General features: G+C 70.7%; 39 protein-coding genes and 1 pseudogene. 23 read left to right on the forward strand and 17 right to left on the reverse strand.

Translation table 11 applies throughout. The features are described 5' to 3' along the window. Nucleotides 1-128: 128 nt before the first annotated feature. The 7 genes from AB0M88_RS35855 (at nucleotide 129) to AB0M88_RS35885 (ending at nucleotide 5833) form a co-directional block, all read left to right on the forward strand. The gene (locus tag AB0M88_RS35855) at nucleotides 129-1034 is read left to right on the forward strand and encodes a sugar ABC transporter permease (protein WP_364110263.1); all 906 of its coding nucleotides are present in this window, start codon (nucleotides 129-131) and stop codon (nucleotides 1032-1034) included. After that, on the forward strand, nucleotides 1034-1924 hold the full coding sequence (locus AB0M88_RS35860; protein ID WP_364110265.1) for a carbohydrate ABC transporter permease: 891 nt from the start codon (nucleotides 1034-1036) through the stop codon (nucleotides 1922-1924). Before AB0M88_RS35855 ends, AB0M88_RS35860 begins: the two co-directional genes overlap by 1 nt. Beyond that, nucleotides 1921-2598 (forward strand): hypothetical protein, encoded by a 678-nt coding sequence (locus AB0M88_RS35865; RefSeq protein ID WP_364110266.1) that lies wholly within the window; start codon nucleotides 1921-1923, stop codon nucleotides 2596-2598. The genes AB0M88_RS35860 and AB0M88_RS35865 overlap by 4 nt, the downstream gene beginning before the upstream one ends. Beyond that, nucleotides 2595-3755: a glycoside hydrolase family 88 protein gene (locus AB0M88_RS35870; protein WP_364110268.1), complete on the forward strand. Its 1161-nt coding sequence runs from the start codon at nucleotides 2595-2597 to the stop codon at nucleotides 3753-3755. Before AB0M88_RS35865 ends, AB0M88_RS35870 begins: the two co-directional genes overlap by 4 nt. Nucleotides 3756-3769: 14 nt before the next feature. Next, nucleotides 3770-4594: a 5-deoxy-glucuronate isomerase gene (gene iolB, locus AB0M88_RS35875; protein WP_364110269.1), complete on the forward strand. Its 825-nt coding sequence runs from the start codon at nucleotides 3770-3772 to the stop codon at nucleotides 4592-4594. A gap of 1 nt (nucleotide 4595) precedes the next feature. Next, a complete protein-coding gene (kduD, locus tag AB0M88_RS35880; protein WP_364110270.1) occupies nucleotides 4596-5348 on the forward strand; it encodes a 2-dehydro-3-deoxy-D-gluconate 5-dehydrogenase KduD in 753 nt (250 codons plus the stop codon). Between the two features lie 62 nt (nucleotides 5349-5410). After that, entirely contained in the window at nucleotides 5411-5833 is a 423-nt protein-coding gene (locus AB0M88_RS35885; RefSeq protein WP_364110271.1) for a hypothetical protein, read from the forward strand. 11 nt (nucleotides 5834-5844) lie between these two features. Here the strand turns inward: AB0M88_RS35885 and AB0M88_RS35890 are convergent, their stop codons facing one another. Genes AB0M88_RS35890 through AB0M88_RS35900 form a run of 3 tightly spaced genes read right to left on the reverse strand, consistent with a single transcriptional unit; the run spans nucleotide 5845 to nucleotide 9664 of the window. After that, nucleotides 5845-7269, reverse strand: coding sequence for an MFS transporter (locus AB0M88_RS35890; protein WP_364110273.1), 1425 nt, complete (start codon nucleotides 7267-7269; stop codon nucleotides 5845-5847). A gap of 8 nt (nucleotides 7270-7277) precedes the next feature. Beyond that, entirely contained in the window at nucleotides 7278-7466 is a 189-nt protein-coding gene (locus AB0M88_RS35895; protein ID WP_364110274.1) for a hypothetical protein, read from the reverse strand. 2 nt (nucleotides 7467-7468) lie between these two features. Beyond that, nucleotides 7469-9664 carry an Hsp70 family protein gene (locus tag AB0M88_RS35900; RefSeq protein WP_364110275.1) on the reverse strand — a complete coding sequence of 732 codons (2196 nt, stop codon included), beginning with the start codon at nucleotides 9662-9664 and terminating at the stop codon, nucleotides 7469-7471. 124 nt (nucleotides 9665-9788) lie between these two features. Here AB0M88_RS35900 and AB0M88_RS35905 point away from each other — a divergent pair, with 124 nt between their 5' ends. The 4 genes from AB0M88_RS35905 to AB0M88_RS35920 are packed head-to-tail and all read left to right on the forward strand — an operon-like array spanning nucleotide 9789 to nucleotide 14224. Beyond that, the gene (locus AB0M88_RS35905) at nucleotides 9789-10277 is read left to right on the forward strand and encodes a histidine kinase (RefSeq protein WP_364110276.1); all 489 of its coding nucleotides are present in this window, start codon (nucleotides 9789-9791) and stop codon (nucleotides 10275-10277) included. Further along, a complete protein-coding gene (locus AB0M88_RS35910; RefSeq protein ID WP_364110277.1) occupies nucleotides 10268-10933 on the forward strand; it encodes a response regulator transcription factor in 666 nt (221 codons plus the stop codon). Before AB0M88_RS35905 ends, AB0M88_RS35910 begins: the two co-directional genes overlap by 10 nt. Next, on the forward strand, nucleotides 10923-12083 hold the full coding sequence (locus tag AB0M88_RS35915) for a hypothetical protein (RefSeq protein WP_364110278.1): 1161 nt from the start codon (nucleotides 10923-10925) through the stop codon (nucleotides 12081-12083). Before AB0M88_RS35910 ends, AB0M88_RS35915 begins: the two co-directional genes overlap by 11 nt. Beyond that, nucleotides 12080-14224 carry a histidine kinase gene (locus AB0M88_RS35920; RefSeq protein ID WP_364110279.1) on the forward strand — a complete coding sequence of 715 codons (2145 nt, stop codon included), beginning with the start codon at nucleotides 12080-12082 and terminating at the stop codon, nucleotides 14222-14224. Before AB0M88_RS35915 ends, AB0M88_RS35920 begins: the two co-directional genes overlap by 4 nt. On the opposite strand, the gene AB0M88_RS35925 is transcribed toward AB0M88_RS35920, so the two are convergent. The 7 genes from AB0M88_RS35925 to AB0M88_RS35955 all read right to left on the reverse strand — a co-directional run bounded on the left by AB0M88_RS35925 (nucleotide 14198) and on the right by AB0M88_RS35955 (nucleotide 20337). Further along, nucleotides 14198-15253 (reverse strand): hypothetical protein, encoded by a 1056-nt coding sequence (locus tag AB0M88_RS35925; protein ID WP_364110280.1) that lies wholly within the window; start codon nucleotides 15251-15253, stop codon nucleotides 14198-14200. The genes AB0M88_RS35920 and AB0M88_RS35925 overlap by 27 nt on opposite strands. A 32-nt stretch (nucleotides 15254-15285) precedes the next feature. Continuing rightward, entirely contained in the window at nucleotides 15286-15504 is a 219-nt protein-coding gene (locus AB0M88_RS35930; protein WP_364110281.1) for a hypothetical protein, read from the reverse strand. Between the two features lie 117 nt (nucleotides 15505-15621). Next, nucleotides 15622-16464 (reverse strand): polysaccharide deacetylase, encoded by an 843-nt coding sequence (locus AB0M88_RS35935; RefSeq protein WP_364110282.1) that lies wholly within the window; start codon nucleotides 16462-16464, stop codon nucleotides 15622-15624. Further along, nucleotides 16461-17423 carry an agmatinase gene (speB, locus tag AB0M88_RS35940; RefSeq protein WP_364110283.1) on the reverse strand — a complete coding sequence of 321 codons (963 nt, stop codon included), beginning with the start codon at nucleotides 17421-17423 and terminating at the stop codon, nucleotides 16461-16463. The genes AB0M88_RS35935 and speB overlap by 4 nt, the downstream gene beginning before the upstream one ends. A gap of 17 nt (nucleotides 17424-17440) precedes the next feature. Next, nucleotides 17441-18208, reverse strand: coding sequence for an SDR family NAD(P)-dependent oxidoreductase (locus tag AB0M88_RS35945; protein WP_364110284.1), 768 nt, complete (start codon nucleotides 18206-18208; stop codon nucleotides 17441-17443). After that, nucleotides 18209-18889, reverse strand: a complete 681-nt coding sequence (locus tag AB0M88_RS35950; RefSeq protein WP_364110285.1) for an SDR family oxidoreductase — start codon at nucleotides 18887-18889, stop codon at nucleotides 18209-18211. Continuing rightward, complete coding sequence (locus tag AB0M88_RS35955) at nucleotides 18886-20337, reverse strand: amino acid permease (RefSeq protein WP_364110286.1); 1452 nt, start codon at nucleotides 20335-20337, stop codon at nucleotides 18886-18888. Before AB0M88_RS35955 ends, AB0M88_RS35950 begins: the two co-directional genes overlap by 4 nt. A 132-nt stretch (nucleotides 20338-20469) precedes the next feature. Here AB0M88_RS35955 and AB0M88_RS35960 point away from each other — a divergent pair, with 132 nt between their 5' ends. Together AB0M88_RS35960 and AB0M88_RS35965 are read left to right on the forward strand one after the other, a co-directional pair. Then, entirely contained in the window at nucleotides 20470-21588 is a 1119-nt protein-coding gene (locus AB0M88_RS35960; RefSeq protein ID WP_364110287.1) for a PucR family transcriptional regulator, read from the forward strand. 41 nt (nucleotides 21589-21629) lie between these two features. Beyond that, nucleotides 21630-22244: pseudogene (locus AB0M88_RS35965) on the forward strand (hypothetical protein). Here AB0M88_RS35965 and AB0M88_RS35970 read toward each other — a convergent pair. The 3 genes from AB0M88_RS35970 to AB0M88_RS35980 all read right to left on the reverse strand — a co-directional run bounded on the left by AB0M88_RS35970 (nucleotide 22241) and on the right by AB0M88_RS35980 (nucleotide 25176). Continuing rightward, on the reverse strand, nucleotides 22241-23416 hold the full coding sequence (locus AB0M88_RS35970; protein ID WP_364110288.1) for an LCP family protein: 1176 nt from the start codon (nucleotides 23414-23416) through the stop codon (nucleotides 22241-22243). The pseudogene AB0M88_RS35965 and the gene AB0M88_RS35970 overlap by 4 nt on opposite strands. Nucleotides 23417-23483: 67 nt before the next feature. Further along, on the reverse strand, nucleotides 23484-24419 hold the full coding sequence (locus AB0M88_RS35975; RefSeq protein WP_364110289.1) for an SMP-30/gluconolactonase/LRE family protein: 936 nt from the start codon (nucleotides 24417-24419) through the stop codon (nucleotides 23484-23486). A 4-nt stretch (nucleotides 24420-24423) separates the two neighbouring features. After that, nucleotides 24424-25176, reverse strand: a complete 753-nt coding sequence (locus tag AB0M88_RS35980) for an SDR family oxidoreductase (RefSeq protein ID WP_364110290.1) — start codon at nucleotides 25174-25176, stop codon at nucleotides 24424-24426. 44 nt (nucleotides 25177-25220) lie between these two features. On the opposite strand from AB0M88_RS35980, the gene AB0M88_RS35985 reads away from it, so the two are divergent. Continuing rightward, nucleotides 25221-26432, forward strand: a complete 1212-nt coding sequence (locus AB0M88_RS35985) for a cytochrome P450 (RefSeq protein ID WP_364110291.1) — start codon at nucleotides 25221-25223, stop codon at nucleotides 26430-26432. 8 nt (nucleotides 26433-26440) lie between these two features. Here the strand turns inward: AB0M88_RS35985 and AB0M88_RS35990 are convergent, their stop codons facing one another. After that, a complete protein-coding gene (locus tag AB0M88_RS35990) occupies nucleotides 26441-27643 on the reverse strand; it encodes an alpha/beta fold hydrolase (RefSeq protein ID WP_364110292.1) in 1203 nt (400 codons plus the stop codon). A 251-nt stretch (nucleotides 27644-27894) separates the two neighbouring features. Between AB0M88_RS35990 and AB0M88_RS35995 the strand changes: the two genes are divergently transcribed. The 9 genes from AB0M88_RS35995 to AB0M88_RS36035 all read left to right on the forward strand — a co-directional run bounded on the left by AB0M88_RS35995 (nucleotide 27895) and on the right by AB0M88_RS36035 (nucleotide 37477). Further along, nucleotides 27895-29184, forward strand: coding sequence for an extracellular solute-binding protein (locus tag AB0M88_RS35995; protein ID WP_364110293.1), 1290 nt, complete (start codon nucleotides 27895-27897; stop codon nucleotides 29182-29184). Between the two features lie 14 nt (nucleotides 29185-29198). Next, a complete protein-coding gene (locus AB0M88_RS36000) occupies nucleotides 29199-30215 on the forward strand; it encodes a sugar ABC transporter permease (RefSeq protein ID WP_364110294.1) in 1017 nt (338 codons plus the stop codon). Nucleotides 30216-30217: 2 nt separating this feature from the next. Next, complete coding sequence (locus AB0M88_RS36005) at nucleotides 30218-31075, forward strand: carbohydrate ABC transporter permease (RefSeq protein ID WP_364110295.1); 858 nt, start codon at nucleotides 30218-30220, stop codon at nucleotides 31073-31075. 124 nt (nucleotides 31076-31199) lie between these two features. Next, on the forward strand, nucleotides 31200-32219 hold the full coding sequence (locus AB0M88_RS36010; protein WP_364110296.1) for a LacI family DNA-binding transcriptional regulator: 1020 nt from the start codon (nucleotides 31200-31202) through the stop codon (nucleotides 32217-32219). A 212-nt stretch (nucleotides 32220-32431) separates the two neighbouring features. Further along, the gene (locus tag AB0M88_RS36015; protein WP_364110297.1) at nucleotides 32432-33403 is read left to right on the forward strand and encodes an alpha/beta hydrolase; all 972 of its coding nucleotides are present in this window, start codon (nucleotides 32432-32434) and stop codon (nucleotides 33401-33403) included. Between the two features lie 26 nt (nucleotides 33404-33429). After that, entirely contained in the window at nucleotides 33430-34803 is a 1374-nt protein-coding gene (locus AB0M88_RS36020) for an ABC transporter substrate-binding protein (RefSeq protein ID WP_364110298.1), read from the forward strand. Between the two features lie 5 nt (nucleotides 34804-34808). After that, nucleotides 34809-35729: a sugar ABC transporter permease gene (locus AB0M88_RS36025; RefSeq protein ID WP_364110299.1), complete on the forward strand. Its 921-nt coding sequence runs from the start codon at nucleotides 34809-34811 to the stop codon at nucleotides 35727-35729. Continuing rightward, nucleotides 35726-36550: a carbohydrate ABC transporter permease gene (locus AB0M88_RS36030; protein ID WP_364110300.1), complete on the forward strand. Its 825-nt coding sequence runs from the start codon at nucleotides 35726-35728 to the stop codon at nucleotides 36548-36550. The genes AB0M88_RS36025 and AB0M88_RS36030 overlap by 4 nt, the downstream gene beginning before the upstream one ends. Nucleotides 36551-36634: 84 nt before the next feature. Continuing rightward, nucleotides 36635-37477: a GDSL-type esterase/lipase family protein gene (locus tag AB0M88_RS36035; RefSeq protein ID WP_364110301.1), complete on the forward strand. Its 843-nt coding sequence runs from the start codon at nucleotides 36635-36637 to the stop codon at nucleotides 37475-37477. Here AB0M88_RS36035 and AB0M88_RS36040 read toward each other — a convergent pair. The 3 genes from AB0M88_RS36040 to AB0M88_RS36050 all read right to left on the reverse strand — a co-directional run bounded on the left by AB0M88_RS36040 (nucleotide 37458) and on the right by AB0M88_RS36050 (nucleotide 41929). After that, nucleotides 37458-38894: a glycoside hydrolase family 43 protein gene (locus AB0M88_RS36040; RefSeq protein ID WP_364110302.1), complete on the reverse strand. Its 1437-nt coding sequence runs from the start codon at nucleotides 38892-38894 to the stop codon at nucleotides 37458-37460. The two genes, AB0M88_RS36035 and AB0M88_RS36040, sit on opposite strands and share 20 nt — an antisense overlap. A 78-nt stretch (nucleotides 38895-38972) precedes the next feature. Continuing rightward, on the reverse strand, nucleotides 38973-40286 hold the full coding sequence (locus tag AB0M88_RS36045; RefSeq protein WP_364110303.1) for an endo-1,4-beta-xylanase: 1314 nt from the start codon (nucleotides 40284-40286) through the stop codon (nucleotides 38973-38975). 209 nt (nucleotides 40287-40495) lie between these two features. Next, nucleotides 40496-41929, reverse strand: a complete 1434-nt coding sequence (locus tag AB0M88_RS36050; RefSeq protein WP_364110304.1) for a sigma-70 family RNA polymerase sigma factor — start codon at nucleotides 41927-41929, stop codon at nucleotides 40496-40498. Nucleotides 41930-42268 lie beyond the last annotated feature (339 nt).

Genomic DNA, 42268 nt, shown 5'->3' on the forward strand with positions numbered 1-42268 from the left:
TGCGGTGCGCAATTCCCAACTCCCCCCGGCCAAACACCGCGGACCCCGGCATGTCGGGCCCCGCCGGCCGGCGGACCCCCCCCGCCGGGCCGGCACCGCGGTCGCCCGATCGCAGGAAGGGAGAACTGATGACGACGACGCACGTGGCCCGCCGCCGGCGCGGCCGGCTCGCGCTGCGCAACACCGCGGTGGGCTGGACGTTCCTGCTGCCGAACTTCGTCGGCTTCGCCGTGCTGACCCTGGTGCCGGTGCTGCTGCTGTTCTACTACGCCTTCACCAGCTGGGACGTCTTCGGCGGCGCGGAGTGGACCGGCCTGGCCAACTTCCGCCAGCTGGCGCACGATGCCAGCTTCTGGAAGGCGGTGACCAACACCGTCTACTACACGGTGCTGCACATCCCGCTGACCCTGGCCGCGTCGCTCGGCCTGGCCCTGCTGCTCAACCGGCGGCTGCGGGGCGTCGCGTTCTTCCGCACGGTGGCCTTCTTCCCCTACATCACCTCGATCGTGGCCCTGGCCCAGGTCTGGAACATGTTGTTCAGCCCGACCTACGGACCGATCAACGAGGTGCTGCGGGCGATCGGCATCGCCCACCCGCCGGGCTGGACCACCTCGGCCGGCTGGTCGATGCCCGCGGTGATCATCGTCGGGACGTGGCGCGAGATGGGCTACTACATGTTGCTGTTCCTGGCCGGACTGCAGACCATCCCGGCCCAGCTCTACGAGGCGGCCACCGTGGACGGTGCGAACGCCTGGCAGAAACTGCGCTCGGTGACGTTGCCCGGCCTGCGGCCGACGACGTTCCTGGTCACCGTTCTGCTGACGATCGGCAGCTTCAAGGTCTTCGACCTGATCCTGGTGATGACCAACGGCGGCCCAGGGCAATCCACCCTGGTGCTCTCGCAGTACATCTTCCAGAAGGGATTCGGGGAGAACCAGTTCGGCTACGCCTCGGCCGTCTCCGTCGTGCTGTTCGCGCTCTGCTTCCTCATCACGGTCGTGCAGTTCCTGGTGAACAAGAGGAGGAACAGCTGATGAGCGCCGTCCTGCAGGCTCCGGCCCCGGGCCGCGGGCTGCCCCTCGAACCGCGGCATCCGCGCCGGAAGGGCGGTCCGGCACGGCGGATCGCCGGCTACACCGTGCTGATCGTCGCGGCGGCGCTGGTGTTGCTGCCGTTCTACTGGATGGTGATGTCGTCGCTGAAGATCAACAGCGACGTGTTCACCATCCCCGTCCGCTGGCTGCCCGACCGGGTCGTCTGGTCCAACTACCTCGACATCTGGCAGAAGTCGCACCTGACGACCTGGCTGCGCAACACGTTCGTGCTCTCGCTCGCGATCACCGTGCTCCAGGTGCTCACCGGCAGCTTCGCCGCGTACGGCTTCGCGAAGGTCCGGTTCCCGGGCCGCAACGCACTGTTCCTGGCCTATCTCGGCACCATCGCCGTGCCCTGGCAGTCCTACATGATTCCGCAGTTCGTGCTGCTGTCGAAGCTGCACCTGTCGAACACCCTGTGGTCGATCATCGCGTTGCAGGCGTTCAGCGCGTTCGGCGTCTTCCTGATGAAGCAGTACTACGAGTCGATTCCCGACGAACTGATCGACGCGGCGCGGATCGACGGGATGAGCGAGTACGGCATCTACCGCCGCATCATGCTGCCGCTGTCGGTGCCCGCGCTGGCCAGCCTGGTCCTGCTCACGCTGGTGAACACCTGGAACGACTACCTCGGGCCGCTGCTCTACCTGCGCAGCCCCAGCCTGTGGACGATCCAGATCGGACTCAAGTCGTTCATCTCGCAGTACAACGCCGAATACGCGCTGATCATGACGGGCTCGGTGCTGTCCGTGCTGCCGATCGCGGTCATCTTCCTGGCCGGGCAGCGCTACTTCGTCGAGGGCATCGCGACGACGGGCCTGAAGGGATGAGCCGGGCGCGGATCCGCCACGAGGTGTTCGGCCTCATCTTCGGCGTCGTCTACACGGGTCTGGCGACCAACGCCCTGCTGGTCGTCTTCTGCCTGCCGGTCGTGCTCGTGCTGCTGACCACCGACCCGGCCCGCTCCTGGCCGCTGCTCGCGCTCCTGGCGCCCGGCTGCGCGCCCGCGGTGTGTGCGGCGTTCGCGGTGCTCGGCGCGTACGGGAAGGAGCGCGACGCCGCGGTGACCCGGACCTTCCTGAAGGTTTGGCGGGCTTGTGCGCCGCGCGCTCTGGCGGCCGGCGGGATCGCGTCGGCCGCGCTCGTGGTCCTCGGCGTGGACGCACGCGCCGCGTGGGGCCGGCCGATCGGGGCGCTGGTGCTGCCGCCGCTCGTCACCCTCATGGTCCTGGTGCCGGCCGTGACGATGCTGGTCCTGGTGGTGCTCGCCGAACGGCCGCGGGCGCGGCTGCGCGACGCCGCCCGGGTGTGCCTGTTCCTGGCCGTTCGCCGCTGGTATCTGACCGCGCTGTCGCTGGTGGTGCTGGCCGTGTTCGAGGGGTTCCTGGCCCGGAGTCCGGCGCTCGCGCTCGGCCTGGCCGGGGCACCTCTGCTCTACGTGGTGTGGGCGAACGGCCGCTTCACGCTCAGCACTGTCTTGCCCCTTCGGAAAGGACTTACATGACGGCGATCGACGTCCGTCCCGCTCCCGACGCCGACGCGACCGAACGCGCGGTGGCCGCCGCTCTGCGCGTGGTCGACGCGAACATCGCCGAGTTCGGCGACCGCTACCCGGGCGACACGACCGTCCACAACAGATATCACCTCCGGCCGGGCCCGGACGGCCTCCCGGACGGCACGAACACCGGTTGGACGACGAGTTTCTGGCCCGGCATGCTGTGGCTCGCCCTCGAACTGACGGGTGACGAGCGCTACCTCAGGGCGGCAACCGCACACGTTCCCGGCTTCGCCGACCGCATCTCGACCCAGTCCGATGTGGAAACCCACGACCTCGGCTTCCTCTACACGTTGTCGTGTGTGGTGGCGTGGCGGCGAACCGGTGACCCGAAGGCCCGGCGGGCCGCGCTGGCCGCCGCCGAGCACCTGCTGAACCGGGTCCTCGAACCGGCCGGCATCATCCAGGCCTGGGGCGACATGGACGATCCGGATCAGCGCGGGCGCACGATCATCGACAGCCTGATGAACACGCCGCTGCTCTACTGGGCCGGCGAGACCACCGGTGACCCGCGCTACGCCGCCGTCGCCCGTGGCCACGTCGAACAGTTACGCGACCACATCCTGCGGGCCGACGACACGACGTACCACACCTTCTACTGGGACCCGGCGACCGGCGAGCCGCTGCGGGGCGAGACCGAGCAGGGCAGCGCCGACGATTCCTGTTGGGCACGCGGGCAGGCGTGGGGCATCTACGGCTTCGCCCTCAACCACCGCTACACCGGCGATCCCTCGTTTCTGGTCGCCGCCCGGCGCTGCGCCGACTACTTCCTCGCCCACCTGCCGGCCGACCGGGTCGCCCACTGGGACCTGGTCTTCGGCGACGGCAGCGGCCAGGACCGGGACAGCTCGGCGGCCGCCATCGCCGTCTGCGGCCTGCTGGAGCTGGGCGGCGACCGCTACCGGGCGGCGGCCGGGGCCATCCTCGAATCGCTGATCGCCCGGTATTCGACCGCCCCGCATCCCGAGTCGAACGCCCTGCTGCTGCACGGTGTCTACGACAAGCCGAAGGGCATCGGCGTCGACGAGGGGACGCTCTGGGGCGACTACTTCTATCTCGAAGCGCTGACCCGGATCAGCCGGCCCGGCTGGACCAACCACTGGTGAGGAGACCCGCCCCGATGGACTACCGCTACCACTGCTACATCCCGGCCGCCCCGGGCCGCAACGAGTTGCCGTTCAACCCCTGCACGCTGCTCGACTTCACGCTGCTGAAACTCCAGGCCGGGCAGACCTGGTCGGGCGAGTCCGGCGACCGCGAGATCCTGGCCGTGGTGCTCGGCGGCCGGGCCGACTTCACCATCGGCGCCGAGAAGTTCCCGGCCGTCGGCGGGCGGTCCGACGTGTTCGCCGGCAAGCCGCACTCGGTCTACATCCCGGCCGGCTCGACGGTCACGGTCGAGGCGGTCGGCCCGGTCGAGATCGCCCTGCCCAGCGCGCCCAGCGACCTGGACGTCCCGCCGTACGTCGTCGAGCCGGCCCGGGTCGCCGCCGGCCGGTGGGGCGCCGCGAACTTCGGCCGCACCTACCACCAGATCCTCACCGAGGTCTCCCAGCCCGACCTGCCGGCCCGGCGGCTCATCGTCGGCGAGACCTACACGCCGTCCGGCAACTGGAGCACCTATCCGCCGCACCGGCACAAGGTCGACAACCTGCCGGCCGAGGCGGCGCACGAGGAGATGTACTACTTCCGGATCAACCCGGGCGACGGCTTCGGGATCTGCCGGATGTACACCGACGAGGGCTACGAGGAGAACTTCACCGCCCGCGACCACGGCGTGCACATGATGCCGGAGGGCTACCACACGGTGGTCAGCGCGCCCGGCTACACGACGTACTATCTGTGGTTCCTGGCCGGCACCCAGCGCACCCAGGGCGCCCTCGAGGACACCGACCTGGCCTGGGTCGGCCGCACCGTACCGATGATCCGCGACCTGGGGCACTGACGTGATTCTCGACCGCTTCCGTCTCGACGGCCGCACCGCGCTGGTGACCGGGGGCAACCGCGGGCTCGGCCGGGCGAGCGCGATCGCGCTCGCCGAGGCGGGCGCGGACGTGGTGCTGCTCGGGCGCTCCGATCCGGCCTCCACATTGGAGCGGATCGCGGCGCTCGGACGCCGGGCCTCGTTCGTCGCCTGCGATCTCGCCACGGCCGGGGCGGCCGGGATCGCCGAGTCGGTGGCTTCGGCCGGTCCGGTCGACATCCTGGTCAACAACGCCGGCACGATCCACCGGTCACCGGCCGTCTCGGTCGCGCCGGGGGAGTGGGACGTGGTGCTCACGGTCGACCTCGACGCGGTCTTCCACCTCAGCCAGGCGGCCGGGCGCGGCATGCTCGCGCGAGGCCGAGGGGCGATCATCACGATCGCCTCGATGCTGTCCTTCCAGGGCGGCATCAACGTGCCCGCGTACGCCGCGGCCAAGCACGGCGTGGTCGGCCTGACCAAGGCGCTGGCCAACGAGTGGGCCGGGCACGGGGTCAACGTCAACGCGATCGCCCCCGGCTACATGGCGACCGACAACACGAGCGCGCTGCGCGCCGACCCGGCCCGCGCCGAGGCCATCCTCGGGCGCATCCCGGCCGGGCGCTGGGGCACCCCGGACGACCTGGCCGGCGCGGTGGTCTTCCTGGCCTCCGACGCCGCCCGCTACCTGCACGGCGCGGTGCTCCCGGTCGACGGCGGCTGGCTGGCCCGCTGACCCAGCCGGGCGGCCCGGGGACCGGGACGCCGGCCCGGGCAGTGACGTGTGACTATGTCGTCATGGCGGAGGAACCGACCTGGCAGGAGACGTACGCCCCGCAGATCCGCGCCACAGCCGAGCTGGTGCAGCGGCTGATGCGGGAGATCCCGGCCCGGCAGTGGGAGCAGGCCGCGGTCACGGTGGACGACCTGGTGGCGAACTACCGGGTCATGGCGCCGGCCGGCTCCTGGCTGGAGGGCATCATGGCGGTCTGCATGATCACGGCCGGCCGGGTCGCCGAGGTGGCCGGGCGCCCGGCGGAGGGCGCGGACCACATGCGTGAGGCGATCCTGATTCTCCAGACCGTCGGCCTCAGCTATCCCCATTTCCGCAACGACCTGCCCGAGGCCGTCGAGCATCTGCGCCGGCTGCAGTGGGTCAACCGCGGCCTGCGCCCCCGGCGCCGTGAAATCGGCGAGGTCAACTACATGCACATGCTGTGAGGCGAGCCGCATCAGATCGCGGATCGGCGGCGGATGACGGCGACGGCGAGCAGGACCGCGATGAGGGCGAGACCGGCCGCCACGGCCATGCCGGCGTCGTAGCCGATGGTGACGGAGAGAGCCCGGTCGGCGTCGTGCCGGCTGGCGGTGACCGATGCCGCCACGCCGGCGAGGACGGCGAGCCCGACCGCGCCGCCGATCTGCTGCGAGGTGGTGATCAGGCCCGAGGCGGCGCCGGCCTGGTTCGGCGCCAGTCCGGCGGTGGCGGCGGCGTAGGTCGGCGCGAAGGTCATGCCGTAGCCGGCGGCCATGACCAGCAGGCCGGGCAGCACCGACCGGACATAGCTGCCGTGCACCGGCAGGAAGCACAGCCACAGCATTCCCAGCGCGACCAGGCTCGGCCCCAGGGTCAGGAAGCGTCGCCGGCCGAACCGGTGCACGAGTTCGCCCACCCGGGTGGAGACGCCGCCGAGGATGACCGGGAAGGGCGCGAACGCGAGGCCGGTCCGGATGGCGTCCCAGCCCTGGATGTCCTGCATCCACAGGGTGAGCACGAAGAACATACCGAGGTTGCCGCCGTAGACGCAGGCCATGATCAGGTTGGCCCCGGTGACGTTGCGGAACCGGAACATCGTCAGGTCGATCAGGGGCTGCGTGGCCCGGGACTCCCGGATCACGAACGCGGTCAGCAGAAGCACCGCGCCGGTGAGGGCACCGATGGTGGCCGCGCTGCCCCAGCCCCACACCGGCGCCTCGCTGAAGCCGAAGACCGCACCCATCAGCCCAGCTGTGACCAGAGCGGCCCCCGCGATGTCCAACGAGCGGAACTGGTGCTGCGGAGCGTGGGCCGGCACCAGGCGCGTGACCAGGATGCTGATGACGACGCCGACGGGAAGGTTGATGAGGAAGTTCCAGCGCCAGTCGGCGTACTGGGTCAGGACGCCGCCCAGCAGCAGGCCGACGGCGGCGCCGCCGGTGGCGATCATCGACCAGAAGCCGAGGGCCTTTCCCCGCTGCCTCGGGTCGGGGAAGGTGACGATGACGATCGACAGGGCGCTGGGGGCCATGAAGGCGGCCGACAGCCCCTGCAGGCCGCGGAAGGCGATCATCTCCGGCAGCGCGGTGCTGACGGCGATGAGCAGCGAGAACGCGGTGAACGCGAGCATGCCGACGACCAGCACGCGCCGGCGGCCGTAGAGGTCGGCGGCCCGCCCGCCCAGTAGCAGGCATCCTCCGAAGGTCAGCACGTAGGCGGTCACCAGCCACTGGATCGAGCTGTCGGACGCACCGAGGTAGGCCTTCATGACCGGCAGGGCGACGCTGATGATGGCGGTGTCGAGCACGACCATGAACTGAGCGATGCCCACCAGGGTGAAGATCAGCCAGGGCCGGGCCGGTGCGGAGGTTCTCGTCCGGTCGGGCGCAGTCGTAGACATGGCGAACCTCAGGCGAGCCGTGCGACCAGGGCGCCGGCCTGGTCGTCGAGGGCGTCGGCCACGGTCTGGTCCTCAGCCTGCCGGGCGCGCCAGTGGGCGATGCGGTTGTCGAGGTCACGCCGGGCGGGCAGGGCCTGGATCTCCGCGTTGACGTGCTCGCGGTGCGAGTCTGCCGAACCTCCAGCGCTGGAGGTCAAGCTCAGCCGGCCAGGTTGAGCACCGTGAGGCTGTCGTCCTTGCTGTTGCTCACGTAGCCCCGGGTTCCGTCCGGCAGCACGGCGATCGACGTCGGGGCCTTGCCGGTCGGGAGCGTCGCGGTCACCTTCAGGCTGTCGGCCCGGATCACCGACAGGCTGTCGCTGGCGCTGTTGACGACGTACGCGTAACGGCCGTCCGGCGACCAGTGCAGGCTCAGCGGCTCCTTACCGACCGGGATGGTCGCCCGCACCGAGTCGGTCCGGGTGTCGATCGCGCAGACCGACGCGGCGGCCCAGTTCACGTTGATCAGTAGCGGGCGGCGCGGGTTCTGCTCGACGCTGTGCGGGGCCGCACCGACCTTGATGTTCTTGATCGGCTTCAGCGTGGCGGTGTCGACCACCGTGATGAAGTTGGACTCGTGGTCGGCGACGTACGCGCGCTTGCCGTCGAGTGAGAACGAGACGTAGTGCGGCTCGGGCGGCACGGTGATCTCGGTGAGCTGCACCATCCGCTTCGTGTCGATCACCGTGATCGTGTGCGAGTCGTGGTTGGGCACGTAGAGCCGGCTGCCGTCCGGGGTGACCGCGGGCAGGAACGGGCGGGTGCGCACCCGAATCGTCTTCTTGACCGTGTTGTCGGTGGTGTCGAGGACGCTGACCGCGTGCACGCTTCCGCCCCGCTGATCCCACAGGCTCACGTAGACGTAGCGCCCGTCGGGTGAGAAGGACAGGAACTGGGCCGGGCCGGGCATCTTGATGTCGCTCGTGGTCACCCGGTTGTCGCTGGTGTCGAGCACGGAGACGGTCTGGTTGCCGTCGGCGATGTAGAGCTGGTGGCCGTTCGGGGAGGCGGCGACGTAGTTGGGTGCGGTCGGGAGTTTCACGCGCGTACCGATGGAAGGAACCGCGACCGCCGCGGCAACCGTAGATGCCGGCGACGGGGAGGCCGCGACAGTGGGGGAGACGGCCGACGAGCGAGCGGCGCGAGCGGCCAGGAACCAGGTGCCACCCCCGACCATCATCACGACCACGAGCAGGATCGCCAGCCCGGTGAGCAGCCGCCGAGGCCGCCGAGTGCGTAAGGCGGCGGCGGGAGGCGGCGGCGGGACGACCGGCGGGGCCGCGACCGGGGGAGCCTCGCGCGGCGCGGCGGCGGCCGCCGCGCCCAGCGCCACCGCGTATTTCGGGTGCGCGTCGGCGACCGTCGGCCGCCCGATCTCCTCGGCGATCATCCGCTCGATCAGCGGGATCCGGGACGATCCGCCGACCAGCAGCACCGCCGACAGCTGATCCACCTCGAGGTGGGCGGTGTGCACCGCGCGCACCAGCGTGCCGATCGTGGACTCGATCGGCGCCCGGATCATCCCCTCGAACTCGGCCCGGGTGAGCGGGGCGAAGAACTGCCGGTGCGGCAACAGCACCGGGATGGTCGTCTCGGTGTCGGCCGAGAGCGCCTCCTTGGCCCGCACACACTCCTGCCGCAGGGCGGCCAGCGCGGCCGCCGCCTGCGGATCGGACAGGTCGAGCTCGGCCAGCGCGCCCCCGTACCGGTGGTTGATCCACTGCAGGATCGCCTCGTCGAAGTCGATGCCGCCGAGCCGCTCGATGCCGTCCGGGTCGCCGATCACCTCCACGACGCCGTCCCGTTTGCGCAGCACCGTGGCGTCGAAGGTGCCGCCGCCGAGGTCGTAGACGGCCAGCGTCTCGCCGTCGGACAGCAGCCGGGAGGCGCCGTAGTAGGCGGCCGCCGCCTCCGGCTCGGTCAGCACCACCTGGCTGCGGACCCCGGCGAGCGGCGCCACCTCGTCGAACAGCTCCCGCCGGTACGGGCCCCAGTTGGCCGGGCAGGTCAGCCCGACCCGGTCCGGCGGGCCGCCCTCGACCTTGCTCACCGCCTCCAGCACGTGCCGCAACTGGGCCGCCATCAGCGCGGTCACCTGGTGCGGCACGCCGCCGAGGACGATCGGGGTCGGGTCGCCGAGCCGCCGCTTGAAGCCGCGCTCGACCCGGTCGGGGTGGCTGAGCCCGCGCCGCTCGGCGGCCTCGCCGAAGACCAGGCCGGCCGACTCGTGCAGGTAGACGACGGCCGGGCTGACCACGGTCTGGTTGCCCAGCGTGCACATCTCGGTGCGGCCGTTGCGCGAGATTGCCGCCGCTACGAAGGTCGTACCCAGATCGACGCCGAGGTCGTAGCCCAAAGCACCTCCCAGAAGGTGTCCCCAGCTTCCCGGTCCGGCCCCGCCGTTGACCAGGCGGGCTACCCGTAAGAGGTAGGGCCTGCACCCCTGTCGGGGTGGGGCCGGGAACCAAGACAATGAGCCGATGAGCGCCCGGACCGAGCACTGGAACCGGCGGCGCGCGCTGGAGCGACAGCTGCACGACGGCCCGGCCCTGCGGATCGCCGCGCTCACCCTGCGGCTCGGGCTGCTCGCCGAGAAGGCGGGCGGCGACCTCCAGCCCGACATCGAGGATCTGCAGACCCAGCTCCACCTGGCCCTGGGCGAGCTGCGCGCGATCGCCGAGCAGATCTACCCGCCGCTGCTGCACACGGCCGGCCTCGGCCCGGCGGTGGTCGAGCTGGCCGGTCAACTCCGGATTTCCGTACGCGTGGACGCCCCGCCCGCCCGCTTCGACCCGGCGGCCGAGGGCGTCGCCTACTACGCCGTACGCGAGGTTCTCGAACGACTGCCACCGACCACCCGGACGGTGGACATCACGGTTCGCCGGGCGGCGGGCGGCCTTACGCTCGACGTCACCGGTCCTGGGGCGGGCGACGAGGGGGCGATCAGGGTGAGGATTCCGTGCGGGTAGCTCTGGCCGAGGACGGGGCGTTGTTCCGCGACGGCCTGGTCATGTTGCTCGAGGCGGCCGGGCACGACGTGGTCGGCTGCACCGCCGACGGCGACTCCCTGGTCCAGCTGCTGGCCGCCGAGCCGGCCGACGTGGCGATCCTCGACATCCGGATGCCACCCGAGCCGGACGGTGGCCTGGTCACCGCCGAGCGGTTGCGGGCCGCCCACCCGAAGCTCGGTCTGCTGTTCCTCTCCCACTACGCCGAGGCCCACTACCTGATGCGGGTCCTGCGGATCGGCACCGAGGCGATCGGCTACCGGCTCAAGGAGAAGGTCGGCAGCGTCGACGTCCTCGGCGACACGCTGGACCGGATCCGGGACGGCGAGATCGTGATCGAGCCGGTGCTGGCCCGGCGCCTGGTCGAGCAGCCGTCCGGGAACCGGCGCGACGTGGTGGCCGCGCTGTCGCCGCGCGAGCTGGACGTGCTGCGACTGATGGCCGAGGGCCGCTCGAACGGCGGCATCGCCGGTCAGCTGGTCCTGACCCCGAAGGCGATCGAGAAGCACATCGCCCACATCTTCACCAAGCTCGGGTTGCCGGCCGACGCGGCCGAGCACCACCGCCGGGTGCTGGCCGTGCTGACCTATCTGAGGTTGCACCAGGATGCCGCGTAGAGCGGCCGTCGTCCTGGTCGTCTATCTTCTGCTGAGCCTGGCCACCTTCGCGCGCTGGGTGCCGTTCGCCGTGGCCGCGGTGGCCGTGGCCGTGCTCCCCGCGCTCGCCCGGCCGGCTCCCGCCCGGCGGCCGCGGGACGCGGCGCTGCCCGGCCTCGCGCGCGACCTGGCCGAGGGCACGAAGGCCCGCCGGGCCACGATCTGGCTCGCGGTAGGCGAGAAACTGGTCGCCACCGCCTCGCACCCACCCTCCGATGTGGACAGGCCGGACACCGCCGAGAACCTGGCCGTGCTGCTGGCCCGGCCCGGGCTCGGCCATGTGGTGCCGGTGCTCGACCGGGCCGCGTTGCGGGCCGTGCTGTCGATCGAGAAGCCGGAGCTGCCGGTCACCCCGGCCGACCGGGTGCTGATGCAGGACGTGGCGACCGGGGCCGCGCTGCTGCTGCGGACGGTCGCGCTCAACGCCGAACTGGCCGACCGCGTGCGCGACGCCGACCGGCTCGCGGCCGAACTGGACACCTCCCGCAAATGCCTCGCGGAGGCCCGGCGGACCGAGCGGCGCCGGCTGCTCGGCGAGCTCACCCGGGCCACCTCGGGCCGGCTGGTCACCCTGCGCGGGCACGTCACGGCCGCCCGGGACGGGCTGGGCGATTCCCGTACGGCGGGGACCGCGCTGGCCACCGCCCGGACCGAGGTGGACGAACTGCTCGACCGGTTCCGGGTGATCGCCCGCGGGGTCTATCCGGCTGTCCTGCGCGGCCAGGGCCCGGGACCCGCGCTGGCCGAGATGATCGCCGACCTGCCGCGGCCGGTTCTGCTCACCGGCGACCTCGGGTTGCGGGTCGCGTGGGAGATCGAGTCCGCGGCGTACCAGGTCACGTCCGCGGTCCTGAACCTGCTCGGAGCCAAGCCCGGCCCCGGGATCGAGGTGCGGCTGACCCACGAGGACGGCCGGGTGCGGGTGCTCGTGCACGACCCGGCGCCGTCGGTGACGGCGCCGCACGTCCGGGACGTCCTGGTCGACGACATCGAGCGGCTGGTGGCGCTGGGCGGCGACGTGGACTGCCCGGACACCGAGGACGGCCTGCGGCTCACGGCGTGGCTGCCGGACCGCCTCGACGCGCTGCTCGACGGCGGGCCGGCCGCGTGACGGCAGGCCTCGTGGCCGAGGCGGTGTTCCAGACCGTCGTGCTGACCGGCTTGGCCCTGCTCCTGCTCGGGTATCCGCGGGCACCGGGCCGGGACGGTTCGCTCGTGGTCGCGGTCGGCTCGGCCGCGCTGGGTGCCGCCGCCGGGTGGGTGCTGCCGCCCGCGCGGAGCGGCGCCCTGCTGTTCGGGGCGGCGCTGCCCGCGCTCGCGATCGTCCTGTTGCGGCCGCGCGGCCGCGACGACCTGACCGGCGACGAACGCGCGCGCATCCGGCTGCTGTCCGCCCTGGTGGCCGGTCTGACCACGATCGCGGTCGCGGTGCAGATTCTGATCCGCGATCAGCCGGTGCTGCTGTGGGCCGGGCGGATCCTGCCGGTCGCGATCGCGGCCGAGATGCTGGTGGCGCGCCGGCGCGAGACGTTCCCGGCCGTCCGGCGCCGGCTGCGGGCCGGCCTGCTGACCGCGCTCGTCGCCACGCTGATCGGCGGCCTGTTCACCGAGCTGAACACCGTGGTGGTCGCGGCGATCGCCGCGGCGCCGGCCGCGTTGCTGCTGCACCCCGCGTACGCCCGCACGGGGCGCCTGCTCGACCGGTGGCTGGACGGGCCGCGGCCGACGCCGTACCGGGTGCTCGCCGAGATCGGGTCACGTATCGACCGGGGCGCGCCCGACCTGGACCGGGTCGCCGAGGCCGTGGGGCAGGCGCTGAACGCGCGGACGTGCCGGTTGACCGTCCGCCGCCCGGACCGCCCCGACCGGCGCTACACCTGGCCGGGCCCGGTCGCCGACGACGAGGCGCTGGTCACCCTGCCGGTCGAGGAGCTGGGCTGGATCGCCGTGGACCGGGCGACCGGCCGGGACGCCTACCGGCAGCGGCTCCTGGCCGACATCGCCGACAGCCTCGTCCCGGTGTTCGAGGCACACCGGCTCGGCATCGAGCTGGAACGGCAGCTCCGCGCCGTACGCTCGCACGCGGCCGAGATCGCCGGATCGCGCCGCCGGCTGGTCGCCGAGATGGACGCCGAACGCCGCCGCATCGAACGCGACCTGCACGACGGAGCCCAGCACCACCTGGTCTCCCTCCGGCTCGCGCTCGGGCTGGCCGAACACCGGGTCGCCACGGGCACAGCCGAGGAGGCGCTGGCGGCGCTCGACCGGGTGAGCGGGCTGATCGATGACGCGGAGGCGGTCATGGCCCGGACGGCGGTCGGGGTGAACTCGCCGCTGCTGGCCGAGAAGGGCCTGGTGGCGGCGCTGCGGTCGGAGCTCTCGGTCGAGGTCACGACGCGCGGCGACGTCGAGGCCCGGCTCCCGGAGGCGGTGGCCGAGGCGGTCTGGTTCTGCTGCCTGGAGGCGGTCGGCAACGCCCGGAAATACGCCGCCGGGGCGAGGCTGGAGGTCAGCGTGGTCCGGGCCGCCGACCGCCTGGAGTTCGGCGTGCACGACGACGGCCCGGGCTGGGACATGGCGGTCAACGACGGCTCGCCGGGCCGGGACGTGGCGGCGGATGGGGGCTCGCCGAGCCGGGGCATGCGCAATCTGGCGGCGCGGGTGCGGTCGCTCGGCGGGGTGCTGACGGTCCGGTCGGCGCCCGGCGAGGGCACCCGGGTCGACGGATGGATTCCGCTGCCCGACGAGTCGCTGGTCGCCGTGGTGCGGGCGGCGATCGCGGAGCATGGCGGCTCGCCCGAGGCGCGAAAGGTCGGCGACGAGCTGGACCGGGCGGCCGGCGGGACGCGCCGCGAACAGATCGTGGCCGCCGACGCGGCCCTGCGGGCGTTGCACGGGCTGAGCCACGGCTCGGCCGAGATGCGGCACCGGCTCGACCGGATCCGCTCCGGCCGGCACGAACTGGCCGAGGTGGCGGCGATCGACCGGCTGCGCGCGGACGGCGTCGGCCTGTCGGCTGAGGAGGCCGAGGAGGCGGCCCGCCTGCTGGGCGAATCCGGGGCGGATGGGCGCAGCCGGCTCGGCCTCGACCCGGACGCCGACCGGTCGGTCGTGCTCACCGCCGCCGGGCGGGCGCTGGCCGTCTGGCGGGGGCGGGCCTCACATCCGGCGACCGCCCCGCCCCTACGCGAACTCGCCGGCACCGTGGTCCGCTCGTGCGAGCGCCTATTGCACCAGCTTGCGGGCCCGTAGCCGCAGCTCGTGGACCGATTCGAGGTCGGTGTCGATGTCCTTGAGGGCCTGCTCGGGGCGCTGGCACTCGGCCGCCCGGTCGCGCATCGCCGCGGCCTCGGCCGACAGCCGGCGGGTCCGCTGCCGCACCGCGTCGCTGACCGCCGCGTGCAGTTCCTGCTCGACCGCCCGCACCGCGTCGCGGGCCTGCTTGGACAGCGTCATCCGGAACGTGTCGACGGCCGACCGCAGATCCCCGATCGCCTCCGCGTTACGCCGGCCGGCCTGCCGCTGGCGCTCGCCGGCCAGCGCGGCGCCGCCCATCGTCAGCGCGCCGAGGGCGCCCGCGGCCACGGTCAGCCAGAGTGGCAGATCGAGGCCGAAGACCCGCGGCAGCACCACGGCGATCATCATGCCGCCGTAGGTGGGCATGACGACCCCGAGCAGCCGGGGCGCGAGCGACTGGCGCTCCGGCCGGGCCGGCCGGGGACCCGGGGCGGCCGGCGGGTCCAGCGTGATCGTCGCCGTGGGCGCCGGGACGGTCAGGTCGAGTGTGGTGGCGAGCCGCTCGGCGACGGCCGCGGTCGCCGAGCGCAACATCTGCCGCAGTTCGCCGGCCTCGGCGGCCAGGCGGTCGCGGAGCCAGGAGACGGTCTCGTCGCCCGCCTCGATCCGGGACGTGCCCTCCTCGACGAGCGACCGCAGGCGCATCTGCACGGCGTACTCGAAATCGGAATCGAGCGCCGACAGCGCGTCGCCCAGCTGGCGTGGCCACCGGGCCGCGTGCTCCTCGAACCCGCGGCGCCGCCGCTCGGCGTGCCGCGACTCGGCGTCGAGCCGGGCGCCGCGGCCCGGCTCGACCAGGGCGGCCCGCCGGCTGCGGAGGTCCACCTCGAGCGACTCCAGCGCCCGTTCGATCGCGGCCGGCAGCTCGGTGGTGCCCGCCGCCCGCAGGCGGCGGGCCAGATCCGGTCGTGAGTTGGCCTCGGCCCCCTCGAGGACCAGCCGGACGATCTCGTCCCGTTCGCTGTGCTCAGTCGTGACCGTCATCGTGCACCTCCTCGGCCGGTCCGCGGGTGGGGTCAGTGGCAGAACGTGTTCCAGTGGTGGTGGCCGTGGTCGTCGTGGTGACCGTGGTGGCCGCTCCAGTCGTCGTTCCAGCGGTGGTCGTCGTGGTGGTCGTGGTGGCGGTGCTCGTCGTGGTGGCGCCGGCCCTCGTGACGGTCGTAGTCGTTGCGCTGGTAGTCGTTCTCGTAGCTGTCGGTCTCGTAGCTGACGTGGGTGTGAGTGCTGTGCCACATGGCGTTTGTCCTTGTCTTTGTCGTTGTGTTGCTGACAAGGACAATCCTGTCGAATCCGCGGCCGCCGGACGACCGAGCAGACCCCCGTCTTCGGGGTAGGGACAGCACCCCCGCCGGCTACAGCTCGGGTCGGACGATCGAGCGCGGCGTGAGGCCGAGACCGCGTACGTGTCCGGCGATCTCGCCCAGTGTCGCCACCCAGACGTCGGCGTGGGAGGTCACGTGTTCCATCAGGCGGCCGAGTTCGCGGGCCCGGGACGGGCGCCCGGTCAGGAACGGGTGGTTGGTCATGACCCAGCAGCCGCCGGCCTCGCGGAGCGCGTCGAACTCGGCCTGCCACAGCTCGCGGGCCTTGGCCGGGGTCTCGATCAGGCCGCTGCCGGAGATGTCGGGCAGGTAGCAGAACTGCTCCCAGTCGTCGAGGCTCCACTGGATCGGGATCTCCACGAGGCTGCGCGAGGAATCGACGCGCAGCTCGTACGGCTCGTCGGCGTCCATCAGGCTCGAGTCGTACAGAAAACCGCGCTCCGCCAGGAGCGCGGGCGTCCGCCAGGACAGATCCCACATCGGGGCGCGGTATCCCGCGGGGGTCACGCCGGCCGTACGCCGCAGCGCGTCCAGCCCGCGGTCGAGCGCCTCGATCTCCTGCGCCGGGGTGAGCCCGGTCGGCTGCTCGTGCAGGTAGCCGTGGTGGCAGATCTCGTGCCCGGCGGCGGCGATCGCCCTGACCGTCTGCGGGTAGCGCTCGGCGGTGTATCCCGGAACGAAGAACGTCGACCGGATGCGGTGCCTCTCGAGCAGGCCGAGAAGCCGCGGGACGCCGACCAGCGGGCCGTACGCCTGGTGGCTGATCACGCTCATCCGGTCGGCGTTGTGTGGGGCGTTCCACAGGATCGCCGACTCGGCGTCGACGTCGAACGTGAACGCGGCCGCACCGGTGAAGCCGGGAGGCCAGTTCATCGCATCGCCATCAGGGTCACGAACTCGTACGCCACGTTGGCCGCCGCGACCGCGGTGATCTCGGCGTGGTCGTACGCCGGTGCGACCTCGACGATGTCGGCGCCGACCAGCCGCAGCGGCTGGAGTCCACGAAGGATCGCGAGGAGTTCGCGGCTGGTCAGGCCGCCCGCCTCGGGGGTGCCGGTGGCGGGCGCGAACGCCGGGTCGAGCACGTCGATGTCGACCGACACGTAGAGCGGCGAATCGCCGACGCGGGCCCGGATCCGGTCGATGATGCCGGGAACGCCGATGCTGTCGACGTCGCGACTGTGGATGGCGGTGAACCCGAGCGCCTCGTCGTCGGCGAGGTCCTGCCGGTCGTACAGGGAGCCGCGGAGACCGACGTGGGCCGACCGGCCCTTGACGATGAGCCCTTCCTCGCCGGCCCGCCGGAACGGCGTCCCGTGCGTGTACGGGGCGTCGAAGTAGGTGTCCCAGGTGTCGAGGTGGGCGTCGAAGTGGACGAGCGCGAGCGGCCCGTGCTGAGCGTGCAGCGCCCGCAGCACCGGCAGCGCGACGGTGTGGTCGCCGCCGAGCACCACGACCGGCCGCCCGTCCCCGACGACTTCGGCGACGCCGTCCCGGATCTGGCCGAGCCCGGCCTCGATGTCGAACGGGTTGCAGGCGACGTCGCCGGCGTCGACCACCTGGGCGATCTGGAACGGCGCCGCGTCGAGGGCCGGGTTGTAGGGCCGCAGCAGCCGCGACGCCTGCCGGATGGCCGACGGGCCGAACCGGGCCCCGGGACGATAGGTGACGCCGGAGTCGAACGGTACGCCGAGGACCGCGACGTCGTAGGACGGCACGTCCTCCCGGCGCGGGAGCCGGGCGAAGGTGGTCAGCCCGGCGTACCGCGGAACCTGGAGCCCGTCGACCTGCCCGACGACGCCGTTTCCATAGTGGACATGTTGCTCGTTCACGCTTCCCCTTTTGAGATTCAGGCCCGGGTCCGGGTCTCGCCGCCGTTCACCTGGACGATCTGGCCGACCATCGCCTGGAGCCGGAAGTCGGCCAGCAGCGACACCGCGGCCGAGATCTCGTCCGGTGCCCCGATGCGGCCGAGCGGGATCGCCGTCGCATACCCGGCCTTGATATCGGCCAGTGGTAGCCCGGCCGCGTCGGCATCGACCAGCAGCTGAGGCGTGTCGATGACGCCGGGGGCGATCGCGTTGACGACGACGCCGTCCGGCGCGAGCTCGCGCCCGAGCGTCTTCACCAGGGCGATCAGCCCGGCCTTGGAGGCGGCGTACGCGGTCGCCTCGGGCCACCCGGTCACGCCCCACCCGCTGGAGATCACGATCACCCGGCCCTCGCCGCGGGCCCGCATGCCGGGCACGGCCGCGCGGATCAGGTGGAACGTGCCGGAGAGATTGGTGTCGACGACCCGCCACCAGTCGGCCGGATCGTGGTCGAGGAAGGGCGCCATGCTCATGTACGCATGGTTGGCGACCAGCACGTCGAGGCGCCCGAAACGCCGCTCGACCGTTTCGACGAGGGCGGCGACCGCGGCCGGATCGTGCATGTCGGCCGCCATCGCGACGCCGCCGGCCCGCGCGGCCACCTCGTCGAGGGCCGCGCTCGGCACCCGGTCGTTGACGACCACGGTCGCGCCGTCCGCCGCCAGCCGGGCGGCGTGGGCCGCGCCCATGCCCTGGGCGGCGCCGGTCACCAGGGCGACCCGGCCGGTGAGGTCAGTGGCACCCATTCAGATCACCGCTCCGGAGTTGGGGTTGAGGACCTCGCCGACGGCGAACGTCCCCTCGTCGAGCAGCCACGCCACGCACAACGCGACCTCTTCGGGGCTGGTCAGGCGGCGTACCGGCAGGGTGGCCAGATAGCCGGGTGCGCGCCACGGCGAGTCGGGGGCGAGCAGCGGGGTGTCGGTCGGGCCGGGCGCGACGGCGTTGACGCGTACGCCCGCCGGCGCGACCTCCGCGGCAAGGCTGCGGACCAGGCCGAGGATGGCGCCCTTGGCCGCCGCGTAGTGGGCGTCCTCGGCGCCGCCGCCGACCGCCAGCTCGCTGGCGATGGCGACGATCTGCCCGGACCGCCGGTCGAGCATGCCGGGCAGCGCGGCCCGGGTGAGGTTGGCCAGGCCGCCGAGGTGCACGTCGAGCATCCGCCGCCAGTGCTCCGGCTCGATCTGTTCGATCGGCCGCATCTCGTAGTAGCCGGCCACGCTCACCGCCGCCTGGACCGGGCCGAGGCCGGCGACCGCCTCAGCCACGGCGGCCGCGTCCCGGACGTCGATCTTGGCCGAGAAGTCACATCCGGAGACGTCCGCCAGGTCGAGGCCGGCCACCCGCCAGCCGCGGTCCTTCAGCTCGGCGGCGACCGCGGCGCCGATCCCGCTGGCCGCGCCGGTCACCACCGCGAGCGGGCTCACAGGCGCGCCTCCTCTTCCACCGGGATCGACGTCGCCGGGATGCGGCCGCGCATCGAGGTGAAGATCACCGCGCCGACGACGCCGAGGACCGCGACCGCGATCCAGACCGACCAGTCCAGGTAGCGGTCGGCGTTGACCGCCCGGGGCCAGGAGATGTTGAGGAACTCGAACGCCGCCCAGAGCACCGCGATCACGGTCAGCGGGAGCGACCACCGGCCGAGGCTGAACGGCCCCGGCTGCCACGTGCCGCGCAGCTGCACGGCCAGGGCGCCGACCAGGGCGAACAGGAAGGCCAGGAAGAAGCCGCCGGTGGTGAAGTTGACCATCAGCAGGTAGACGTTCGGGGACACGTTGCTGAGCAGGAACAGCAGCGCGCCGATCACCGTCGTGACGAGGATGGCGACGACCGGCTGTTTCTGCCCGCGGGAGAGCCGGGCCAGCAGCCGGGGCGCGGGCAGCGCGTTGTCGCGGGCGAACGCCCAGATCATCCGGGAGCCGGAGGTCTGCAGGGCGAGGAAGCTGGCCAGGAAGCCGAAGACGAACAGCACCTCGACCGGCCGGGCGATGCCGCTGCCCAGCGCGGCGGTCAGCGTGCCGTAGACCGGGTCGGCGACGTGGTTGGGGGCGTCCGGGGCCGAGGTCACGTCGCCCATGTTCGGGATGGCCAGGATGATCGCGAGGCTGGAGTACATGACCACGATCGCGATGAAGGTCAGCGAGAAGATGACCGCCTTGGGCAGGTTGCGCCGCGGCTCGTGCACCTCCTCGGCGATCGCGCCGGCGCTCTCGAAACCGACGAACGACCAGCCGATGAACGCCACCGCGACCAGGAACGGCCCGGAGAGCGAGAAGTAGCCGTGCCCGCCGTGGGTGAGCACCGAGAGCGGCTGGTGGCGGTGGAACAACAGCAGCCACGTGCCGAGGCCCAGCGACCCGATGACCTCGGCGACGATGCTCGCCGACATGAAGATCTTGAGGGCCTGGCGGCCGATGAGGTTCAGCGCCGTGCCGGCGATCAGGATCGCCGCCGCGATCCAGGATTTCTGGCCGGCGGTCGGTGCCTCGACGCCGAAGATGTTGGCCAGGAAGCCGGCCGCGCCGAGGGCGACCGTCGCCATCGCGATGACCAGGGTCCAGAGGTACGCCCATCCGGCGAACCAGCCGTAGCCCTTGCCGACCAGGCGCCGCGACCACTGGTAGATCGAGCCCTCCAGCGGCCACCGCGAGACCAGCTGGCCGAAGACCAGCGCGACCAGCAGCTGCCCGGCGAAGACGAGCAGGAAGCCCCACCAGAACGTGCCGCCGGCGACGCCGATCGCGAGACCGAAGATGCCGTACAGCGCCACGATCGGCGAGATGAACGCGAAGGCGAAGGCGAAGGACGACCACAGCGAGAACTCGCGCTTCAACACGTGGTCGGGATTGGTTGTCGAGGACTCGTTGCTCATCGGACCTCCGGGGATGGCATTCGGAGAAAGATCCCGGGGATATGAGGCAAAGCACAAGGTCAAACCCTTATTACGGTACGAGACGACGTGCGCGCGGTCGCAGGGTTGTACGATCCTCCAAAGGAGCAGCCCGTGCCGGACATCCCGCCGCCGACCACGCTGGCCGACCTCGTCGGCGAGCCCTCGCTCGAACTCCAGTGCGCCTATCCGGCGGCCGGACTCGACCGGCCGGTCCGCTGGGCGCACTCGACCGAGCTGCTCGACCCCTCGCCCTACCTGTCCGGCGGCGAACTGGTCTGCACCGTCGGGACCGCCGTCACCGGCGACGAGACCGCCCGCCGCTTCGTCGACGCGGTCGCCGCCGTGGGCGCCAGCGGCATCTGCTTCGGCACCGGCGACGTCCACGACAGCGTGCCCGAGGCGCTGCTGGCGGCCTGCCGGGCCCACGCGCTCCCCCTGCTCGTGGCGCCGTTCGGCCGGCCCTTCATGGCGATCAGCGAGTGGATCGCCGACCGTCGCGCGGACGCCGACGCCCACGCCCGCACCGCCGAGCTCCGGGCGGCCGAGCGCACCGGCGAGCTGATCACGCTCGTCGCCGAGCGCCTGGCCGCTCCCGCGGCGCTGGAACCGCTCGCCACGGCGGCCGGCCTGACCGCGTACGCCCTGGTCTTCTCCGCCTGGCCGGCCGGCGCCGTCCGGCGGCTCACCCGGTCGCTGGCCGGCGTGGCCGCCCTGTTCGGCGAGACCCCGGCCATGGCCTTCGCGGTCACCTCGTCCGACGCCCCGCTGCGCCGCGCCGCGGCCGAGCTGAGCCTGCCCTGCGGCTACAGCCGGACCGTCTCACTGGCCGAGGCCTCCCGCGCCCTGGCCGAAGCCCGGGCCGCCTTCGACCTGGCCCAGCGCCGCCACGACGGCGCGGTCGGCCCGGAAGGACTGGCCACATTGGAGGGTCTGCTGGCCCAGCAGCCACCGGACCGGCTGGCCCCGTTCGTCGACCGCCTGCTCGAACCCCTGCTGCGCTGCGACCGCGAACGCCGCACGCACTACGTTCCGACGCTGCGGGCCTTCCTGGCCCACAACGGGTCCCTGATCGATACCGCGCGGGCTCAATATCTCCACGTCAACACGGTCCGCCACCGCCTGGAGCGGGTCCGCGACCTGACCGGCTGCAACCCGCTCGAAGCGACCGCCCGCACCGACCTGCTGATCGCCCTGTGGGCCCACGACCACCTGGGCCCGACCCGCGGCTAGTGTCCTGAGTCGTTAAATTGTCAGTGGGTGCGGTGGTGAATGTGCCGTCTCCGACTGCGGTGCCGATCGTGCTCACCGACGACGAACACGAGCAGCTTCCGGCGTGGTCACGGCGCCCGACGAGTGCGCAAGCACTCGCGTGGCGAGCTCGGGTGGTGCTGGCCTGCGCCGCCCCGGGCGCGACACCGAACGGGCAGATCGCCGAGGAAGCGACCGCCGACGCCGCCGTCGAGCAGGTCATGACGACCACGCTGGAGACCACGCCGAAGGACGCCACCCACTGGTCGACCCGGTCGTTGGCGGCCGAGGTCGGCCGGTCACAGTTGCCGTTGTTGCCCGGAACCCGGCGCGGGGCCGCCACGATTACGTGCGGGCCGGCACCTCCGGCCTTCACGCCGGGCTGAACCTGGCCACGGGCAAGGGTATCGGCTTGCTGCACGCCCGGAGTTCAAGAAGTTCCTGCAAACCCTGGACCGCGACGTCCCCGCCGACCGGGATGCAACGCCTCAACCCACAAACCCCGGCGATCAAACGGTGGCGACTGGATCGGGACCTGGAACGACAACCCCCGGCCCCGCATCTGGACCAAAACCGCCGACCAGATCCTCGAATCCGGCGCCCGCTACCGCACACGCGTCAACGACTCACGACTCTAGGTCTTGGATATCCAGGTGGGGTGGGCCAGGACGAAGTTGTCGAGCGTGTCGCTCTTGGCGTTCTCGAACATGGTGATGCTGTCGGGGTAGAGGCCCTCGGACTCGCCGACGCCCGGCGGGGCCTGGTCGCCCGGGATCGGGTCGTACTTGCCGCCGTTGGTCTTGATCGTGACGATCTTGTCCGGGTTGATGTCCTTCATGCCCAGCGCCCAGTCCTCGAGCGAGATGCCGCCCAGGAAGACGGTCATGGCCTTGCCGATGGAGTTGAGCAGGGTGGGCAGCTTGGTCGGCGACTGGAGGCCCTGGCTCACGGCCGTCTTCATGATCGCCTTGATCAGCTGCTGCTGGTGCCGCTGGCGGTCGTAGTCACCCTGGTTGTGGGGCTCCAGCAGGTCGCGTTGGCGGGCGAAGTCGAGCGCCTGGGTGGGGTTGAGGCACTGATTGCCGATCTTGTAGCGGTTCGGCGTCACGCCCGGGACCGGGCGCGGGTTGGTGCCCGCCGCGGTCGTCGTGTACGGCACCGCCTGCTTGCCGTCCTTGGTGTGACCGATGTGGATCGAGGTCACGTTCTGGTCGACGTACAGGCAGACCTTCTTCAGGACGCCGAGGATGTCCTTGAAGCCGTCATAGTTGATGATCGCGGCCGCATCGGGCTTGATGCCGAAGCGCTGCTGGATCGTGTTGGCCAGCAACGTGGTGCCGTGCGTGATGGCGTCGTCACCGTCGAGCTGCATGCTGCCGAACGCGAAGGCTGCGTTGATCTTGTTCATGCCACCGGCGTACTTGTATTTGCCGTTGTTGAACGCCGGGATCTGCACCAGGAAGTCGCGCGGGATCGACAGCATGTACGCCCGGGAATGGTCGGCCGGGATGTGCAGCAGGATGATCGAGTCGGTGTGGCTCGCCTTGCCGGTCTTCGACCAGCTGGGGCGCGTGTCGAGGCTGGCCAGCAGGATGTTCTTGGCGCCCTTGATGGAGACGTTCTTGCCCGCCGTGCCGTCCGGGCCCGACCCGAGGTCGTGGTCGGGAATCGCCGCGTCGGCCTTGGCCACCGCGACCTTGGCCGTCGTGAACGCGGCGCCGCTCAGGACGACCAGGACGAGTCCGGCCGCTAGAGAGACGCGCGCCCAGATCGACGATTTCCTGCGTTTGGCGCGCTGTTCGATCGACACGGTTTGGGTCCTCCCCGGCTTTTGTCCGGCGGACTCTAGCCGATCACGTCGACCGGCCGGAAAGCGCCTACGGATGCTGCGCGCCCAGCGCTTCCACGTAGACGCTGTAGAGGGACCGGCTCGCCGTCATGAACAGGCGGTTCTTCTTCACGCCACCGAACACCAGGTTCGAACACGTCTCCGGCAGGTGGATGCGGCCGAGCAGCGTTCCGTCGGGCGCGTAGCAGTGGACCCCGTCGAACCCGGCCCCGCCGTCGCCGGCCGCCGCCCACAGATTTCCGTCCCGGTCACAACGGATCCCGTCCGAGCCGCCCGGTGCCATGTCCACGAAGACCCGGCCGTCGACCGGCCGCGTGCCGTCCATGTCGAAGACCCGGATGTGGCCGACGTCGACCACGTAGAGCCGGGTCTCGTCCGGCGAGAAGCACAACCCGTTGGGCCGCGACATGCCCTCGACGACGGGTGAACCGGCGCCGGTCGACGGATCGATGCGCCAGACGTACCGGCCGATCTCCTCCTCCGCCCGGTCGCCCTCGTAGTTGCCGGTGATGCCCCAGCCCGGATCGCTGAACCAGACCGCTCCGTCGCGGCTCACGATGACGTCGTTGGGCGCGTTCAGCGGCCGTCCGTCGTACGAATCCATGAGCACTGTGATCGTGCCGTCGTGGTTGGTGCGGGTGACCCGGCGGGTCAGGTGCTCGCAGGTGACCAGCCGGCCCACCAGGTCGCGGGTGTTGCCGTTGGCGTTGTCGGACGGCTCCCGGAACGGCTCGACCCGGCCCGTGCGCTCGTCCCACCGCAGGATCCGGTTGTTGGGGATGTCGGAGAACAGCAGGTAGTGGCCGTCGCCGAACCACACCGGTCCCTCCAGCCAGCGGCCGCCGGTCCACAGCCGCTCGACCACCTCGTGCCCGACGACCAGGCCGGCGAACCGGGGGTCGACGATCTCGATGGCCGGATCGGGAAACCGCACGATCGTCCGGTCCGCGTCCCACGCATACACGGCGTCACCCCCTGCCCACGTACGGCATCTTGGTTGCCATCACGGTCATCGTCAGCACATTGGCGTCCAGCGGCAGCGACGCCATGTACCGGACCGCCCGTGCCGCCTCGGTCATGTCCATCACCGGCTCGGGCCGGACGCTGCCGTCGGCCTGCATCGTGCCCGTGACCATTTCGGTGGCCATACCGGTGCCCGAGCCGGTCGCCGCGTTACCGATGTCGATCTGCCCGCACGCGATGTCGTACGGCCGCCCGTCCAGCGCCGTCGACCTGGTCAGCCCGGTGATCGCGTGCTTGGTCGCCGCGTACGCGATCGACCGCGGCCGGGGCGTGTGCGCCGAGATCGACCCGTTGTTGATGATCCGCCCGCCGGGCGGATCCTGGCTCCGCATCACCCGGAACGCCTCCCGGGTGCACAGGAACGCGCCGGTCAGGTTGACCGCCACCACCCGGTTCCAGTCGGCCAGCGACAGCTCGTCCAGCTCGACCCCGGGCGCCGACGTGCCCGCGTTGTTGAACAGCAGGTCCACCCGCCGGTGCCGGGCCACCACGGTCTCGAACAGCCGCCGCACCCCCGCTTCGTCGGTCACGTCGGTCGGCACCGGATCGATGCGGTCGGTCCCGGCCGCCACCTCGTCCAGCGCCTGCGCCCGGCGCCCGGCGATCACGACCAGCCACCCGTCGGCCGCCAGTTCCCGCGCGGTCGCCGCCCCGATCCCGCTCCCGCCGCCGGTCACGACGGCCACTCTGCCACTCATGAAAGATCATCCTGCCATCCGGAGGCCGCCTCTAATATGGACTCATGCCAATCGATGTCGCCGCGCTCACCGCGGCGAGCGGAACCGAGCTGGCCGAGATCTTCGCCGGCCTTCATGAGGCGGGACCCGTCCATCAGGCCCGTTACCACGACGTCGACATGTGGCTGGTCACCGGCCACGACGAGGCACGCAAGCTGCTCACCGACGCGCGGCGCTTCTCCAACCGCGAGTCGTACGCGAATCCGGCCGCGCAGGCCTCCCCGATGCTCGTGCATCAGGATGTTTCCGGCCTGCCGCCGATGCTGCCGTTCCTCGACCCGCCCGACCACACCCGGCTGCGGCGGCTCATCAACAGGGTGTTCACGCCGGCCCGGGTCGAGCGGCTGCGGCCCTCGGTGCAGCAGATCGCCGACGAGCTGCTCGATGCCATGGCCACGCGGGACGAGTGCGACCTGGTGCGCGACTTCGCCTTCCCGCTTCCGGTGTCGGTGATCATGCGGCTGGTCGGGGTGCCGGCCGAGCGCGGCGAGGACTTCCACCGGTGGGCGGGCCTGTTCGCGACCGGCGATCCGGAGAAGATGCCGCTGGTGCCGGCCGCGATGGCGGAGATGCTGGCGTTCGCCGGGTCGCTCGTCCGGCAGCGGCGGGCCCAACCGGAAGACGATCTGTTGAGTGCGATGGTCACCGCGACCGAATCCGGTGAGGCGATGACGCCCGAGGAGGCCGCGGCGATGGTGTTCGCGCTGGTCGCGGCCGGTCACGAGACCACGCTCAACCTGATCGGCAGCGGCATGCTGACGCTGCTCGACAACCCGGCGATGCCGGCCGCCCTGCGGGATGACCTGTCCGGCGTCGACGCGGCGGTCGAGGAGTTGCTGCGCGTGGACGCCCCGGCGAAAATGACCGCCTTCCGGTACGTGGTGGAGGACGTCGAGCTGGCCGGCACGCGGATGCGCGCCGGCGACGTGGTCGCCGTGCTGCTCGCCGCGGCCAACCAGGATCCGCGGCGCTTCTCCGGCGGCGCCTGCCCGCACCTGGCCCCGGAAACGGGAACCCCGCACATCGCGTTCGGCGCCGGGGTGCACTTCTGCGTCGGCGCGCCGCTGGCCCGGCTGGAGGCGCGGATCGCGTTCCGCGGGCTGCTCGGGCGCTTCACCGACTTCGAGATCACGGTGCCGCGTGACGAGCTGCGGTGGAAGGCGAGCCTGTTCGTGCGGGGGCCGCTGAGCCTGCCGATGAGGTACCGCCTTCGCTGAGACGGCGATCAGCCCCGGGCCAGCGTGAGCAGCCGGTCGAGCACGTGGTTGCCGTCGGTGCGCAGGCCGTTGTGCAGATATTCGTCGGTGAGCCACCGGTGCAGGCCGGGCAGCAGGTCGGCCGTCTCTTCCGAGAACCGCCGGATCACGTACGGGTCGTCGGCGTAGATGATGGCCGCGCACGGCACGTCGACCTGAGCCAGCACGTCGGCGTCGTACAGGCGTGGCCATTCGTGTTTCGCCAGAGCCTGGGCGACCTCGCGGTACGGCCGGAGCCCCGGCACGTCCTCGAAATGCCAGGGGTAGAGGTGCTCGGCGGTCAGCAGGAGGGAGTCGCCGGCGAAGTCCCCGCGTTGAACGCGGTCGGCGGACCATCGGGTGGCCCCGCCGTCGGCATAGCTGGACTCGTGCAGGACCGCGTAGATCGGGTTGCGGGAGCCGAACGGCAGCATCTCGGCGACGTCGTGCCGGAACGCCGGAGAGGCGAAATCCAGCTCGAGCACGTGATGCACGTTCTCCGCGCCGCCGTCCATGCCCAGATGGTGGCCGATGGTGCGCATCAGCCGCCGCGAGATCGGCTCGCCGCCGGGCGCCCGGACCTCACCGGCGTCGCATCGGTCGAGCAACTCCCGCAGCCGGGCGGCGTCGTGCGGGAACCTCCGGTGATAGCGGCGGTTCAGCACGCGCATCGCGTCGTAGGCGGCCGAGTAGACCTCGTCGACCGGGCGCCCGACCGGCGGTAGGCCGCCGGTGAAGAGCACCTCCCGAAGGCTGTCCGGGGCGGCGCACAGGTAGTGCAGCGCGGTGTATCCGCCGAACGACTGGCCGAGAAGGCTCCACCGCCGGGCGCCCAGATGTTCGCGCAGGCACTCGGCGTCCCGCACGATCGCATCGGCCCGGAAGTGGGTCAGCCGTCGAGCGTCCGCGGCCGCGTCCGGACCGGGGTCCCCGTAGGGCGTGGATCGTCCGGTGCCGCGCTGGTCGAGCATGATGACCCGGAAGTCCTCCAGGGCCCGTTCGAGCCAGGCCGGGGACATCGGACGGGACGACGGCCGTGGTGCCTCGAAGCCCGGGCCTCCCTGGAGGTAGACCAGGTAGGGGAGATCTCGCCCGTTCGCCGCCGCGATCTCCCGCGCGTAGACCTCGATGGTTGGCCCGTCGGCCTGATCGTGGTCGAGCGGGACCGTGATGACGTGGTCGGTCAGCAGCATCCCGGAATCCTACGGCCGTGGCCGCCACCTCGCCGCGTGTTGCAACTTTCGCGCATCGTCGTCACTTTCGGTCGGTGTGCCCGGTCCGCCGTGCTCGTGACTTCTCCGCCCTGTCACCGCCGGTGCGGAATTGTTACACGGAGCGTCCTCTTCATGACGATGAATATCTTGACATGCACATGTATCACTTCCTAGCTTAGGCGTCATATTCCGGAAACACTCCGAAAGTTTCGGACCGAAAGGTGGGCCTCATGGCACCTGATAGGACCCTCGCTGTGGCTGCCGTGCTGGCGTTGAGCGCCCTGAGCCTGGCCGCCTGCGGAGGAAGCGACGACGACGGCTCCGGCTCGGGCGGCAACGTCACGATGCAGCTGTGGGAGAACGCCACGACCGGTCCCGGCAAGGCGTTCTGGGACAAGGCCGCGGCCGACTTCCACACCGCCCACCCGAACGTCACGATCAAGATCCAGGCGGTTCAGAACGAGGACCTGGACGGCAAGCTCCAGACCGCGTTGAACTCCGGCTCCGCGCCCGACATCTTCCTCCAGCGCGGCGGCGGGAAGATGGCCGCGATGGTCGAGGCGGGCCAGCTCAAGGACATCACCGGCGACATCACCGCGGCGAGCAAGCAGGCGGTGGCCGGCGCGGCCCTCAAGACCGGCGAGGTCGACGGGAAGGCGTACGCCGTACCGATCTCGATCCTGCCCGGCGGCTTCTGGTACAGCAAGGACGTGTTCAAGAAGGCCGGAATCGAGACCCCGCCGACGACGCTGGACGGGCTCGACGCGGCCGTGACCAAGCTCAAGGCCAACGGCACGCCGATCGCCCTCGGCGGCAAGGACGCGTGGCCGGCCGCCCACTGGTACTACTTCTTCGCCCTGCGCGCCTGCAGCCAGGCCACGCTCGACGCCGCGGCGAAGAGCAAGACCTTCAACGACCCGTGCTGGACGAAGGCGGGCAACGACCTCAAGACGTTCGCCGATACCAAGCCGTTCGCCGCCGGCTTTCTGACCACGTCGGCCCAGCAGGGCGCGGGAAGCTCGGCCGGCCTGGTGGCCAACCACAAGGCGGGCATGGAGCTGATGGGCGCCTGGGACCCGGGGGTGATCGCCTCCCTGACCAAGGACGCCAAGCCGTTGCCCGACCTCGGCTACTTCCCCTTCCCGGCGGTCCCCGGCGGACAGGGCGACCCGGCCGCGATCATGGGCGGCGCGGACGGTTACTCGTGTTCGGCCCACGCCCCGAAGGAATGCACCGACTTCCTCAACTACCTGCTGACCAAGGATGTGCAGGAGGCCTACTACAAGGGCTTCAACGCGCTTCCGGTCAATAAGGACGCGCAGGGTGCGGTCACCGAGGACTACCTCAAGGCGGTGCTCGACGCCTACAACAAGGCGCCGTACGTCTCGCAGTGGCTGGACACGGTATACGGCCAGAGTGTCGGTAACGCGCTCAACGTCAGCGTCGTGAACATGCTCGCCGGCAAGGGAGACGTCGCCGGCATCATCAAGGCCGTGAACGACGCAGCCAAGAAGGGCTGAGAGGAAGCCGAGCGATGAGCAGCAACTTCGGTGGCGAGAGCTCAGCGGTCACTGAGGATGCGCCCGGCATCGGCCGGCGGGAGGGGGGTGGCGTGCAAGCGCCACCTCCGCTCCGTCCGATTCGGCGCGGAATCGGTTGGGCACAACGTCTGGAGATCGCGGCGCTGTCCGGTCCGGCGATCCTGGTGTACCTCGGCTTCGTGATCTTCCCGGTCCTGATGGCCGCGTACTACGGCTTCTATCGGTGGAAGGGGTTCGGTGTGCCGACGAACTTCGTCGGCCTCGAGAACTACAAGACCATTCTTCAGGACTCGCCTTTCCTCGCGGCGCTGGAGCACAACGCGCTGATCGTCGCGCTGTCGCTCGTTCTCCAGGGCCCGGTCGCGATCTTGCTGGCCCTGCTGCTCAACCAGAGGATCCGTGGCCGGTCCCTGGTCCGGGTGCTCATCTTCGTCCCGTTCGTGATCTCCGAGGTCATCGTCGGGACGGCCTGGAGTCTCATGCTCCAGACCAACGGCGCCGTCAACGGTCTCCTGAACTCGATCGGCCTCGGCTCACTCAGGCAGGACTGGCTGGCCAACCCGAAGCTCGCGCTCTGGACCTTGATGATGATTCTGACCTGGAAGTACATCGGCTTCGCGGTGATCCTGTTCCTGGCCGGAATGCAGAACATCCCGGAGGAGCTGTCCGAGGCCGCGGCCGTGGACGGCGCGTCGTACTGGCAGATCCAGCGGCGGATCACCCTGCCGCTGCTCGGGCCGACCATCCGGATCTGGGCGTTTCTGTCGATCATCGGCGCGTTACAACTGTTCGACCTCGTCTACATCATCTGGGGTCAGTACATTGCGGCGACCGCCGGAACCTCGACGATGGCGACGTACATGGTCACCGAGGGCCGCAACGCCGGCAACTACGGATACGGCAACGCGGTGGCGGTCGTCCTGTTCTTCATCTCGTTGGCCATCGCGCTGGTGTACCAGCGGTTCGTTCTGCGCCGGGACACCGAGGGCGCACTCACCGAGGGGCGGTAGACATGGCGATGACAGCCGCGGCCCGGCGCGGGCGCAGGCGCGACGGCGGTTGGGGCAACCCGGTCATCTACCTCGCCGCGCTCTTCCTGATCGGCTTGATGCTCGGACCCGTCCTCTACATCATCCTCGGCGGGTTCCGCACCAACTCGCAGATCACCGTGGACCCGGCGGGCCTGCCGCATCCGTGGAGGTTCGGCAACTACGGCGACGTGCTGACGAGTGAGACGTTCTGGCGGCAGGTCGGCAACTCGACGATCGTGGCCGTCGCCACGACCGTCGGCGTCGTCGTGCTGGGGGTCATGGCCAGTTACGTCCTGGCCCGATACCGGTTCCGGGGCCGCGGAGCGATGTACGCGCTTTTCGCCGCCGGCCTGATGTTCCCGGTGACCGTCGCCATCACGCCCCTGTACATCCTGGTGAAGAACCTGGGGCTGGTGAACACCCTGCCCGGCGTCATCCTTCCCCAGATCGCCTTCGGGCTGCCCACGACCATCATCATCCTGGTCCCGTTCCTGCGCGCGATTCCCAAGGAGATCGAGGAGGCCGCGGCGATCGACCGCTGCAGCCGGCTCGGCTTCTTCTGGCGGATGGTGCTCCCGCTTTCGGTGCCGGGCCTGATAACCACCGGGATCCTCGCGTTCATCGGCAGCTGGAACAGCTACCTGTTGCCGCTGTTCATCCTCAACGACCAGGACACCTTCACGCTGCCGCTGGGCGTGCAGGCTTTCGCGTCGCAATATTCGGTCGATACCGCGAAGGTGCTCGCGTTCACCTCCCTGTCGATGATTCCGGCGCTGGTGTTCTTCAGCCTGTTCGAGCGCCGCATCGTCGGCGGGCTCACCGGCGCGGTCAAGGGGTGATCCGGTCCGGCGACCGCGACATGCGGAGCGGGTTCGCGACGTATGGCTCATGCCCCCTGTCACGGGATGCCGTAAGCTGCTTTTCCTAAAGCGCTTTTTGGGGGACCGGGGCGAGGCTGACGCGGTGGGGCAACGAGACGACGGCGGGGCACCGGCGGCCGGGCACCGGGTCACGATCTACCAGGTGGCCGAACGGGCGCAAGTCAGCATCTCGACCGTATCGAATGTGCTGAACAAGCCCGAGCGGGTCAGCGCCTCGACGCGCGAGCGGGTTCTCGCGGTCGTCGACGAGCTCGGATTCATGCCGAAGGTCCAGGCGGTGAGTCTGGCCCGCCGCGGTACGGGCCGGGTCGGTGTGATGGCCCCGTTCACCTCGTACGGTTCCTACCTCCGGCGCCTCGCGGGCGTGCTGACGGCCGCGACCGAGCTGGAGATCGACGTCCTCGTGTTCGATCACGAGTCGGCGGCCCTCGCCTCGTCGCCGGTGCTGGCCAGCATGCCCATTCACGGCCGGCTGGACGGTCTCATCGTGATGGGTCTGCAGATCGAGGTGGGTATCGCCGAACGGCTGCGGGAGCGGGGGCTTCCGACCGTCGCCGTGGACGCCGACAGCGAGCTGTTCAGCCGTGTCGTCATCGGCGACAACGACGGTGGCCGGCTCGCGGCGCGTCATCTGATCGCCAGGGGCTACCGGTCGACCGGCTACCTGCTCGAGCGGCAGGTCTCGGATTACGAGTCCCAGGCGATCAAGCGCCTCGCCGGGTTCCGTGATGTGGTGTCGGCGGCCGGCGGCACGGTGAAAGTCGCGACCAGTGAGAACTCGGTCGAGGGCGCCCGGCGGGCGGCCGGCGAGCTGCTCGACGGCGAGGACCGGCCGCGCGCCGTCATGGCGCACCACGACGCGCTCGCGGTGGGGATCCTGTTGGCGGCGCGGGATCGCGGGCTGCGGGTGCCGGAGGATGTCGCGGTGATGGGCTTCGACGACGGTGAGGCCGCCGCGGCGGCCGACCTGACCACGGTCCGGCAGCCGTTCGAGGAGTCGGGCAGCACGGCGCTGAGCGTCCTGCTGAGCCACATCGGCGGCGCGGCGCTGCGATCGACCACGATGCTCGATGTTCAGGTGGTCGAACGCTCCACGACCTGAGCGGCCGCCGGTTCCACGCCGATCGCGGCCCGCGCGGTGGTCCCGGCGCGACACGATAAAAGTGCTTCTATAAAAACGCTTGACTCCATCGTGCCGATGCGGTTTCGTGCTTGTGACAAACCTGCTCGGGTGCGCCTAACCGCAGGTAGACGCCGTGCCGAAGCCTCGGAGCGGCGGGGGTCCGGGCGCTCGACCACCGATCGGAGGCAACCGTGAGCCTGGACGAGGCGGTGCGGCGGTTCCTGGACACGAAGCCGGACTCGGGCAGCCCGCGGCTACCGATCGGTGAGCGGCGGTCGATCATCAACCAGGGTTCCGACCGGCTGTTCGGCATGTTCGGCGAACCGGTCGCCGCCGTGTACGCGGAGGACGACGTCGAGGTGACCCGAGCCGGTGGCCCGCTGCGGGCCCGGGTGTACCGGCCGAGTGACGCCACCGGGCTGCCCCTTCACGTCTTCCTGCACGGCGGCGGGTTCTGGCTGGGCTCCGTCGACGAACGCGTCAACGAGGCGATGTGCCGGCAACGGTGCCGGGACGCCGGGTGCGTCGTCGTCGCCGTCGAATACCGCCTGGCACCGGAACATCCGTTCCCGGCCCCGGTCGAGGACTGCTACGCGGCGCTGCGGTGGGCCGTCGAACACGCCCGCGAGATCGGCGCGGATCCCGCCGTGGTCTCCATCGGTGGTGTCTCCGCCGGGGCCAATCTCGCCGCCGCGGTCGCCCTCCTCGCCCGCGACCGCGGCGGCCCGGCGCTGTGCCTTCAGGTGCTCGAGGTCCCGCCACTCGACCTGACCCTGGACACCATGCGCGCCTCGGGAGTCGGCGGCGGCTACGGCATCACCGTCGACGAGATGCGTCTGTGCGCCGACCTCTACCTGCGCTCGCCGGCCGACGCCCGCGACCCCCTCGCGTCGCCGCTGCTGGCCGGGGAGGTGGCCGGATTGCCGCCGGCCCGGATCCAGTGCGCGCAGTTCGATCCCTTGCGCCTCGACGGCGAGCGGTACGCCCAGCGGCTCCGCGCCGCGGAAGTCCCCGTCGCCCTCCACGTCTATCCCGGCGCCGTGCACGGGGCCCTCGCGCTGACCGGCACCTGGCCGCCCGCCCGCACCTGGCACCGCGACGTCGTCGCATCGCTGCGAGAGGGCCACACGAACCGCGCCACCCACGTCGCCCATCCGCAGTAACCACCCCCCGATCCAGGAGGCCCGACATGTCTCACCCGATAGTCAGCCGGCGCTTGACCGGCCGGAAACGACCGTTGCTCGCCGTCGCGGCACTCGCCGGTGCGCTGGCCGCCTCGGCCTGCAGCGCGCCCGGTGGTGACTCCGGCACCGCCGCGCCGGCGGGCAGCACGGCAGCCGTTGCGACATCCTGCGGGAGCGCCCCGGTCACCCTCAAGGGCTACTTCGAGACCGGTTTTCCTCTCCCGAAACAGCTCACCGATGAATTCACCAAGCAGTTTCCCAACGTCAAGTGGGACATCCGGGAGGACCAGTTCGCCGTCATCACCCAGAACGCGCCCCGGGTCCTCTCCGACGACCCGCCGGATCTGATGCGCCTTCCCCAGGTCTCCGAACTGGTCAAGGACAACCTGTTGAAGAACCTCGACGGCTATGCCGGCGCGTACGGCTGGGACAAGTGGCCGGCCTCGCAACTGGCGCAGATGCGGGTCGGTCCGACCGGCGAGCGCGGTGACGGCCCCCTTTACGCCCAAGGGCTGAACTTCAGCATGACCGGCCTGTTCTACAACAAGAAGCTGGCGGCGCAGATCGGCATGACGCAGCCGCCGGCCACGCTGGCCGACCTGGACGCCGCACTGCAGAAGGCCAAAGGTGCCGGGATCACCCCGATCGATCAGTTCAACGGCGGTGCGACCGGCGGCCTCGCCTTCCCGCTGCAGAACCTGATGGCCGCCTACGGAGACGCCGGGCCGATCAACGACTGGATCTTCCAGAAGAAGGGCGCCACCATCGACACGCCCAGCAACCTGCAGGCCGTCCAGCACCTGCAGCAGTGGATCAAGGCGGGCTACTTCGCGTCCGACATCAACTCGCAGGACTACGCGACGATGATGAGCCGCTTCATCGCCGGCAAGAGCCTGTTCATCTTCGACGGGGACTGGGAGTCCGGCAACCTCGACAAGCAGATGGCCGGCAACGTCGGGTTCTTCCTGATGCCCTCGCAGACCGCGGGTGGTAAGCAGGCCGCGATGTCCGCCCCACTGACGTACGGCATCAGCACCAAGGCCCCGCACGCGGACTGCGCCGCGTTCTTCCTCAACTGGGTGGCGACCAACCAGAAGGCCCGCGACATCGACGTGTCGGTGGGCGGCTCGCACCCGATGGGCCCGTCGGACGCCTACATGCCGCCGGTGAAGCAGGGCACCGTCACCGCGGCCACCCTCACCGCCGGCGCGAAGATCGGTCAGGACAACGGGGCGATGGACTTCATCGCCAACGCCACCGGCGCGATCTACGCCAAGAGCTGGACACCGCAGCTGCAGAAGCTGGTCGCCGGACAGCAGACGCCGGACCAGCTGCTCAAGTCGGTGCAGAAGGACTACGAAAGCCAGGTCAAGGGCTGACCACGGTGAGACCTTCCGCGCAATCGACGTCGACGACTGCTCCGGGGCGGCGCTCGCGCCGCCCCGGGGCGTGGCTGGGCTGGCTGTTCGCCGCTCCAGCGGTCGTGGTGTACGCGACCTTCGTGCTGCGGCCGCTGCTGCTCACGATCCAGTACTCGCTGTACGACTGGGACGGCATCGGCCCGTCGACCTGGGTCGGGCTGGCCAACTACGGCCGGCTGTTCACCGACCGGGACCTGCTCGATCCGATCCTGCACGCGTTCGAGCTGATCGTGTTCTTCAGCTTCGTACCGGTGATTCTCGGACTGCTCGTGGCGTCGACGATCCGGCGGATCGCGGAGAGCCGGCTCGCGCTGGTCGCCCGGACGGTGCTGTTCCTGCCGCAGGTCATCCCGCTGGTGGCGGCCGGCATCATGTGGAGTTGGCTGCTGTCGTCGACCGGGCTGGTCAACGAGATCCTCCGGGCGGTCGGGCTGGGCGGCCTCACCCGGGCCTGGCTGGGTGACTTCGGCACCGCGCTGCCCGCGGTCGGGGTGATCGGGGCCTGGGTGCTGGTCGGCCTGTGCACGCTGCTGCTGCTCGCCGGCATGAGCAAGATCGACGCCGCCCTGTACGAGGCGGCCCGGCTCGACGGCGCCGGACCGGTGCGCGAGTTCTTCTCGATCACGCTGCCCGGCCTGCGTCAGGAACTCGGCGTCGCGGTCACGGTGACCATGATCGCCGCGCTGGCGAGCTTCGACGTCATCTACGTCTCCACCCAGGGTGGCCCCGGCAACGCCACGATGGTGCCCGGCCTGGAGATCTACTACCTGGCCTTCTCCGAGCGGAAGGTCGGCGTGGCGTCGGCGCTGGCCGTCGCGCTGATGGTCCTCGTCCTGGCCTGCATCCTGCCCATCCAACGCTTCACCAGAGACGGAAACCGATGATCGTCGCACGTCGTGAGACCCTGACCGGGCGGGTCCTGCTGATCCTGCTGATGACGATAACCGTGGTGCCGTTCGTCAGCCTGTTCGTCACCGCCCTGCATCCGTCGGGCACCTATCCGGAAGGCCTGTCCTGGCCGGCGCATCCACAGTGGAGCAATTTCACCGGCGCGTTCCGGGCCGCGCACATGAGCGAGCTGCTGCTGTCGAGCGCGCTGATCGTGCTCGGTGTGGTGCCGGCGTCGCTCCTGCTCGGCACGATGGCCGGGTTCGCCTTCGGGCATCTGCGGATGCCCGGCCACCGGATCGGGTTCCTGGCTTTCGTCCTCGGCCTGACGCTGCCCTTCGAGGGCATCATCACGCCGCTGTACTACCAGGTCCGGGACATGGGTCTGCTCAACACGCGGTGGGCGATCATCCTGCCGCTCATCGGCCTGTTCATGCCGTTCTCCGTGCTGTGGATGCGGGCGCACTTCGTCAACATGCCGGACGAGCTGTCCGAGGCGGCGAGCATCGACGGGGCCGGCACCTGGCAGCTGTTCTGGCGCATTCACGTGCCACTGGCCAAGCCGGCGCTCTCCTCACTGGCGATCCTGTTGTTCCTCTGGACCTGGAACCAGTTCCTTCTCGCCATCGTGCTCGTCGACGACCCGGCCAAGCGGACGATGGCCGGAGCGCTGGGCGCCTTCCAAGGGCAGTGGGGAACCGACATTCCGTTGCTGTGCGCGGGATCCCTGCTGATCCTGGCGCCGACACTCGCCATCTTCCTGATCTTCCAACGCCGATTCGTCTCCGCGCTGCTGCAGGGATCCATCAAGGGCTGAACCCGCGTACGCCAAGGAGCACCTCTCGTGCCCGAACCCACACCGGCACCTCGAACCAAGTCCAGCCACGACAGGAACCCGCCCGTGACCCCACCCCGCACCTTCGCCCGCGGTGAACGCCGCCAGTTCCTGCGCTATACCAGAACCGACCGATGGCCTCTGCTCGAACGCTTTCCGGTCCCCGCCGCGGTCCACACCGATCTCCTCGCCGCCATGCTGGCGTGTGAGCCGGACCGGATAGAGACGATCGTCGGCGACCTGGAGGACGAGACCTCCCGCGCGGTGAGCGAGATGATGGCCGAGGCCGGCTTCCGCGCGGCGGTCGAGGCGTTGCCGTTCCACGACGACGACCGCGTCGTCGGCCTCGGCGACTCGATCACCGCCGATCGCACCGGGTGGTTCGAGATGCTCGCCGCGTCGATCGAGTTCGCCGGCACCAGCCGTGCCGAACTGCACAACCTCGGCGTCAGCGGCAACACCACCGCCGACGTCCTCGAACGCTACGACCTCATCGAGGCCGCCCGTCCCAGCCACGTCCTGCTCATGCTCGGCACCAACGACGTCCGGGCCCACGGCCGCACCGGCGGGTACCGGATGGTCACCAGCCACGAGACCGAACGAAACCTGAGAGCCCTGATCGACCTGATCACCGGCGACCTCGGCGCCTCGATCACCCTCATCACACCGCCGCCCGTCGACCAGCACCGCATCGACGGGTTCTTCACCGCGTCCCCGGTCCGGTGGGACGCCACGACGGTGGACGAGATCGCGGCCGTGGTCCGCAAACTCGACCCGGACTGCGTCGACCTGCACACCGCGTTCGGGACCGCCGGCTCCGCGGACCTGCTCGAAGCCGACGGAGTGCACCCGACGGTGCCCGGTCAACGGTTCATTCTGCGGACGATCGTCAACCGGCTGGCCAGGTGAGCCGCTTCGCCGAGCCGGTGGTGCCGCCGGCCGGGCCGAACTGCCACCAGTTGACGTTCATCAGATAACCGGTGCCCCCGGTGAACCGCAGATAGAGGTCGTGTGTCCCGGTCGCGCCGCTGGTCGGACAACTGACCGTGGTCCAGGCCTGCCAGCCGCCGGTGCCTGGGACGGTGCAGGTGCCGGCCAGAGTTCCGGTGGGACTGTCCAGGCGCAGCTCGATGCGTCCGCCCGCGGTGCCGGAGGCGACCCGGGCGGTGAACGAGCTCGCGCCGGCGCCGAAGGCGACACCCTTGACCTTGAGGTAGTCGCCGTTCTCGATGTAGCCGACGTCCATGCCGCTCTCAGCGGCCGGCTCCGTCTCCACTCCCGACTCCCAGGCGATCGTCTCCGCTTCCTGCCGCGTGTACGGGTTGAGCGTGCCGATCTGCGGCGCGCCGGTCGTGGTCATGGTGATCGTCGGGATGGTTCCGTCGGCGCGGTAGGCGAACTTCTCGACGGCCACCGACCGGGTGTAGCCGCCACCGCCCGGAAGCGCGCCGTTGTGGTAGAAGAAATACGACCCGCCGTTGAAGTCGATGACACCGGGGTGGTTGGTGAAGCTGCTGCCCTGCGTGGGCATGATGGTGCCGCGATAGGTCCAGGGTCCGGTCGGGCCGGGCGCGGTGGAGTAGGCGATGAATTCCGAGCAGCACTTCGCGGCGAAGACGATGTAGTAGAGACCGTTGCGCTTGTAGACCCACGGTCCTTCCTCAAACAGCGTGGGCCGGGCGGCATCGCCGGTGCGGGTGCCGAAGCCGGCCGTGGTCAGCGCAATCTTGGCCGGGCTTCCGGCGTACGAGGCCATGTCGGGGTTGAGTTTGACGTACCACAGGTCGGGGTTGCCCCAGTAGAGGTAGGCCTGGCCGTCGTCGTCGATGAACACGGTCGGGTCGATCTGGCCGTTGCTGACCAGCGGGTGGCCGATCGCGTCGGTGAACGGCCCGGTGGGGCTGTTGGAGACGGCCACGCCGATGCCCATCTGGCCGGTGGCGCGCACGGTCATCGGCACGTACCAGTAGAACTTGCCGTTGCGGTAGATGGTCTGCCCGGCCCAGGCGTTCGCGCTGGCCCAGCTGAAACTGGCCAGGTTGAGCGGGGAGCCGTGGTCGGTCCAGTTGACCATGTCGGCCGAGGACCAGACCCGCCATTCCTTCATGGTGAAGTAGGTCGAGTTGTCCTCGTCGTGCCCGGTGTAGAGGTAGACCCGTCCGTTGTAGACCAGGGGAGCCGGGTCCGCGGTGTAGATCGTCTGAATGATCGGATTGTCGGCCCGAGCCGCGGCCGGCCTCAACCCGGGCACCAGGGCCAGCATGCACAGCAGCGGAACCATCCAGGCAACGGTTCGCCGGCGCCCTCGGGGGATGGCGAATTTCACGGTGACTCCTTTTCCAGACCTTCGGCGGTGTATGGGCCGAGCCGGCGGGTGCTGGGCCGGCCGGTGCTGGGGGAGCGGTCAGCCCACCCGGCAGGTGGGGGTGGCGGTGGGGCCGGTGCCGGTGCCCTGGAAGCCGAAGTCGGTGGAGCCGCCGGCCGGGATCTGGGCGTTGTAGCCGACGTTGCGGAACGTCGAGCCGCTGTTGGTGGCGTTCCAGACTCCGGTCACCGCCCCGCCGGAGGGCAGCGTCACGGTCACCGTCCATCCGTTGACCGCGGCCGCGCCGGCCGTGACGTGGACCGACGCCGTGTAGCCGCCGTTCCAGGAGTTGAGCGAAACGGAGGCGTTGCAACCGCCGGAAGCCGGGGTGGTGGGACTCGAGCCGGACGTTCCGCCGCCGGCGTTGAGGGCGTTGAGCACCGAGGTGTACGCCGCCTTCTTGTTGCCCGAGGCGTCGAACAGCAGGGGGTTCTCGCCGGTTCGCCACGAGTCGCTGTCGCGGATGCCCCAGACCGTGATGCCGGTGCAGCGGGACACCGCCATGCAGGCCTTGGTCACCGTGGCGTAGATATTGGCCTGGTTGCCGCCCTGCGCGACGTCGAGCTCGGTGATCTGCACGTCGACACCGAGGTTGGCGAAGCGCTGCAGGTTGGCCTGGTAGTCGCCGGGGATGCTGGTGCCCAGGTGGGACTGGAAACCGACGCAGTCGATCGGCACGCCGCGCGCCTTGAAGTCGGCGACCATGTTGTAGACGCCGGTGCTCTTGGCGTTGACGCCGTCGGTGTTGTAGTCGTTGTAGCAGAGCTTCGCGCCCGGGTCGGCGGTGTGCGCGGCCCGGAACGCGGCCTCGATCCAGTCGTTGCCGGTGCGCTGCAGGTTGGAGTCGCGGCGGCCGCCGCTGCCGCCGTCGGCGAACGCCTCGTTGACCACGTCCCAGGCGTAGATCTTGCCCTTGTAGTGGCTCGCGACCTGGGTGACGTGGTTGATCATCGCGCTGCGCAGGGCGCTGCCCGACAGGCCGGCGACCCAGGACGGCTGCTGGGCGTGCCAGAGCAGGTTGTGCCCGCGCACCCGGGAGCCGTTGGACTGGGCCTGGGCGACGATGCGGTCGCCGTTGGTGAAGGTGAACCGGCCCTGGGACGGCTCGGTGGCGTCCCACTTCATCTCGTTCTCCGGGGTGATCATGTTGAATTCGCGGGTCAGGATGCCGGTGTAGGTGGAGTCGCCGAGTTTGCCGGCGGCGACGGCGGTGCCGAAGTAGCGGCCGGACTGGGCGGCCGAGGCACCGAGCGTGGTCGCCGCTTCGGCGGTGCCGATCAGGGCGACCCCGGCGGTCAGGGCCGCGGCCGCGGCAGTGCCGCAGAGCAGGAGGAATCGAGGACGGAATCGCATGGCGAACTCCCGAGGACAGCGAGGACGGCGGGCGGCCTGCGGCCCTCGGGGAGTGGCGCGGCGGTGGATCCGCGGCGACGACCGGCAGGAATCGGTGTTCGCCAATGTTTTCAGCATGCCGCCGGGCGCTTCAAGATCGACCAATTCGCGGGCGTGCCCATAACGGCTTTTCACGGCGACTTGCCGGGTCGCCGGTTCGTAACGGTTGTTCAGCCGAGCGGGCGGCGTACGAAAAAGGAGCCGGCGGCGTGGAACGGCGCGCTCCCGTCGTTCTGGTCGATCCACATCTCGGTGCCGACGTGGCGCACGAAGAAGCCCCGGTAGTTGAACGATTCCAGCGACAGCGAGCCGGGCTGGAAGCCGGCCCGGGCGCAGAACGTGGCGTCCTGGCGGAACAGCACGGTGCCCTCGTCGGCGCTCAGCCGCAGACGGAACGATGAATGGCGCAGGTAGCGGCCGTCCGGGTCGCGGAACGAGAAACAGGACGGATCGGCGAGGCCGGCGACGGCGTGCAGGGTGGCCCGTTTCCGCGCACCGGCATCAGTCGCCGCGCTCAGCACGCCCTCGTCCGCCACGACGGCGACATAGCGCCCGGGCTGGTCGGCCGACTCCAGTGACACCGGGCCGGCCTGGAGCAGGGCGGCGGTCGGGTCCGGCCGGGGCGTGCCGGTGCCCGACAACCGATGCGGTGCGACGGCCTCGGCCCGGGCCGGCGGCACCGCGGACGGCCGCTGCGTCACCGGCACGGCGATGCCGAGGGCCAGCACGCCCACGCTGACGGTGGTCATCACCGGATGCGCCGCGGCCGCCTGGGCGAGACGACCGAGCCACAAGGTGGTGCCGGCCTTCGCCCCCACCGCGGCGGCGAGCCCGGCCGGAACCGGAAGGAGAACAAGGCCGGCCAGGAGTCGTTCGGCGGCCACGAGGCGCCGGGCGGTCGGAGCACACACCGGGCAGGTCAGGACGTGGCGTCCGATCCGCTTGCGCCAGAACGAGTTCGGCACCGCGTCCCAGTCCGCGATCACCTCGGCGAGCCCGTCACAACCGGGCATCGCGTCGAGGGCGGCGACGATTTTCCGGCTCAGGTCGAGCTGCTCCCGCATCCGCTGCAGGCGTACGCCGGCATGTGCGACGTTGGTCTCCAGTGCGGCCGCCACCTCCGGCCGGCTCAGTTCGCCGGCGGTCTCCAGCCACCAGAGTGAGTAGACGGCGCGGTCATCGGGGCTCATCCACCGCACGGCGTGGCCCACCTGCCGGCGCTGCGCGGACAACTCGGTGCGCAGCAGCGCCGCGCCTTCGAATTCCGCTCCGGCATCGGGCCGGCCCAGGGCTGTTTCCAGCGGCACCACACGCCGGGCGACGACGTCCTCTCGCGCCAGGTGGCTGGAGACCTGACGTACGGCGATCGCCGCCAGCCAGGGCCGGAAACTGCTCGTGGCGCGAAGGTCGGGCAGCTGCCGGAACGCTCGCACCATGACGTCCTGCACGACGTCGTCGACCGCGGCGTCGCCGGGCAACGCCTGCCGGACGAGGTTGTAGACCAGGGGCAGACAGCGCCGGGCCAGCTCGTTCAGCGCCGCGCGATCGCCGGCCCGGGCCGCCGCGACGACCGCGTCCTCGCGAAGCTGAGATGGCTGGACCACCGGCGTGTCCTGACTTTCTGGAGGTGAACGTTCACATTGCCGCGTTCGTATGCTAGGAGCGCCGTCGACGGCATTTCAAGAGCCCGCACGGGACCGCCGCCCTCGAATTCGCGGCGCCGTCCGTCGACGCGTGAGCGGTCGTGGGCGCGGTATCCGCGTTGGCCGATATGAAATGGTGCGGTGCTCGCGGATGAAAACTACTGAAAAACTGTTACTACCACCAACCCGGGACCATCGGGAAATCGTAACTGGATAGGTGTCGTTGATCTTTCAGTGCCGCGGAGGGCTCTGAAAGCGTTGACTATTCGTGCCTGCCGAGTCCGCGCCGTCGTATGACGA

Origin of the sequence: Actinoplanes sp. NPDC051411 (assembly GCF_040682075.1) — a bacterium.
In the GTDB taxonomy this organism is placed as follows: Bacteria; Actinomycetota; Actinomycetes; order Mycobacteriales; family Micromonosporaceae; genus Actinoplanes.

What these genes read in the sequence shown, in the direction of transcription:
- AB0M88_RS35855 (WP_364110263.1), top strand. Translation starts at nt 129, where the DNA reads ATGACGACGACGCACGTGGCCCGCCGCCGGCGCGGCCGGCTCGCGCTG.
- AB0M88_RS35860 (WP_364110265.1), top strand. Translation starts at nt 1,034, where the DNA reads ATGAGCGCCGTCCTGCAGGCTCCGGCCCCGGGCCGCGGGCTGCCCCTC.
- AB0M88_RS35865 (WP_364110266.1), top strand. Translation starts at nt 1,921, where the DNA reads ATGAGCCGGGCGCGGATCCGCCACGAGGTGTTCGGCCTCATCTTCGGC.
- AB0M88_RS35870 (WP_364110268.1), top strand. Translation starts at nt 2,595, where the DNA reads ATGACGGCGATCGACGTCCGTCCCGCTCCCGACGCCGACGCGACCGAA.
- iolB (WP_364110269.1), top strand. Translation starts at nt 3,770, where the DNA reads ATGGACTACCGCTACCACTGCTACATCCCGGCCGCCCCGGGCCGCAAC.
- AB0M88_RS35885 (WP_364110271.1), top strand. Translation starts at nt 5,411, where the DNA reads ATGGCGGAGGAACCGACCTGGCAGGAGACGTACGCCCCGCAGATCCGC.
- AB0M88_RS35890 (WP_364110273.1), bottom strand. Translation starts at nt 7,269, where the DNA reads ATGTCTACGACTGCGCCCGACCGGACGAGAACCTCCGCACCGGCCCGG.
- AB0M88_RS35905 (WP_364110276.1), top strand. Translation starts at nt 9,789, where the DNA reads ATGAGCGCCCGGACCGAGCACTGGAACCGGCGGCGCGCGCTGGAGCGA.
- AB0M88_RS35915 (WP_364110278.1), top strand. Translation starts at nt 10,923, where the DNA reads ATGCCGCGTAGAGCGGCCGTCGTCCTGGTCGTCTATCTTCTGCTGAGC.
- AB0M88_RS35925 (WP_364110280.1), bottom strand. Translation starts at nt 15,253, where the DNA reads ATGACGGTCACGACTGAGCACAGCGAACGGGACGAGATCGTCCGGCTG.
- AB0M88_RS35930 (WP_364110281.1), bottom strand. Translation starts at nt 15,504, where the DNA reads ATGTGGCACAGCACTCACACCCACGTCAGCTACGAGACCGACAGCTAC.
- AB0M88_RS35935 (WP_364110282.1), bottom strand. Translation starts at nt 16,464, where the DNA reads ATGAACTGGCCTCCCGGCTTCACCGGTGCGGCCGCGTTCACGTTCGAC.
- AB0M88_RS35945 (WP_364110284.1), bottom strand. Translation starts at nt 18,208, where the DNA reads ATGGGTGCCACTGACCTCACCGGCCGGGTCGCCCTGGTGACCGGCGCC.
- AB0M88_RS35955 (WP_364110286.1), bottom strand. Translation starts at nt 20,337, where the DNA reads ATGAGCAACGAGTCCTCGACAACCAATCCCGACCACGTGTTGAAGCGC.
- AB0M88_RS35980 (WP_364110290.1), bottom strand. Translation starts at nt 25,176, where the DNA reads ATGAGTGGCAGAGTGGCCGTCGTGACCGGCGGCGGGAGCGGGATCGGG.
- AB0M88_RS35985 (WP_364110291.1), top strand. Translation starts at nt 25,221, where the DNA reads ATGCCAATCGATGTCGCCGCGCTCACCGCGGCGAGCGGAACCGAGCTG.
- AB0M88_RS35990 (WP_364110292.1), bottom strand. Translation starts at nt 27,643, where the DNA reads ATGCTGCTGACCGACCACGTCATCACGGTCCCGCTCGACCACGATCAG.
- AB0M88_RS35995 (WP_364110293.1), top strand. Translation starts at nt 27,895, where the DNA reads ATGGCACCTGATAGGACCCTCGCTGTGGCTGCCGTGCTGGCGTTGAGC.
- AB0M88_RS36000 (WP_364110294.1), top strand. Translation starts at nt 29,199, where the DNA reads ATGAGCAGCAACTTCGGTGGCGAGAGCTCAGCGGTCACTGAGGATGCG.
- AB0M88_RS36005 (WP_364110295.1), top strand. Translation starts at nt 30,218, where the DNA reads ATGGCGATGACAGCCGCGGCCCGGCGCGGGCGCAGGCGCGACGGCGGT.
- AB0M88_RS36020 (WP_364110298.1), top strand. Translation starts at nt 33,430, where the DNA reads ATGTCTCACCCGATAGTCAGCCGGCGCTTGACCGGCCGGAAACGACCG.
- AB0M88_RS36030 (WP_364110300.1), top strand. Translation starts at nt 35,726, where the DNA reads ATGATCGTCGCACGTCGTGAGACCCTGACCGGGCGGGTCCTGCTGATC.
- AB0M88_RS36045 (WP_364110303.1), bottom strand. Translation starts at nt 40,286, where the DNA reads ATGCGATTCCGTCCTCGATTCCTCCTGCTCTGCGGCACTGCCGCGGCC.